The following is a 46,545-nucleotide window of genomic DNA, read 5'->3' on the forward strand; positions in this document are numbered from 1 at the left end:
CGGCTCGCCGAGGCGGAGGCCGCGCGCCAGCGGGCGGGGCAGAGCTACGCCGAGCAGCTGGCGCTGGCGGGCTTCGCCGCAGCCGCGGACTATCGCGAGGCGAAGCGGCCCGAGCAGGCCCGCGCCGATTGGCAGCGGGAGCTGGAGGGCTATGAGGCGGCGACGCGGGCGGTGGCGCAGCAGGTCGAGGAGATGTCGGTTGCGCTGGCAGGCCGGGAGCGGCATGACCTGGCGGCGCTGCAGGCGCAGCTGCGCGAGCGGGAGCAGCAGCTCGATGCGCTGCGCAGCGAGGAGAGCTTGACCCGCCAGCGGCTCGAGCGCGGCACTGCGCTGCAGGCCGAGATCGTCGAGGCGGATCGGCGCTGCGGCGCGGCCGAGCGGGAGCATCAGCTGGTGCGCGACCTCTATGATGTCGTGCGCGGGGACAATGAGCGCAAGCTGTCGTTTGAGCGCTATCTGCAGGTGGAGTTCCTGGAGCAGATCATCGCGCATGCCAATCAGCGGCTCTCTCGCATCTCGGGCGGCCAATACTACCTCGTCCGCAGCGATCGGCTGGAGAAGCGGGGCCGTCAGAGCGGGCTCGGCTTCGACGTCTACGACAACTACACCGGTCAGCTGAGGGACGTCAAGACGCTCTCGGGCGGCGAGAAGTTCAACGCCTCGCTCTGTCTGGCGCTCGGAATGGCCGACGTCATCCAATCCTACGAGGGCGGCATCTCGCTGGAGACGATGTTCATCGACGAGGGCTTCGGCTCGCTAGACGAGGAGTCGCTGACCAAGGCGATCGACACGCTGATCGAGCTGCAGCAGACCGGACGAATGATCGGCGTCATCTCGCATGTCCAGGAGCTGAAGCAGGCGATCCCGGCCATCCTCGAGGTGCAGAAGTCCAAGGAAGGCATTAGCTACACGCGCTTCAACGTCAGTTAGGCTGCGCTTCTAATTCCCTTCGCCAGGCATACATATGGGGAAGAGGAGCGTGAGCAAAGTGAATGAAAAGGTGATACGGTATTACCGACTGAAGCAACGCATTCGGCAGATGGAGGAGGAAGCGGCGGGACTGCGCAGCGAAATCCTCGCCTTCTGCGCTGCCGAGGGAGTCATGGAAATGGAAGCGGGCGGCTGTCGGGTGCGCGTCGTCCAGCAGGATCGCAAGGAGTATGACGATGAGCGGCTGTATAAGGCGTTGCCCGATGCCAAGGTGTGGCGCATGCTCTCCAAGGCCGACCCGGCCAAGGTCGCCAGTCTGGTGAAGCTGAACGTGCTGAAGGAAGAGGGGCTCGCGGACACGTACACCGTCAAGCGGATCTCGCTGCTACAGGTGGACAAGAAGTAAATTTGTCTTCTGATGTTTCGACGCACTATGGCTAAGAAGGGCATCCCACACGTCATCACAGATGACGGGGGGATGCCCTTCTTTCGCATACTCAGCTGCGACTGCGCGTGCCAGTAGTGCACCTTAGTTTCCACAATCATTTAATCCAATATTCTTGCATTAAACCAAGCGATCTTGTACAATCAGGTTCAATCAGACGATGTGTACAGGGGAGCGAGTAGATATGTTGAAGTTGGATCTGCGCGATCCGGATAGCCTGGTCGCGGTGGCGCATGCTCTGTCGACGCGGGCGCGCGTCGACATGCTCCAGCTGCTGGCCGAGCGGGGGCTGAATGTGGCGGAGATGGCAGAGGCGCTGCAACTGCCGATGTCGACGGTGGCGCATAACGTCAAGGTGCTGGAGGCGGCCGGCTTGATCCGTACGGAGCTGCTCCCTGCGACGCGCGGCGCGATGAAGATGTGCACCCGGAGCTGGGACGATATCCATATCGCGCTGCGGGCTGCGGATGCGCTCGCAGAGGGAGAGCCGTCCGTCTACGAGATCGAGATGCCGGTTGGTCACTATAGCGACTGCGAGGTGACGCCGACCTGCGGGATGGCGAGCGCCGAGGGGATGTTGGTGCAGGAGGATGAGCCATCGAGCTTTTACCATCCCAAGCATGTGGGCGCTCAGATGATCTGGCTGCGCAATGGCTTCCTGGAGTATCTGCTGCCGCTGGCGATCCCTGCCGATGCGCGGGTCCAGGCGCTGGAGCTGTCGATGGAGCTGTGCTCAGAGGCATCGGGCTACAACAACGACTGGCCCTCGGATATTACGCTCTGGATCAATGGCGCCGAGGTCGGCACTTGGACGAGTCCCGGCGATTACGGCGACCGGCGCGGCCGGCTCAATCCCGAATGGTGGAGGGATACGGCTACGCAATATGGCGAGCTGAAGCAGTGGCGTATCGATAGCCTTCAGACGACGCTCGACGGGGAAGCGCACTCGGAGGTGACGGTTGACGACCTTGGTCTGACGAATCGGCCCAGCGTACGACTGCGTATCGGGGTGAAGCCGGACGCGCAGCACCAGGGCGGTCTCAATCTGTTCGGTCGACGGTTCGGCGATCATGAACAGGAGATCTTGTTGCGGATATACTATACGACGGGCGAATAAGCCTTAAGATGCTTTTGATACATGATATTTGTATCTTAAGCATCTTTTTTTGTTTTTAATCCATGAATTCCGTATTATATGATTGACTTTTCGGAAGTGAACGCCTAGAATCAGGTCATAGAAACAAATAAATTGTACTAATTGACTGACGAAGACGTCTTTTGGTTTTCAGGCTTGGAAAGGTCAAAACGGTTTTTTATAAGTTTTATAGGTTTTTATAATTTGTGCAGAGGATTGGTGAAGCAGATGAGTTTGACCCATTATAGAGCGGAATACCCGCGTCCGCAGTTCGTGCGCGAGGTGTGGAGCGACTTGAATGGCGAGTGGGATTTTCGATTCGATGACGACAATGTCGGGGAAGCGGCCAACTGGCAGCGAGGATTTGAAACCGATGTCAAGATCGTCGTTCCCTTCGTCTACGAGACCAAGGCGAGCGGCATCGGGGAAGCGGCATTCCATCCGAATGTCTGGTACCAGCGTCGCGTTGCGGTGCCGGCAGAGGGTCAAGGCAAGCAGACGATCATTCATTTCCAGGCGGTCGATTATCTCGCCAAGGTATGGGTTAACGGGACGTTCGTCGGCAGTCATGCTGGCGGATATGCGGCATTTTCCTTTGATATTACGCCTTATCTGGCGGAGAGCGGCGACAATCTGATCGTCGTCAAGGTCGAGGATAGCAACGATTGCACGCAACCCCGGGGCAAGCAGCGGTGGCAGGACGAGAGCTTCGGCTGCTGGTATGTGCAGACGACCGGCATCTGGCAGAGCGTCTGGCTGGAGTACGTGGCGGAGCGGCATGTGCGGTCGGTCAAGATCACCCCGGACGTGGATGCCAATGCGGTGCGTTTCGACTATCGTATCAATGCCGGCACAGCGCCGCAGGATCTGCAATTGACGACACGGATCACACTGGAAGGTGCGCTCATCCGGGAGAGCGCCATTGCGGTCGATCGAGCCGAGCTGTCGGCCACCATCGATCTGATCAGCGATCAGACGACATGGCGCGTCCAGACGTGGAGCCCGCAGAGTCCCAAGCTGTACGAGGTCGCCTTTGAGTTGCGCAGCGGCGGTGTGCTTATCGACGAGGTGCATTCCTATTTTGGCCTGCGCAAGATCTCGATCCAGAAGGGCAAGGTATTACTCAATAACACCCCGATCTATCAACGTCTCATCCTCGACCAAGGGTACTGGCAGGATAGCCACCTGACCCCGCCGTCCGTGGATGCGCTGATCGAGGATATCGACGCCATCCTGGCGATGGGCTACAACGGCGTCCGCAAGCATCAGAAGATCGAGGATCCGCGCTTCCTGTACTGGTGCGACGTCAAGGGCGTGCTGGTCTGGTCGGAGATGGCGGCGGCGTACGAGTTCAACGATCGCGCGATGCGTCAGTTCACCGAGGAGTGGCTGGAGATCGTGGAGCAGCAGTACAATCACCCGAGCATCGTCACCTGGGTGCCGTTCAACGAATCGTGGGGCGTGGCCAACATCTTTGCGGACCGCAGACAGCAGCAATTCACCGAGGGCATCTACTACCTGACCAAAGCGATCGATCCGTATCGTCCGGTCATCGTCAACGACGGCTGGGAGCATACGATCTCCGACATCATCTCCTTGCACGATTACGAGGAGCGGGGCGAGACGTTCCTGAAGCGCTATGCGGACAAGGATGCGATCACTAGCAACGAAATCTCGCATATGAACTTCAAGTATGCGATGGCGCAAGGCTATGCTTACCGGGGGCAGCCGATCATCATCAGCGAGTTCGGCGGCATCGCCTTCAAGACGGAGGAGGGCTGGGGCTACGGCAATCAGGTCGACTCGGAGGAGGCATTCCTCGAGCGGTTCCGCTCGATCACCCAGGCGATCAAGGATACCGACTACATCTGCGGCTACTGCTATACCCAGGTGAGCGACGTGCAACAGGAGGTCAACGGCCTGCTCACCGAGGACCGTCAGCCCAAGGTGCCGCTGGAGAAGCTGAAGGCGATTAATTTGGGTTAGGATAAAACAAGAAAAATGAGCACGGGGCGGAGGTCCCGTGCTTTTTATTGATGGTTGACGAACGGGCATGCAACTTGTTTAAAACAGGTGCGTACGAGGGCAAGTGCTATCTCTTGGCAAAGCGTTATTGCCAGTGCTACTACTATATACTGCAGCGAGGATGTCATTGAGTTGCGAGATGGGACGGGAACCGTGGCACTGAACACATCCATTACCGACCTGTGGTGCAATCCACGAACGACAAAAGAAATGGTAAAAAACTTGTTATGCTACTCAAGAAGTACTAGAAAAAACAATTCAATTGCAATATATGTGCGCACGGTGGTATGATCCAGGTATTGGTAAGTTTATTAGTACGGATACATATGGAGGGGGAAAAATTAATCCTTTTATCTTAAATCATTATGCTTATATTCATAACAATCCAATGAAGATGGATTCAATAACACAGGAATCAGCAAAAAAAGGCTTAACAAGGCCAAGTTGGGTAATGAAACATTGTTCCCATACTACCGAAAATAATCTGAATAAATATCATTAGGGGAGGGGCCCTTTTGATGAAACAGTTTTTTTGTTAGGTCTTTTTGCTTATATGGGCTGCTAAACTTATGGAAAAGCAGGGACTCAGTCGCATTATATCGAATATTATCTAAATTGAAAAATCCAAGTTCAAAATTTGTATGCCATATTGGAAGATTCCCGATTCTTACTGGAAGGTGATAATATTGTATGACAAAAAGATAGTTTCTCCTCTAGAGTTAACATTGGATCCCAAGAATCCGAGATTTATAGTCCCAGACACTGGAGATAGCCAAGCAAATATTCGCAACTACCTTCTTGCTCAAGAGGGGGCTTTATCTTTAGCGCGAGGACTTGCTGAACATAAAGGTTTAATGCCGGGGGAGCGTATAGTAGTTTGTATTGAAGATGGCAAGTATATTGTACTTGAAGGAAACAGGAGAACCTGCGTATGTCAGCTATTCCTTAATCGTGATCTGCTAACTAAAGAATTTGAAAATGAATTTCCTGAAACCAGTGATGAATTAAGAATCAATATTCAACAAGTTGAAGTCGATGTCATCAAATCTCGTGAGGCAGCACGACGGTTTTTGGCTGTTAGACACATTGAACGCGCAAGAGAATGGAAGCCGATTGCAAAGATGCGATTTTGCTTTGAAGACTATATTGCAGGAAAGTCTGTCAGTCAAATAAGTGATCGCACGGGAATACCAGTTTCAAGCATTAACAAATTTATTCGTGCTTATAAAATCCTTAAGAGAGGATTAGATTCAAATTGGAGTAATACTGAGAAGGAAAAGCTCAATATACTTAACATCGAACCCTCAAAGTTGCTGCGTATTTTCCAGCTACAGGATACCAAAAAAACGCTTAAGCTATACTTTGATGATCAGTTTGTACTTCGATCAAATACTTTTAGCGATAATGACTTGGATGCGATTATTAAAATCTGGACGAAGAAAGCATTTATAGAAGATGCTATGAACACTCGGACAGAGTTTTTCACCTACAACAAAGATGGAGGTGAAGTGTTAGGAGCTTCTGTTTATGTAAAAAATATTCTTGGCAAGTATAGCGGGAACGTAGATACATCTGTCCCCCAACCTGCTGATAAACCTATTGAGAAATCTGTTAGTGAGCCTGCTGATAAACTTACTAGGGAATCTGTTAGTGAACCTGCTGATAAACCTACTGGTGAACCTGTTAGTGAACCTACTGGTGGACCAGCTAGTGGACCTGCTACTGAATCTACTGGTGGACCTACCAGTGTTGCTACTAGTCCTCCTGCTACTGGTATTAAAAATCCTTCACAAGTTAGTGCAGTTGGGGTTAATACGGTACAACCACCTAGTTCAACAAGTGGTGGAGGGCCAAAGAATTTGCCGTTTTTTAGCTCGTTAAACTGGAGTAATGTTGATCCAACTATAAGTGCTAATAAAGGTATTATCTCTGTGTGTAACGAACTAAAGAAGATATCTGATTCTTCGACCTTTATTAATAATTATCCAATATGTACAGCGTTTATTATTAGAGCCTTGATTGAACAGAGTTTTAAGTATCACGCTCGCACAAAAGGCTATTTCTCAGTGATTAGAGCGGCTTATAATGCTCCAGGAAAACCTGGCGGTGACCCTACATTAAGCTTTATAATTAAACAGTATGATGTTAACATTAGAGGTTGGATCCCAGAACAGGGTATTCGTAGATTGTTTCCTCTTGTATTTAACTTCAACTCACAGACTGAGAAGCTAAACATGGTCGTTCATTCACCAGAAAGCTATCAATTAGCTCCAGAAACTTTGAAGTCGATCCCTCAGGAGGGATTATTGGAGTTTGTTAACTATCTCCTTAGGTAATATTGAAAGGACTAATATTCATGCCAAGATCATTAACGCCATTAAGATACCCGGGTGGCAAAACAAAACTCTATAATACTGTTTTGGAGTTGATTGAGAAAAATGAAGCTCTAAATGGTACATATATTGAACCGTTTGCCGGTGGAGCAGGCATTGCAATTCGCTTGTTACTAGATGGTGTTGTATCTGATATAGTTTTAAATGATTTCGATTATGCAATATTTGCGATATGGAAAACCATTATTGAGCATACCGAGGAATTGTGCAATTTCATTGACTCAGTTCCTCTTACTTCTACAGAATGGTTGCGTCAACGAACAATCTATACGAACCAGAATGATTATTGTCTCCTTGAAGTTGGTAAGGCTGCCTTCTTTTTGAATAGAACTAATGTATCTGGGGTTCTTACTGGCGGTGTAATTGGAGGCTTATCCCAAGAGGGAGCTTATAAAATAGATGCTAGATTTAATAGAAAAAACTTGATTAAAATGATTAAAGCGATTGCTAAGTATAAAGAACATATCCACATATACAATTGGAATGCAGCTGATTTTGTTTTGCATATTATCCCTAATTATGACAATGTGTTTGTTTATTTTGATCCACCTTATGTGAAAAAAGGGCCGGGTTTGTATAGGAATTCTTTTTCAAAAGAGGATCATCGGGACTTGTCGGAAATTATCGCAACTTCCCATTTTAAATGGATTGTAACATATGATAAATGTGATCTAATTGAAGAGTTATACAGTGATTATGAAAGGAAAGTTTTAACGATAAATTATAGTGCCGGTCAAACTAAAAGTGGCAACGAAATTATGATTTTTGGCCACAATATCCTGTGTCAAGAATTTATTAAATCTCCATTGTGATTTTATCTTGTTTTACAAGATTTTCGGTGGGAATAAGCTGTTAAGCAATACTGTGGAGTAAAATTCTTTTCTATTAGGACCTAGCCTGTGCCTCTTGGTACGGGCTGTTCAGCAATGTTTTTGCAGCCTTCAAGTCAGGTGACTTTTACAATAATTCCCCCACAGGGCGGTCTACTGCTCAATCCTTCAATCCGGTTCTGTTACGGCCTTCTGTACTTGCAACACAGCGCTGCGCAATGATTTGCTTATTATTAAAAACTTTTCCCCAAGCTGCTCGGCTGCATGAGCCTTTACCGCCCACTAATTCAGGTTATTTTCAATGGCATGAAGCTCGCGGATCAACTTTGAGCATCGTAAACGGAAGGAGCGAGACACTCGGTCTTGCCCTTTTTAATATTTGTCAAAAGATTTTACGGGCGCTGTGCGGTCAATCATTGGAGTCATTCAAAGAAGCGCTGGATGGTGGCGTTCAAGAGCGTTTTTTGGCGCGGGGAGGATAAGGCGTTTTTTGATCCGTACGGCCAAGCAAATAATCGATGCTCGTTTGGTGAAAGTCAGCTAATGCAATTAAGAGCGCTGTTGGAATATCCAACTTCCCTCGTTCGTAATCGCTGTAGGTTCGCTGCTTGATGTTCAGATATTCGCACAGTTTCTCTTGGGATAAATCCCTGTCTTCGCGCATGTTCCGTATTCGTTCATAGACCACAGGCACTCACCTCAAGATGAGTATAGTTCAGTGAATCTATTAACGCCACAAACACCGCCCTTGCTCATCGACAAGGGCGGCGTATTCTTGTGGCGACAGCGTCCCGCGTACTGGGAGCTTCTAGCGGTCAATAGAGGTAATCGCAGCTGTCTAGCTCGCTGGCGTCAGGACGAGATCGTCGAAGTAGACTTGCCCGCTCTGCTGCTTGTAGGCGTGCATGACGATTCGCACCTGGGCAGAGGTCGGCGTGAAGAGGACCTGCCTGGATTGGGCAGTGGCGCTGCTGCTCCCTGCTTCATGAATGGCAGTCCCGTCATATACACGCAGGTAGCCATAGGTTGCTCCATCGGAGCTGCGCAGCTTGGCGGTCAGCTTGTAAGGAATGCCGGGCGTCACCGTGACCCATTGCTCGGCCTCGGCGGTAGCGGTTGCGGATGGCGATAATACCATCTCCCCACTCGCGATAGCAGCCGTCGCAGTACCCGTGGAGATGTCCGCCCAGCTTCCCGCTTGACTGAAGTCGCCGTTCACAATCAGATTCTGCGATCCAGTCCCTGGCCCCGTCCCTGGCCCAGTCCCCGGTCCAGTTCCCGGTCCCGTCCCTGGGTCCGTGCCTGTGGCGACGGGATATTCGGCATATTCGGCGAATCCGTAGTTGCCCGGGAACATGGTCTCATGCGCGACCTGGTCGCCAGCCTGGTTGAACGGCGTAATGCGTACCCAGTCGATCTCGATCTGCGTCGTATCGAAGTTGGCCTTGCCTGCCCAACTGCGCGGGAACCAGGCAGCGATCCAGAAGCGGCTGGCTAACGACGGTACATGGGTATAGGTCGTGTTGTGGAGCTGCCCATCGATATAGAATTCGACTCGCGGCTGCTCATTCGTATCGCCCGTATGCCAATCGAAGCGATACGTATGGTATTGGCCGTCATCCTGCGGCGAGCCCAGGTCCACATAGTTGGTCGTATACTCATCGTCGTTCTCGCCAGTCCAGGTGTTGAAGAGGGCGTGGCTCATGGAGAAGTTCTCATGAGGGGCTGCCGGCCGTCCGGGGAATTCGATATCGATCTCATGATTGATCGCATAGTAGCCGTCGCCGTCGCTACAGCCGACAGGCTTGCAGAGGAAGCCGGGATCGGCGGGATAGAGCTCCTGATAGTGGAACGTCCATAGCGCCGAGGAGACGCCGAGCTTCGGAGCGAGCTTCATCCGCACCTCATAGCTGCCAGAGCCATAATAATTCGTCGTGGCCACGGCGGCGCCGACGCGCTTGCCGTCTGTCCGCGGCGAGCCGTCCTTGTTGATCCCCATGACAGGACCGTTATATTTGTTGCCGTGCGCCTCCAGGATGAGCTTGCCGTCCTGCAGCTTGACGTTCTGCGGCACGACCCCGCCGTTATAGCTGGTCTGCTGCCCCAATTGCCCGCCCCAGTTCTTCTTGACGACCCGCCACTTGCCAGGATCAAGCGTGCTGCCGGAGAAGTCGTCGTAGAGCATCTTGCTCTGCGGCGTCGGGTCCAGATAGGACCAGCCGTCATGAGGGAACGACTCTGGATACCAGTCATCGCCCTCCTGCTCGAACGGTGTGATCCGCACCCAGTCGACTTCCAGCGTCTCGGTATCGAAGTTCGGAGTGCCCGCCCAATTGCGCGGGAACCAGGCTCCGATCCACAGCCGTCCTGCATTGGTCGGCACATGATTGTAATTGGTCTGAATCAGCACATCATCGATATAAAATTCGACTCGCTGCTGCTGCTGGGCGTCGCCCGTATGCCAGTCGAAGCGATACGTATGGAACAGGCCATCATCTACAGGGCTGCCCAATTCCGCGTAGCTGGTTGTGTATTCGTCGTCATTCTCCCCCACCCATGTGTTGAACAAGCCGCGCTCGAACGTAAAGTTGGTGTGAGCAGGACCCGGCCTGCCGGGGAACTCCATATCGATCTCGTGGTTCACGGCGTAGTAATCCTCCCCGCCAACCGGCTTCTCCTGATACATCCGGTCGCCCGGATAATACTCTCCATAATGGAACGTCCAGATCGCTGACGCGACGCCGAGCTGCGGAATAACCTTCATACGGACCTCATAGCTGCCCGAGGCGAAATATTCCTTCGTTGCGATCGCGCCGCCCACCCGCTTCCCGTCCGCACGCTGCGAGTAGTCGCGGTTAATACCGCGCACGGGACCGGTGTATTGATCCCCGTAGGCGGCGATTTTCAGCTTGCCGTTATCGACGGTTACATTTTGCGGCAGCACGCCGCCATTCGCATCCGCGCCGCCCCATTGTTTATAGGCGACGAGCCATTTGTCGCTATCCAGCTCATCGCTGCTAAAGTCATCGTAGAACACCTCGGCTTGCAGCGCATTGGCGGTTGTGGCGGTGCTGAAGAGGAATGCGGGCAACAGCAGGGAGACGAGTAAGGCTGCGATAAGGGATAGCGGCCAAGCGCGTGAGAGACGATTCGTGTCCAAAGGGCTTCTCATTGTACAATCGACCTCCAATCGATGTGGGAACTACGCTACCTGATCAGGGCGCTTCCATCGTAAACGCTTACGCTAAGGGCGGTCAACGGTTATTCGGGCCATATACAGAAATGCTACAGATTCATAAATATAGCGCGCGGACGATGAACAGAAATGAGACAGATCCACAGATTTGCGCCTTTACCCTCCTCGGGAATCGCTCCTATACTTTAGGCAAGCTGGCGGGATGGCAGCTATACAGGCAGGATGATCGTAGAGAGGGGAGGCGCCGTAGGGATGAACGCAGCAAGTGTGGGGGTCAAGGAGCGCGGCGGGCGCAAGCCGGGCAAGCGGCCTGAGACGAGTAAGGTGCCGAGGAAGCAGAAGCTGCAGAGGGTAGGCAGAGAGCTATGGCGTTATCGTTACTTATATGTATTGGCCGTGCCGATGATTTTGTTTTATCTCGTATTTGTGTATACCCCCATGTATGGTTTGGTGATCGCTTTCAAGGATTATTCGGCGTCCAGGGGGATCTGGGCGAGCGAGTGGGTGGGGCTCCAGCATTTTCAGGATCTGTTCGGCAATATTTTCTTCGAGCGCGCCCTGATCAATACGTTGTTGATCAGCTTGGGTAAGATCGTATTCGGTTTTCCCGTGCCGGTTATGATCGCCTTGCTGCTGAACGAGCTGAAGCTGCGCTGGTTCAAGGGCTTGTTTCAGAACATTATGTTCATCCCTTATTTTCTGTCCTGGGTCGTCTTCGCCGGGATTCTCGGCAATCTGCTCAATACGTCAGGGTTGATCAACGGCATCCTGCAGTCGTTCGGCCAGGAGCCTGTCGCCTTCTTGGCCGACAACGGCTGGTTTCTGCTGGTGGTCTTCCTCTCCGATGTGATTCGCGGCGCGGGCTGGGAATGCGTCATCTACCTGGCGGCGTTGACGGCGATTGATCCCCAGCTATACGAGGCGGCGGAGGTGGACGGGGCGAGCCGTTGGAAGCAGATGCTGTACGTGACGTTGCCCGGGATCATGAACACCATTGTGGTTCTGCTCATATTGCGGGTCGGGTATCTGATGTTCGCAGGGTTCGAGCAGATCTATGCGCTCTATTCGCCCATTGTCTACCCGGTCGCCGACATTCTGGATACGTTCGTCTATCGCACGGGCATTCAGCGCGCGAACTACAGCCTGGCCGCTGCGGCTGGCTTATTCCAGGGATTGATCGGGCTGGTGTTGTTGTTCACTGTCAATAAAATCGCCAAGCGCTTAGGCGCGAGCGGCCTGTTTTGAAAGGGGGGATGGTCATGAAGCATAGAAGTCCCTGGCATGTGCAGGCGCTCATACTGGCGGCTCTGTCGTTGCTGGTTATCCTGCTGCTGTTTCCGTTCTATTACATCCTGATTCTGTCGGTTATGCCGAACAGCGCTTACGCTACGCAAGCCTATCATCTGTTCCCCAAAGGGTTCACGCTGGATTATTATAAGCTGCTGTTCCAGGACTTGAAAATGCTGCGCGCCTTTCAAATCTCCGTGTTCGTCACCGTGGTGGGTACGATTCTGAATGTATTCGTCTCGGCTGCCGGGGCGTATGTGCTGACCAAGAGCCAGCTCGTCCTGCATCGGCTGCTCAATATGATGGTCATTATTCCGCTCTTGTTCGGCGGGGGATTGATCCCGCTCTACCTGGTCATTCGCGCGCTGGGGCTGACGGGCAGCGTCTGGGCGCTCATCATCCCGTTTCTGTGCACGTCCTTCTACGTGCTATTAATGAAGAATTTCTACCTGACCTTACCTGTCGAGCTAGAGGAAGCCGCCCATATGGATGGCGCGCGCGAGCTGGCGGTATTCTGGAAAATCATTACGCCGCTGTCCAAGCCGATTTTGGCGGTCATGACGTTATTTTATGGCGTGTTTCATTGGAATGAGTTTTTCTGGTCGGGCATTCTCGTCGGACAGGATAAATATCCGATGATGGTCGTGCTGCGGACGCTGATCCGGCGCACGGATACCGAGATGGCGATTCAATTGCCAGGACTGGTCCCGGTCTCGCTTACATCAGCGATCATTGTAGCCATGGTCATACCGGTCGTGTTGATCTCGCCGTTTATCCAGAAATTTTTTGTCAAAGGCATGGTTCTGGGCGCGGTTAAATCATAATGCAACTTATAAGGGGAGGCGTCAGGATGAGAAGAGGAAGCAGAGGAATCGCGATGCTGTTGCTCGCTGTTATGCTGGTATTGTCGGCATGCGCGGGCTCGAACAAGGGCCCGGAGGGCAATGCCGGCGGGAGCAAGGAGCAGGCAGGCGAGAAGCAGACAGACGCGACGCAGACCGAGCAGAAGCCGGATGAGATCACGATTTTCAGCTATGATCGCACGGACCTCGCCAATGATCGCGTCTTGCAGGAGATCGAGCGTAAGACCCATACCAAGATTACCATCAAGTCTGGTCCATGGGACCCGGAGCAACTGAATATTATGATGGTGTCTGGCGATTACCCGGATATTATCACCATTGTCGATAATGACGAGTTCGATCGGATGGCGCAATGGCAACGGGAAGGGGTGCTGGTGCCGTTCGACAGCAAGCTGCTCGAGGGCAACCCCAGCTTGCAGGCCTTGCTCGGCGAACCGACATTTGAGGACTTGAAGATCGATGGCGAGCATTACGGCATTCCGATGCGCGACGAGCCGCCGCTCGGATCGGCCGGGCAATTCGTCTTCCAGATTCGTCAGGACTGGCTAAACGCGATGGGTCTGCCGATGCCGGTGACGACGGACGATTTTTTCAACACCTTGATGAAGTTCAAGACGGAGGACCCGGACAAGAATGGGAAGGCGGACACCTATGGGCTCATTACGAACGGGGTGGACCGGCTGGTGGAATATAGCGTAGGCTTCTGGGGTCTCCCGCATGACGAGCGGAGCACAGGCTTCCTGCAGGTGGGCGATAACTACGAATATTGGGCGATTCAGCCGGAAGCCAAGGAAGCGATCAAATGGGTAAAGCAATTACATGATAACGGCTTGATCCACCCGGATACGCTTACGCAACGCGTCATTACGCAGACGCGCCCGATCTTCGCAGAAGGTCGGATCGGCGTGACGGTCGAAAATATGAACTGGGATCAGTTGGTCAACCGCAACCGCGATCTGCAAGTGAATGCGCCTGACGGGAAGGTCGTGCATATGCCTGCTCTGAAAGGACATGACGGCGCATATGGTTATTCCAAGGGGAACGGCCACTGGGCATACACGGTCATTACGAAGAAGGCCAAAAATCCGCGGGCGGCGGCCAGGCTGCTGGACTTCCTGATCTCCGAGGAGGGAACGCGGCTCAGTCTGGTAGGTATTGAGGGGGTCCATTATACGATGGACGGCGATAAGCTGGCGTGGAATGAAGAGGAAAAGGCGAAGGACCCCGGCTTCAATCCGAATACGTCCGGCGTCTTCCATGAATTGAACTGGGGCATTGTCCGCTGGTCGCCGATGATCAACGAATTCTACATCATGGCCTCGGAAATTACGAATCCGGAATACGGGGCGATCGTGCATGACAATCTCGCACGCGTCAATGCGCATCTGCTCGACCCCGCTGCCTATAATGTGTCCACCTCGGAATGGTCCAACTTTATGGGCACAGGCAAAACGCTGCAAAGCGAATACTTCACGCGGATGGTCGTCGGCGAACTGGAGATCGAGGCCGGATTCGCGGAGTTCGTACAGGCGTGGAAGTCGGCTGGCGGCGAAGAAGCGATGCAGACGATGAGCGACGCCATCAAGGCGGCGCAGTAGCGGGGGGATAACCCGCTCGGGATAGCGGTCTTGGACGATGAAAAAGATAGCTATGAGGCACAAGATTTGGTAAGGTGAAATTGACAAACAGTGCCATTCCGATCAGGCGAGGGGGCGGGGAGATATGGTTCATATTGCACATCGACAGGGGGAGCCGGCGACGAGTCGGTGCCCGCGCCTCGCCGCTGTTTTGACAGCGGTCTTGCTGGTCGCGCTATCGCTGCCCGGCTGCTTGACTGGCGACGGCCACTCGGGCTCCGGCGATGCAGCGGGAGCAGGAGAGGGAGACGGGGTCGCCCGTGGTTCGGCGTCGGATGAGATTACGATCTTCAGCTTTGATCGCCGCAATTACGAGCAATCGGACAGGGTGCTGCAGGAGATCGAGCGCCAGACGGACACGAAGCTGAATCTGCTGACCGGAGTATGGGACGACACGCAGCTCGACATTATGGTGGCGACAGGGGAATACCCGGATGTCATTACGATCGTGGACAGCGAGAAGAGCGGACGCTTCAACAAGTGGGCAAAGGAAGGGACGATTATTCCGTTTTCGGCTGAGCTGATCGCGGAATTTCCTCATTTGCAGGCGCTTTTTGCCGAGCCGCAATACCAGAAGCTGAAGCTGAACGGCCAATTCTACGGGTTGCCGCTCAAGGACGAGTTCCCGGTGGGCAGCGCCGGGCAGCATGTGCTGGTGATGCGCCAGGATTGGCTGGATGCGCTCCGTTTGCCAGCGCCGCAGACGCTGGAGGAGCTGCGCGATACGCTGCGGGCCTTCAAGCATGGCGATCCGGACGGCAACGGGCTCGACGATACATATGGCTTGATCGATGCCGGCTTGCCGACCCTGGTCAAAAATCTGATGGGCGCCTGGGGCATCCCGGTCGATGTGCGGAGCAGCGGGTTTCTGCAAGTCGGCAGCGGGTATGAGTATTGGGCAATTCAGCCCGAAGTGAAGGAGGCGCTTGCATATGTAAAAAGCTTGTACGAGGAGAAGCTGATCGTGCCGGATACGCTGTCCATGAACAGCAATATTCAGGTACGCTCCAAATTCGTCGAGGGACGGACGGGCGCGCTGTTCGATAACATGAATATCGAGGAGCTGATCAAGAAGGAGGAGCAACTGCGGCGGCATATTCCCGCGGCAGAGCTCGTCGAGCTGTCGGCGCTCCAGGGTCCGCGCGGCGAGCGCGGCTATAGCGTGGGCTCCGGTTATTGGGGCTACACCGTCATTACGGACAAGGCGCGCAATCCCCGAGCCGTTGCGAGGTTGTTCGATTTTTTGCTATCGGAGGAGGGCAGGCGGCTGACGTTGTTCGGCGTTCCCGGCCTTCATTATAGCGAGGCGGGCGGCGAGCAGGAGGCGGGTGGGCAGGAGGTAGGTGGGCTGCCTAAGAAGACAACCAGTCAAGCGGACGCCGGTGATCCTTCCGGCAGGCGCTATCAGCTTCATCAGGAGGAGCGGGCCAAGGAGATTGGCTTCGACCCGAATAATCCGGGCGGCTTCCATGAGCTGAGCTGGGGCCTCGTCAGTTGGACGCAGATGGATAGCCCGACTTATCTGGAATTTCGCACGCTCACCTATCCCGGCTTCCCCGACAAATATAAGACCAATATGGAGCGGGTCAACCGTTATCTGATCGAGCCGGCGGCCTATGGACTGGCGACGCCCAAATGGGTGTCTTTTAAGGCCAACTCCGACGAGCTATATACGGAATATTTCAATCAGATCATAATGGGCAGGCTGGATCTGGAGGAAGGCTTCGCGACCTTTGTGGAGAAGTGGCTCTGGTCCGGCGGGGCGGAAGCGATGCAGGAAATGAGCGCAGCGATCGCGAGAGAGGAACATCGCCCTTGAACAACTGGAGGAAGTGGATTCGGACACGCGTCATTCGCAGTCGCTTGCCGCTTTATTTTGCCTGCCTCGTCCTGCTCGTGATTGCCCTGCTGATCGTACCGCTGTACGCTATGTACACGAGCAAGCTGAAGGCGCAGATCGCAACCATTAACGGGGCCCAGCTATCGCAGATCCAGGCGAGCCTGGATCGTATACTGCAAGGCATTGACCGTTCGACCATCAAGCTGTCCGAGGATACCCATGTGAAGCGATTCGTATTTCTGGAGCGCAATTCCTTGTTCGAAAATGAGGAGGACTACCAGCTCTCGCTAAGACGGCTATACGACGTGCTCCGCAATGAAGAGAAGTTCTATGAAAATATGGTGACCGTCTATCTGTATATACCGGAGACGGGGCAAGTGATTACCGGGCAGCAGGCGCAGCCGCTCGAGCAGTTTAAGGATCGCGACTTTGTCGCGCAGTTGGCCGACCCGGGGCAGCCGACCTTTCGCTGGCTGGGCAGGCGAACGGCGGATGTCTTCAACATCCAGGGCGATACGGCGCAGCATGAGGTCATTTCGTTCTATCGGACGTTCTCCAATGACGGGGAAGCGCCGGAGTCGATGATGGTCATGAATGTTCGCCTCGAGCTGCTGCACAAGTTTCTGCGCGAATTCAGGAGCGAATACCCGCTAGCCCTGCTCATCACGGACGCGAACCACGATGTCATCTATGCCCAGGCCAAGGACATGACGCTTGCCGATCCGCAGGTCGCTCGTCTGCTGGCGGGTGCCGACGACGATTATCTCGTATCCGAGGCCTCTTCGCGTTACAGCCATTGGACCTATGCGGTTGCCATCGACAAAGCGTGGATCTTGCGACCTGTACGGATGATCGGGCAGATCACCTTCGGCGTGGCTGCGGCCGTGCTGTTGTGCGGGCTGGCTGTCTCATTGTACTTCTCGCGCCGTTATGTCAGGCCGCTGGAGCAGACGCTCGGTCAATGGGCTGGCAAGGCCAGTATGGCGCGCGAAGCCGTGGCAGCGGAGCTCGCTGGCGAGCTCGCGGCTCCCGGTGTCGATCTGCTGCATGCCGAAGTGAAGCGACTCGTCACGTCTGCGACGATGTACGGGCAGGTTGTCGAGCAGAATCGCCCGGTTATCAAGGACCGCATGCTGCTCGACCTGCTGCGGAACAATCGCTGGGCCAGCTCCCGGCTTATCCCGCTCGGGATCGAGCCGGGCGGCGGCTATTACCAGGTATGCGTGGCTCTGCTGGATGATGGTCAGGAGTTGGGCGAGCATCTTCTGTATGCGGCATTAAATATCGGGCAGGAATCGCTCGCCAAGCTCGGCTGCCTCGTCCAGGCCGTACCGATCAGCGAGCATAGCTTCGCCTTGATCTGCGGCGGCGGGGAGACGGGCGTTGGCGAGGCGTTGCTGGTGACGCGGGCGCGGCTACAGGAGGAGCTGCTTGCCTTGCAGAGCAACCTGAAGACTTTCCTGAAGATGAGCTGGACCATCGGAGCGGGCGGGGCTTACGAGAGCGATACGTTGGTGTCCCGATCCTACCGGGAGGCGGCGATTGCCGTTCACCATCGTGTCTATCGGGGCAAGGGGGCGATTATTCATTTTGAGGATCTGCCCGGCTCGGCCGCCGTGCCGACAGAGGACGAGTGGTTAAAATATAAGGCGTCGATCATCGCCAGTGTGCGGACAGGCAACAAGGAGCAGTTGGGAGAGGCGGTAGAGCAACTGGCGGAATGGCTGGAGCAGCATTCCAGCGGAAGAATCAACCATATGAACTACATCTTTTATTCGATCCTGATCAGTGTGGAACAGATTATCTATGAGCTGAACCTGAATCGACGGCATGTGTTCGCCGATGGGCAATCCATATTCGCCTTGGTCGATACGTGCACCACCTTGGTAGAGATTCGTCACGTATTGCTGGCCACCTGCGGCAAGATGATCGATTATCTCGCGAACCGTCCGTTTGCGGGCAAGGCTTCGATGATTAGCGCCGTAGCGGAATATATCCAGTCCTCTTATACGGAGGAGCATCTGAGTCTGGAGAGCGTCGCTCAGCGATTCCATATGAATCCCTCCTACCTCGGGCAGCTCATGAAACGCGAGCTGGGCAAAACCTTCCTGCAATACGTCACGGAGGCACGAATCGAGCGGGCGAAGCAGCTACTCGCACAGAACGTGCGCACGATCCAGGACATCTCGGGAGAGGTTGGTTATTCGAATCGCTCCACCTTCATCCGCGTATTCAAGAACGCTGTGGGAATGACGCCCTCCGAGTACCGCAACCGCCCTCCTGCGGCGCATGATGTGGAGTCGGCTGGGCGGCGGTGAGTGAGTCATGGTGACGGACATGATAGAACGATGCAAGATAAACAAAACCCTCGCTATTCGGCGAGGGTTATTGTTTTAATAAGATTATAAACATCTTGCAATGCCTTGATGTCGTCTGGCGTTACCTGAAGATCGTCAATAGTACTGGCGTAAGCATGAATGTGTGGCAGGGTGATAAGCTCGGCGACCTTTCTCAAAGTATTGGCCTTATCGGTGTCTGAGGTAACCTCTGCAAGCCGGTCGTATAGTCCGGGTCTAAAAAAATTCAATACAGAATGGTAGGACCATTCCTGAGGAGCAAACTGCTTGTAATTTTCATAAGCACCGACAAGCCCATTGAGTCGACCATACGCCAGGGAAAGCTGTTTATTAACGTCATCTTCGGTCGTTATCTTTAAAAGAAATGCCGACCATTCGGAATCGGATGGAAGCTCGCCGCGAATCAACGTATAGGATCTCAGTTCCCCGTTTTCGTCGTAATTGGGTATTTTTTCAGTTAACCGCTGCAGACCAGCCGCCTTAGCTCTATCTTGAGTGGTGTCCTTGGCAGTGTACTTAGTAGTGTCCTGAGCGATGTCTTTAGTCGTGTCGGATGTTGGTATCGGATGGACCGCTACTCCTTCGGAAGTCGTTGATCTATTCGCGCACCCCATCACTCCAATCCCTACAATAACTAGGACTGCAGCAATTCCCACTAAAAACCTCACTTTCACAACATCACCCCTTAGGGTCAAAAGATATTCCAATAATTGTAACACGAACGTTCTGGAATCGTAAATGAGTTTCTGGTCCTTTTTGTTTCGCGCCAAGCGCTTGTTGTCCGAGTAGGGCTTGAAGGGGAAGGGGGAGTGGGAACATTGAAGATGTGCAAAGGAATGAAATAAAATATACGGATGACGGGAATATCAACACCACAGCCATTCCATTCAATAAAGTCTACAGCTACGACGCCCGGCATAACCGAACGACCTTGGCGACGGATATCCCGAGCATGCTGGACATCAACGAGTCTGAGTATGTGTATGATTCGCAGAACCGCTTGATCACGGCTTGGTATAATGGCAATGAAGTCGCTTATCACTACAACGACGATGGACTGTTGTATGAACGGATCGAAAATGGGGTGAAGAGCTACGAGATGTCGCGGGCGACGTAGCGCTGAACACCTTCAGCTACGACTTGTGGGGCAATCCGCGAACGACGCGAGAAACGGTAGAAAACCCGTTCTTGAACTACTATACTTATGTTTATAACACCCCTTTAATCTACGTCGACCCGAGCGGGAACGTGTGGAAATGGGTAAATGATACCTGGGTCATGGTCAAGAAGGGAGCGAAGGCTACAGCCGACTTCCTGATCATGGACGATTTGCGCACGCTTGTTGATCCTAAGTCCTCCAACTTCGATAAGGCTATGGCCGCATCGGGCTTCTTGCCTGTAGGCAAATTCGTCAAGGGTGGCAAGCTAATCGTAAAATGGGCGAACAAAGAGGGCAAGGTCGTCAACAAGACGCTCAAAGCGTGCAATTGCTTCACCGCAGGTACTAAAGTGCTTACGGACGAAGGGGAGAAACCGATTGAGGAAATCGAGATCGGGGATAAGGTTCTCGCTAAGTCTGACGAAACCGGGGAAGTGGCATATAGAGAGGTTGTCGGGCTGTTCCAGAAACAGGATGACGAAATCTACAAGGTTTACATTGGCAATGAAGTTATTGAAGCAACGGCAGAGCATCCGTTCTGGTTGGATGGTAAGGGATGGACATTTGTTAAAGACCTTAAGGTTGTCGACTTGCTTGTTTCAAGTGACGGTACTAAACTGGCAATAGACAAGATTGAAAAAGAGCCACGAGAAGCAACTGTTTACAACTTTGAGGTTGCTGATTTCCATTCGTATTTTGTGTCCAATCTTGGGATTTGGGTTCATAACTGTGCATTGCAAAATGTATATAAATCAATTAAAGATGCACCTCTATACCCAAAAGGATTCTCAGCTGCTAAAACGGAACTGTTAAAAATAAAGTGAACAATGGACCATTACTGGAGGAATTACGAGCAATTGAATCTGGAACATGATTTACAAGCATGGTGTGGATGCAAACGGCAAAAAAGTCTCTATACATTACTTTCAAAGTCAATCAGGTCAAGTGTTTAATGTTAAGGTGAAAAATGATTGGGGCAACTCATCAAGTCAAATGCCATAATAAAGGGTGATATGTTGAATTTACAAATTGAATTGAAGCATTCAGACGAAATTCAAAGGTTTTTATGTATATTAAATCTTGGCATGCTTGATTCCTTGCTTGAAGGGGCATTAACATTTGAAGATGCATATGCGTATCTTTACCGTCCTTCTGTAGCACAATTTCTGAAAAAAAATAATGTAAATAAGAAAACGATCGAATTGTTTGAAGAGTGCTGTATGTTGGAGGATATTCGTGATATAGCTCCCGATAAGCTGCAAAATGCACTTAAACTAAAAAAGAAAGAGACATTAGATTTACTTAAATCCTTGCCTAGTACAGAAAAGTCGATGTATTGGCTCAACAAATTTGACGAATGATTCAAAGACCTTGGGGCGGCCCTCCTCAAGGTCTTTCTTTTACACCAGAAGCAAGAAAACATGAGATAACATGACTTTTAAAGTGGGAGGAATATGTTTGGCTCAACTTCTAAATACAACAGGAGACACACATTTAAAGTTGTCTTTTCATCAAAGGTCTTCAGTAATAATGCAATATGAGGACGATATCAATAACTGGGTTCCTATTGATTTTGAAGTATGTGTATTCAATGAAACATATAATATGCATCCTAAGGTAAACCCGAAATTAAATTTGTTTGAAGTGAATTTAATGTTTTCGAAGTTAAGGGCTTTGATTAAAGAAAAAAAAGAAAAGAACACGTTTGAAAAAAAAGAAATATCAACGTTTGAGTTTTTTTATGAGTTGGAATTCTGTGAATTAGTTGAGGAGAATGAAATACAATGTACGGTATGGATGTTTGAGGCTTCACGGACATTGGGGAAGATTCATCATGTCGATAGGGGGTTCAGATTCAGTACAACACTGGATTCTCTTATTATCTTTACTGACAGTCTTGAACAAGAATTAAAACAGATACTCCAACATACGTAGCAGATATTTTGGCCTTGAGGATGGAATTCTCAAGGTCATTTGTTGGTTTGAGAGGATTTCGAAAATAGAAATATTCGGTAATGAACAAATGATTTGTGAAGGAATTTCAACACTAACGACTCAGGCGGTGAATAATTTGCTCCATCAAGAAGAACGGGCTGAACGGGTGCCTCATATATGGGTGAGCGAATTAATCGCAGTATCGCCGTCTACTACCGATGCAAGTTAAATTGAATATCACCCGAGATCTATTTTTGAGAATTCATAGTATGGACGCCAGAGTCCATTTTCCTGCGTCCCATATGTTTTCTGGAAGGGTTCAATTCGAGCTTTGGAATGTGGTGATTAATAATTCGTTTCGTTTGGAGGAGAATGACTTCCCCATTCTATAAAAGACCGGACGGAGATCGCAGATTCTGCCGTACGGCCTTTTGCATGCCCAGAAGCCTCGCCAAGCGGGCACAAACCCCGTTTTTTTGCCCTTTATCCGAATCTACAACACCAAATCGGAAGGGTCTCCCGTTTACGGGGAGGCACGAGGCAGGATAACCTTTAGTTTGCAAGCGTTTACTTGAAGGCGATAACCCATTCCGAGGAGTGTGAACAGGATGAAGCAAGCGTGGAGAGTCATCATGAGAAGGAGCCTGGTTGCTGTGTTATGTCTGGTCGTATGGATCGCGCCTGGGTGGCCGATGTGGGGGATGGTCGAGAAGGTCGCGGCCGTAAATGCGCAAGGGCATCTGACGGATGAAGAGCTGTTCGGGATATGGAATGCAGCGGGCCAAGCCTGGGCCAGCGCGGGCAAGCTCAACTATGCGTACGACGGGGGGCTTGGTCCGGTAGAAGCCGCCGTCAAGCAGGGGGATTATGCCCTGGCCAAGACGGAGCTGTTGGCCTATTATCAGGCGCGCAGCGGCTTTACGGCGTTCCCGCTGCTGTCGAATCGGCCGTTTTATGCGGACCTGATCGCGGATTATTTTTTTTGGCGGGCTGGAGGGACGGCGTTGCCCCAAGCCGTGTTCACGGTGGGCAGCGCGGAGGCGACGGTAGCGGTCGATGTGGGCGAGCATGTGAGGAGCGTGAGCGGCGCGGGCGGTCGCGAGGTCAGCTATATGCTGATGGGGCGTGATAAGGACGACCAGGCTGTGGCGCAGTTTCATAGCAGGGAGCATGCGACAGACGGGCCGCAGCTGGAGCTGATGGTGGACGGTCAGTTGATCGCGATCCCGGCCTCGCAGGACACCTATGTGCATGCCGGGCAGATGGATCAGTCCTTTGGCTCCGAGTCCTATCTGTATGTCCAGGACAGCGGGATCGCCGCCGATGCGGCTTACGACGGCCAGTCGCGCCGAGCCTATCTGACCTTCGAGCTGCCGGCTTCGCTTGGCGCTCCCATCGACGAGGCGCAGCTTAAGCTGTATGGGAGCGCCACCGGCAGCGCGAGTATGGATATTCTGGTCGTGAGCAACACGCGCGGGTATGCGGAGCCTACGCTCACCTGGTCGAATATGAGTGCCGACATTTATTCCTACAACGGACTCCCGGGGGGCAACGATTGGCAATATCCGGCGGGCGCGCAGGCCGAATACCACATGATTAATTCCCGGTTTCAGTTTTTTGGCGACCTGGTGGGGACGTATACGGCGACGGGCAACGAGGCGTATGCCGAGGCGGCGATCGCGATTATGCTCGATTTTATGAGCATGCCCGACGCCTACCTGTTCAGCAGCACGCCCGGCAACAGCCGCAGCCTAGACGTATCGTTCCGTTCTATGGTCGTGCCGCGCATGATGCAGCAGCTCTACCTGTCGCCGCATTTTACGGCGGATGCGCTCACTACGCTCCTCAAGAACATCTGGCAGACGCAAGACTGGCTTGCATTTGATCCGGTTGCGCAGGGCGGCGGCAACTGGGGCATCCTGGAGGCTCGCTCGATCTATGCGGCAGCCTTGTATTTCCCCGAGTTTGCGGACTCGCCAGACTGGATTGCCACGCAGAAGCAGCGGATCGATGACAAGATGTCTGCGCTCGTGTTCCCGGATGGCGGCTATCACGAAGCGTCCTACAATTATTCGCTTGTCTCCATGCAGTCGTTTTATGATTTCGTCCGGCTTGGCGACCTGTACGGGGATGAGATGACGCAGTCCTTCAAGGATACGATTGCCAACATGGCGCGATTCATGATGGCGTTCACGCTGCCCAATGGCTACAGTCCGGTCTATGGCGATGGCGGGTACAACGACGACCATCTGTCCTGGTATAGCCAGATCGCGGACCGGTTCGGCGATCAGGAGCTCAAGTATGTCGCCACCCGGGGCGCGGAGGGGAGCAAGCCCGCGTACACGTCCACCTATGCGCCAGACACCAAGCATGTCGTTATGCGCTCCGGCTGGGAGGAGGAGGACCGCTATCTGCACTACAACCTCAGCACGGGCAGCCACGGCCATATGGATCAGAATGCGCTGATCGCTTATGCTTACGGCAAGGTGCTGCTGACGGATACAGGAGTCAATGACTATCTCCCGCACAATCCGATCTCGCGCTGGCAGTTCGACAATCCGGCCTCGCACAATACGATTCAGATCGATGACCGTCTGCAGCACAAGTATCATAACCTGTCCGGGACGGACGAGGATACGGTGGATTACTTTCAGACGAACGACAAATTCGACTTTACGGAAGGGACGACGTATGCGACGGCGGGGTTCGAGCATACGCGGTCGGTCCTGTTCGTGCGGCCGAACTATTGGATCGTGTCGGATGCGGTGAGCAGCGATACGGTCGACGGCGTGCATGACTATCATCAGAACTGGCACACCTTGCCCGGAGCTAATCCGACGCTGGACCCGTCTAGCGGACGGATGACGACGCAATTCGCGGGGGAGGCGAATATTCAGGTGGTGCCGCTGGACGCCGGCGCCCTCAGCTCCGCGCAGCTCAAGGACGGCTACTATGATCAGACGTCGAGCCCGAATATGCAATATGCAAGCTATCGCAAAACCTCGGCGGGACCGGTGACCTTCGATACGGTGCTGTATCCGACCAAGCCCGGGGAGACGCGCAGCATCTCGACAGCCGTTGTGCCGGTTACGCCAGCCGCGCCGCAATCGACGGCGATGCGCATCGATCTCGATGACGGGGGGAGGACTGCGCTCTACTACCTTTCCCGCAGCAAGCCGGAGCCGGGCCTGGCTAGCTTCGACGGGTTCCAATTCGACGGCAAGCTGGCTTATATCGAGCAGGATGCCGGGCAAGCGGTCGATTCCTTGTCCATGTATCGGGGCAGCCTGGTCCGGCAAGATCAAGTGCAATTGGTGAGCTCGCCCGCTCCCATCGAGGATCTGGCGATTGCCTGGCAAGGACAGACGCTGGAGATGGACGGCAGTCAGCTAGTCCAGGATACGGACAGCGCGACGGCGATCGCCATCTATGCGCCCGATGCCACAGCGGTTACTGTCAATGGCCAGGCGGTCCCCTTCGCGAGGGACGGCGACTACATCTATGCCGTGCGTTCGGCTGCCGTCGTGTACGACTTCCAGCGCGACTTTGGCTCGCAGACGGGCGAGAGCGGCTGGCGGTTCGAGACGGAGGGCGGGTCGGGGCAGCCCTATACGTATCTGCCGGCAGGCGAGGGCGGCTGGGGCTTCGGCACCGATGACTTCAACTCCCCGGCGATGCGCGGCCATTGGCAGGTCATACACGAGGACCGCCCCTACTGGACGGTGACGGAGGCGCCCGGCAAGCTGCGGATCAAGACGCAGCCTGGCGATATATGGGCGGGCAGCGTCGGACAGCGCAATCTGATCGTCCAGACGCCGTTTCACCCGGATTACAGGGCCGAGACGAAGCTGAGCTTCAACCCGTCGCATAATTATCAGGCGGCAGGTCTGCTGCTCTATGGAGACGATGACTATTATATCAAGCTCGAACGCGCCTACCATTCTGGACTGGGCGGCCATGTGGTGCGGCTGACAAGGGAGTTCCAGACGGACGCCAATACGTTCTACCGGTCGAATGAGCCTTACGTGCCGGACCCATTTGTTGGACAGGACATCTATCTGCGCGTCACGAAGACCGGGCTTGTGCTCCGGGCGGAATATAGCGGCGATGGCGTGAGCTGGCTGCAGCTAGGCCCGCTGCTCCATATTCCTTCGGATCGATTATTGCTCGGACTGCACGCGATGAACACCCAGGCAGCCAGCCAGCCGCTCAATGCCGATTTCGATGATTTCAAGGTGACCCAGCTGCTCCCGAATCGATGGGTGCAAAATGCCTCGGCCAGCTCGGCGATGATCACGCGGCAATATATCATCCCGGGCACTGGCTCCGATGCCGTGGTCAAATGGGAGGCGCCGTCTGCCGGACAGGTGCATATGACTGCGCAGGTAGCGAGCCAAAACGAGTTCCGGGGAGGCGACGACTTCCAGGTGCGCATCCTGAATAACGATAGCCCGGTGTGGCCAACTGCGGGCTGGCATGTCGTGAACAAGGCGGATACAGCCGGAATTGCCATCGATCAGACGATCCAGGTGGAGAAGGGGGATGTGCTGTCGTTTGTGACGAACCGGATCGCGAATGCGCAAAATGATGTGGCGAAATGGGATATCCGCCTGACGCTCTCTCCGGAATAGCAGGCGCAGCAAGGAGAGTAAGGCTCGGAGGCGGGCGCGGCTTGAAGGATCGGAATTTGCAACACAAAATCTGAATGTCGCCTCATTTCGCAGATAAAACGCTTCCACTACAATAGACTTAAGCGCTACGGTATACCGAGCCAGTCGGATAGTGGAAAGGGAGAAAACCATGAGGCAGACCATGACGCTTAAGCGGGCCAGAACAAGGGAGCTGGCTTCCATCTACTTGATGGTGTCGGTTCCCTACTTGTTATTCGTAATCTTCGTCTTATTTCCCTTGCTATGGATTTTGCGCTACTCCTTTTATGATTATGACGGGGTACGGGCGAGCTTCGTCGGACTGCGCAATTTTCAGAGCTTGATGCAGGACAACGTCTGGTGGCAGGCGGTTGGCAATACGCTGATCCTGACGTTCGGCGGTTTGGCCTTGGGGACGCCGCTGGCCTTGCTGTTCGCAGTCATTCTGAACGGGCAGCTGAAGGGGCGGGTGTTTTTTCGGACGGCGCTCTACTTCCCCATTCTGATCAGTACGGCAGTGGTCGGCGTGGTCTTCCGGATTATGCTTGCCCCGGATACCGGCATCATTAACGGCCTGCTCGTCGGTCTGGGCATCGTCGACAAGCCGATCTATATCCTCGCCTCGGCCGGCACGGCGCTGCTGACGTTGATCCTGATCGAGGTATGGCAAGGGCTCGGCTACAATATGACGCTCATCCTGGCCGGCCTCCAACGCATCCCCCAGGAGCTGTACGAAGCGGCCAAGATCGATGGCGCGAATGAGTGGCAGCGGCTCGTCTTTATTACGATTCCGCAGCTCGGCAAGATGCTGCAGATCATTATCATGCTTGGCATTCTGAACGGGTTGAAAATTTTCGACCTGGTCAATGTTCTGACGAGGGGCCAGCCCAATCACGGCTCGGAGACGATGGTCACCTACATCTTTAATTATTTCTTCGAGCAGGAGGGCTATCGCGCACAGCAAGGGTATGCGGCCTCGGCCAGCATCGTGGCGTGCCTCATCATCAGCCTGGTGGCAGCCATCTACTTCATCCTGTCGAAGAAGCTTGGCGACCATGAGTAAAGGAGAGGACAAGATGGCTTATTCCTGGCGACTATCCCGCCTGTCGACCCGTCTGCTGCTGTATGGGTTCATGATCGCGACAACCTTGGTCGTCCTGTTCCCGGTCCTGTACGTGTTCCTGGCCTCCTTTAAGACGACGCAGGAGCTGCTGACGGGGGGCATGCGGATTTTCCCGCAGTCGATGACGCTGGACAATTATATTCATGCCTGGCAAGCGGGCAACTTCTCAAGGTATACGGTGAACAGCCTGGTGTATGCGGGCATCGTTACGGCGGTGACGGTTTTATTCTCGACGATGCTGGGGTATTGCTTTCAGCGCAAGTCGTTTCCCGGGCGAACGTTGATGCTGGGCAGCTTTTACTTCTCGATGTTTGTCGCCGGGGCGGTCACGATCTATCCGGTCTTCCTCATCGTCGTCAAGGCGGGGCTGCATCGCACGCTGCTGGGGCTCATACTCGCGACCTTGGGCGGATCGGTCATCTTCACTACGCTGCTCGTCATGGGCTATCTCAAAGGCATCCCGAAGGAGCTCGACGAGTCGGCGGTGATGGACGGCTGCGGCGTGTTCGGCATCTATGCCAAAATTATTTTCCCTGTCATTAAGCCGATTGTCGGCGTAGTCGCGCTCATCACGTTCCAGGGTACCTGGAACAGCTATATGCTGCCGCTGGCCCTGACACTGACGATTCCGGACAACCGGCCGCTGTCGGTCGGCGTCACTTCGCTGGCTTATGTATCGGGCGCTCAGGGAGGGGTGCAGTGGGATCTGCTGATCGCGGGCTCCTGTATGTCGATCATCCCGATGGCGATCATCTATCTCTGGGCGAACCGCTTCTTCATCAACGGCATGACAGCAGGCGCGATCAAGGGTTGACAGAGCGCCGGGCGGCAAGCGACATCTGCCGACGGATCTCATATATAGACCATCATCAAAGGGAGGCTATTCACACCATGCAATCTATGACAAAACAAAAGAACCGCTTCGCGTTGCCGCTGACGTTCGTCGCACTCTGTCTGGCTATCGCCGGCTGCTCGGGAGGATCATCGCCGTCCGGGGGCGATGAAGGCTCCGGCAGCAAGGAGCTGGCGCCCCCGGCCAAGCAGCAAGACAAGACGGTCGTCAAGTTCTGGTCGCATCAGAGCAACCTGAAGGACAAAATGACGGAGCTGATCAACGCCTACAACGCTACGAATGAAGATCACATCGAGATTCAATTGAACGTGGTGGCCGATAAGTATAATGATGTGTTGAGCTTGGCCTTCACCAGCGGGGAAGGGCCGGACATCTTCACCATTACCGGGCCGTCGGGTACGCGCAAATGGGCGGACAACAAATGGGCGCAGCCGCTCGACGAGTATGTCACGGATGAATTCCGCAGCCGCTTCCGCGATGGCGTATGGGTAGAGGGCAACAACCTGATCAACGGCCAGGTGTATACGTTGCCGGATACGGCATCGACGTACAGGCTGATGTACAACAAGCAATTGTTCGAGCAGGCCGGGCTGGATCCGGAGGCGCCTCCTGCGACCTTCGCCGAGCTTCGCGACGATGCGAGGGCGATCGCGGAGGCGACGGATGCCGCCGGCTATGGCTTGCCCTTGGGAGACGGGTATAACCTCGACGTATCGATCTTCAACGGCATCGGCCATGCCGCCATCGGACTTGCCCGCGGCTTCGATCATGGCAAGGGCGAGTTCGACTTTGCCCCTTACAAGCCGGTGCTGGAGCTGTTCGCCGGCATGGAGCAGGATGGCAGTCTGCTGGAGGGCGCGCTGCTCATTAACGGCGACCAGGGGCGCGCCAAGTTCGCGGAGGGGGCGATCGGCATGATCGGCGCGGCCTCCTGGGACCCGGGCATCTATGCTGCGATGGATATCGGCTTCGAGATCGGCGTCGCCGACTTCCCAACCATCGACGGCAAGGCCAAGGGCAAGCCGATCATCCAGACGGGCTCGGGCTACATGATGTCGGCTTCCTCCAAGGATAAGGATAAGGTATGGAAGGCGATGGAGTTCATCCATTCCACCGCATTCGCCGGAGAGCTGCGCAAGGTGGACGGCTCGATATCGCTCCTGAGCGAGGTAGCGGACAATCCGTCGTATCAGGCGGAGATCCCATATCTGGAGCCCTTCCAGATCAAGCCGACCGATGCGGTATGGCCGCCGTTCCCGCCGGGCTTGCGTCTCCAGGGCGACAACATGCAGAGCGTGGCGATCGGGGTGATCACCGGCGCTCGTGCGGTGGATGAGGCGCTGGCAGATTTGACGGCGCGTTATAATGCGGCCTTCGAGCTGGGAGCGGCAGAGGGCGATTTTGACCGGGCGAAGTTTACGATCGCTGGATTCGACCCGCTCCAGCTGCAATAAGGCAAGGTAGGATGAGGTCTTCCGGCTTGGCGCGGAAGGCCTCGCCGCCGTATCGACCGTCGACGAGCTGCTAACCTGGGCGCTTGGGGCGGGTAGACCGCCGATGCGCCGCTTGCTTGCAGCAGACAAGCATTGTCAAGGCGCGGCAAAATCGCTACAATGTGGACAACGAATGAACGGCAGAGGTGGCCTATGTCTCTTTTCAAACGATTGCTGTTCTCCTTCCTGCTCGCCATTCTGGTGCCTGCGCTGCTGGTGGGGGTATTCTCGTTCCATCGGGTGAGCCAGGCGATCGAGGACGAGGTTAGCCACTCGGTCAGGCAGACCGTCCAGCTCGTGAACCAGAACATCGGCACCCATATCAGCCAAGCGGTCGAGCTCTCGACGGTGGTCTATATTAATCCGGCCGTCCAGCGCATGATGGGCAGACAGACGGCGGCCACATGGGAGCAGCTCCAGGACGATGTCCAGGAGCTGCGGGAGGATCTTGCCAATGTGACGCGTTATCAGGAGATGTATACGGTCCGCCTGTTTTACCCGGATCGCGGGCAGTTCCCGAGCGGCTTTGAGATGGCCGAGCTGCGTCCGCTGGACCTGCTGGAGGATACCGCAGCGTACCGGGCGCTCTTGCGCAGCCCTGGCGGCATGCTGTGGACGTCGGAGCCGCTGCTGCCCCAGCTCATGCGAGACGAGCCGTATGTTACCCTGCTGCGCCTGGTTCGCGACAAGGAGAATTTGACGGAGCTTGGCGTCATGACGGTCAGTATGCCGGAGCGTAAGCTGTGGGGCATTGTTGATGACGTGAAGTTTGGGCAGGCGGGATTTGTATTCCTGATGGACAATGACGGCAAGGTGGTGTCCCATCACGACAAGTCGCTGTTAGGCGAGGACCTGTCGGGCAAGCCTTACGCCAGCGCGATCCTGGGCCAGACGGCAGGCGACTTTATGGCCAAGGTGGATGGCGAGGAGTATCTGTTCGTCTATCAGACGATCGAGGGCACGCCATGGAAGCTGGTCGGATTTCACAATGCGCGTGAGCTCCGCAATACGGTAACCGTCGTTCGTAACGCCACGATTATTATTGCGCTGCTGTGCTTTGGCATTGCGATCGTGTATTCGATCTATACATCGGGCTGGTTTGCCCGGCGCATCGGACACCTGATCCAGGCGATGCGCAAGCTGGAGCGGGGGCAGTTAGGCACGCAGGTCGTGCTCGAGGGGCGCAACCGCGATGAGATCAGCCAGCTGTACACTCATTTTAACCGGATGTCCGATGAGCTGCAGCAGCAGCTGGAGACGATTCACGCCACGAGCAAGAAGATGAGAGAAGCCGAGCTGAAAGCGCTTCAGCATCAGATCAATCCGCATTTCCTGTACAATACGCTCGATTCGATCAACTGGATGGCGGCCACGCGCTACAAGGCGATGGACATCAGCAGGATGGTCACCTCGCTGGCCACCCTGTTCCGGCTGAGCCTGAACAAGAGTCATGAGATGACGACCGTGAGCCATGAGCTGCAGCATGTAGACTGTTATGTTGCGATCCAGAAAATACGCTTCGGCAATGAATTCGAGCTGAAGGTGCAGCTGGCGCCCGGGACCGAGCGACTGGGCATGCTCAAGCTGCTGCTGCAGCCGCTCGTAGAGAATGCGATCCTGCATGGCTTTCGCGAGCTGGATGATCCCGGTCTGATCACCATCGATGTCTCGGTCGATGGGGACTACCTGCTGCTGGATGTGGAGGATAACGGGGTTGGCTGCGATGGCGAGGCGATGAATGAACGACTTCGGCAGGCGACGGGGGCAGAAGGGCAAGGGTATGGACTGCATAACGTCAATGAACGGATCAAGCTCTACTATGGCGAGGCTTGCGGCTTGACGTTTACGGTGCCGCGCCATGGCGCGCGGGGCACAAGAATACAGGTGAGGCTGCTGGCAGGCATGCCGGAGGAGGTGAACGATGCGAGTTAAAATGTTGATTGCCGACGACGAGCAGATCATCAGGGAGGGCATCCTGCATATCGTCGATTGGAGCGCGTATAACATCGAGATTGTCGGGGCGGCGCGCGACGGTCAGCAGGCGCGGATGATGTACGATGCGCATCGCCCGGAGATCGTCATGACCGATATTCGCATGCCCAAGCTGGATGGCCTGGAGCTGATGCAGCATATACGCTGCCTCGATGAGGAGGCCAAGGTCATCGTCCTGAGCGGCTATGACGAGTTCGCCTATGCGCAGCAGGCGGTGCGCTACGGGGCAGCCGACTACTTGCTGAAGCCGGCGATGCCGGATGTGCTGGTGGCCAAGGTGCTGGAGATCAGGGACCAGGTGAGCAAGCTGCAGCAGGAGCGGGAGGAGCAACGGCGCTTGCACAATCGTCTGAACGAGGGCTTGCCGCTGCTGCGCGAGCGTTTCTTGCGGGAGCTGGCCGCAGGGGGGATCGCGGATCGGTCGCTGATCGAGGAGAAAGCGCGGTATTTGCAGCTGCAGCTATCGCCGACTCTGCCTTGCTGCGCTATCGTGATCGACCTCGATGGGCGGGTGACGCCTGATCCTGCGGCCCATGGAGAGGCCTCTCTGTATGCGGCCAAAGCTGAGCTGGAGGAGCAGTGCGGGCTGATGGGCGAGGTGTTCGTGTTATCCCCCGGCCAGCTCGCCTGGATTGCGCAGTTTGCCGAGTTGCAGGATGGCGTCGATTCGCCGGTCTTGCTGAAGCAGCTATGCAGCGAGCTACAGTCGCGGCTTGCCGCGCGCTTCCAGGCAGACTTCTCCTTTGGCATCGGGACGCGCAGCCCGGATGGGCAGAGCTTGCCCGCGTCGTTCCAGTCCGCGATGGCCGCCGTCAAGCACAAGACGATCGTGGGCCTCGGCGCGATCATCCTCGCCGACGAACTGACACAGCCGCAGGACGGGGCCGCCGCTTGCCCGGAGCCTAGCGAGCCGGAGCTGCTGAAGGCGATGCGGGAGGGAGATCGCGACGGCATCGCAGCCGCCGTCCGGCAGGCGTTGAGCCCGGCGCTGCAGCGCAACGAGGTCGACTACGCCGTCCTGCTGGGCATGAAGCTGATCGACCATGTGTCCCGCGAGTGGGGAGGTCTGGCGTCTGGCCGGAAGGAGGGGCCGCTGACGGAATACGAGCTGTGGCAGCAGTTGAAGCGACAGCAGACGTTGCCGGATATCGCGGCGGAGCTAACCCGGCTATTGCAGGAGATCGCAGCGCATCGCCTGGAGGGGGAGCATGGTGAGGCTGGCCAGCAGCGGTGGGTCGGACAGATTATCGCGCACCTGCAGGAGCATTATCAAGAGCCGTTAAGCTTGAAGCGGCTATCGGAGATGGTGTTTTTGTCGCCCAATTATATATGCAGCTTGTTCAAGGAGGAGACCGGGCAGACGATCAGCGACTACCTGACCCGACTGCGCATCGACCGTGCCAAGCGTCTGCTGTCCGAGCACGGCATCAAGGTGTACGAGGTGGCGAATGCGGTAGGCTATACCGACAGCCGCTACTTCAACAAGGTCTTCAAGAAGTACACCGGGATGAATCTGTCCGAATACCGTTCGTTGCGGAGCGATACGTTTTAAGCTGCAGTTTCGCAAGCGGACTTGAAACATAAGAGTCATGTGGGTATTTTTTTATCCTGCATGGCTCTTTTTGTTGTATAACGACTCGCAGCGCGTTTCAGAACGCATAAAACGCTTTTCGAACAATTGCCTGGTCATGTAAAAGCGGCGGATATAAGATTGTCGCAGCGTTAAAGTTCTTCTTTTAGTTGAAACTATTATTATCTCTGCTACGAATATATAGGCGGACAGGCAAGAAGGAGGCGGTGTGGTTGGACGAACTGCGCCTAATCAAGAGAATTCGGCGAAAAAGCGACCTCACCGCCGCCGATGAACTGGTGCGACATTACTATGATGAAATACACGGCTTTGTGAGGAAACAAATTTCGAATGCAGATGTTGCTCTCGATCTGACTCAGGAGATCTTTATCTCCATGCTCAGGACGATCGGCCATTTCGATGTGAAACGGAGCTCGGGATTTCGGACATGGCTGTACAGGATTGCTTCGAATAAGGTAGTGGACTGGTACCGTTCACGCAGCTACCGCACTATGACTCAGTCGGTACCTTTTGACGATGGGAAGCCAATGGATGAAACAGATTTCACACAGCAATTTGAGGATAGTGATTTTACGGAAAGGATATGTGATTACGTAGGTGGCCTGCCGCCGGACACACAGAGGATTTTCCGGCTGTACATTTTCGCCAGGTATACCTTCTCGGAGATCGCGAATGTTCTAGGACTGCCGGAGGGAAGCGTGAAGTCCAAATATTATCGCCTTATACGCCTGCTTAGAAAGGAGTTTGCGGATGATGAATGAGAAGGAGAAAAATGCAAGCATCGAATATATTCTTTCTCAAGGCTTAGGCAAACAACCAACCGTAAAAGAACGGATGGAGGAAATGCTCAAGACGATGGGCTTCCGTTTCATCTTCTGGGATAAGGCTTATAGCCTGATTTTTGCCGCTGTCACTATTGTGGTCGCATTTGCACTGTTCATGCTTGTGCCCAGGGATTATCGCTACTCCGCTGCAATTGCATTTGCCCCGTTATTGTTCCTGCTGGTCACGTTGTTCGCCGAGACCTCGGAGCGTGCTTGCGGGCTATACGAGCTGAAGCAAACGTGTCATTACACGATTGGGCAGATCATTGCGCTGCGGGTCATTAGCTATTCAGTCGTTGGGGCCTTGTTCACTGCGGTGATTGCGGCCTTCAGCGTTGACAGCACATATGAATTCCTTTCGCTGCTTCCTCTTTGTCTCTCGGCACTATTCATTTGTGGTGTACTGGCACTGTCAGCGATGCGTTTTTTGCAAGGCAAATGGGGAAATGCAACCTTTTCGGCGGTTTGGGTGTTCGTGAATCTCGCCCTTCCATTCTCGTTCGGCGAAAAGTGGGAGAAGATTATGCGCGAAATGCCAATCCTTATTTCGGTGGCCATTGCCATTCTGGGTGCGGCTGCACTGGCATACCAACTGTCAAAAATGTTATCGGAGGAAAAAAAATATGCTCTCGCTTAGTCATGTAACGAAAAAATACGGAGACTTCACCGTGTTGGAGGACATCAATCTGGAATTTTCAGGCGGTGTCTACGCCCTTCTGGCCCCTAACGGCGCCGGCAAGACGACGTTGATCAAAATGCTCACTACCTTGGTATTTCCCACCCAGGGCGCTATCCTGTGGCAAGGCGATGATATTATCGGGCTTAATACGTCGTATCGTGACATGATCGGCTATCTGCCACAGGACTTCGGCTATTACAAGAACCATTCGCCGCGTGACTTCTTGCTATATATGTCGGCGGTAAAAGGGATGGAACGTGGCAAGGCAAAGCGCAGAACGGACGAGCTGCTCGAGCTTGTGGGCTTGGTTGATGTAAGGGACAAGAAAATGCGAAAATTTTCAGGCGGGATGATTCAACGTGTCGGCATTGCTCAAGCCATGCTGAATGACCCCCAAATCCTGATTCTCGACGAGCCTACGGCAGGACTTGATCCCAAAGAACGCGTGCGCTTCCGCAATCTGATCTCGTCTCTATCCAAAGACCGCATCGTGATCCTGTCGACGCATATTGTATCGGACATCGAAACAATCGCCAGCAGAGTCATCATGTTTAAAAATCACAGGCTGTTTGCCAATGATACCCCTTCGTCGATATGCGGGACTCTCGCCGGCAAGGTCTATGAAACCAATAACATAGCCGGTGTAAAAGCACCATATCTTGCACTCACCGAACATCAGGAGGACGGCAAAACCGTTACGCGATTCGCAAGCGAAAGCGACTGCAGCAGTATAGCTCGTCAAGTTTCTCCGAACCTTGAGGATGTGTTTCTGTACATTTACCGGGATGAGGAAGTGTGAGATGTTGATCTTTCTCGGTGAACTCAAAAAAATGTGGAGCTGGCGCATCCTGCTCATTATTGTCGTAACGGGAGTATTGACATGGTTTGCGTTTTTGTTGCCTGAGGTAAGGGACTATAATGATAATTATGGAAATATCTATGGAGATTGGCAAAATCAAATGTTTGACCAGTATGGCATAACCCTTTCCGCAAAAGAACTTGCCGATTTTGATATCCCTGGGAAAAAGGCGAAGCTTGAGGAGGAAATGAACGCTCTTATTGCTACCGAGCCGTTATATGCCAAGTACGGCGTCTATACGTTGGCTGACTATCTTGAATTTGAAACCAAGTACAATACGGATGGTATGAGCGATGAGGAATCCAAAAGGTATCATGACGACCGTGCTGTAATGAGTCGGTTAATCGCGACGTTGCAAAGTCAATGGTGGCACTTGGATAATATTGAAGGTTATTATGTCTTGTTTCTGGAGCGCAATATCGGCATGAACCGCAACGGGTACAGCTCGATTATTACTCGTGCCGAAGATCATTACATCCATACGACGGAAAGAAATTTGACTCGCTACGCGATTCATGACACCTTTAGTTCTTATGCAATGGTAACGGGAGTGTTTGCTGTGATGGCGGTTATTCTCATTACGTCGCCGTTAGTTGTGACTGACCGTCGCCGAAACATTACTTCTCTTCATTACTCATCTCATAAAGGACGCAGCATGCTGAAGCTACAAAGTGCGGCTTGCATCTTTTCCGGATGGCTGCTTGGGCTGATCCTTGTCTCCGTCAGCTTTGGCCTATTCTTTTTGCTCACAGATGCCAGCAAGTACTGGTCTGCCTATATCGGTGCATTCGACCGGGGAATTGTGTTATATGATCTATGGTTTAGTCAGTACGTAAGTGCCCTTGGCGGAATGGCTGTTGCTCTTTGCACAGGAGCTGCAGGGCTTACGTTTGTGTTGTCGCGTTATTCCTTCAACATTGTCACGTTAATGTTAAAGCTGATTCCGGTAGGGCTCGTTATTGTGTGGATCGCTTCCAGGTCTATTCCATCGGCATTGGTAACGACCAATAATATATTTAATGAGTGGTTTCAAGCGAAATACCACGTGCCGGAGGTTATTATGTGTTGCGCGGTTATGCTTTTGGGGATGGCAGCAGCGGTTATGGTCGCCACTCGGGAACGCCGAGCCGAGGTGTGAGGTGAAGAGAGATGTTGTATTGGTATGAACTGAAAAAACTAATCACGGCACCTGTTATTATCGGATTTTGCTTCTTGTGTTTGATCTTCAATGGATTGATCATCTTTACAAGCGACAAGGACGGCTTGGCTGATGTTCAAGTGGATACTACGGGAATGACGGACATTTTTGACGGATTCGATGCGGTCGGGATAATAGCCAAGCGGTACATTGATAGACACGAATTATCTGGTGAGTATGAGCAAAACGTGATTCGGAAATATGAAAAACTACAGCCGGTTATTGACCAAAAAGCAGAGCGAAACGAAAGCCTCTCTACTTATTTCGGGGCAAATACACCGTATTTTCACAATCTGTTGTTTAAGAAACTGTTCCGGGCGATGGTTGCAGAAAGTTGTCTGCTTGCATTGTTTGTCGCGCTAATGAGTACAGGTTATGAGAGCGCTAGACACACGGAGGGCATTATTTATGGTTCAAAGTTAGGTAGAAATATTCTACGCACCAAATTTTTTGCATCCTTAACTGCCGGTGGAGCGTTCTTTGTCGTCATATTCGGCGTTTCGCTCCTATTGTTCGTTTCAAGGTTTGACTTGACAAGTGTTTGGAATGATAATGTATCGAGTATGTTTAATCGAGCAGTTTATGAATATGATAAGCCTTTTATTACTTGGCACAGCTTTAGTGTTTTGGAGCTTGTTTGGGCAAGCCTGGGCATATCGGCGGGAGTTGTTTTGTGCTTCGTTCTATTGGGTTATGCAGTTGGAACGCTTGTACGCAGTGGTTATGGAGCGGTGATTACTGCTGTTGTCGCGATAGGAATGATGGTAGTTACTGAACCGCTGTTTCCATATGGTTCAACCTTGAGGAGTGCGCTTAATCTTACTCCTGTAGTGTTGTGGCTGAATGTAGGCGAGTGGTTCACAGATGGCTACGCAGACATTCTATGGCCGAACTTTGAATGTATCGGTGTCGGAGTGTCCATTGCCTCTTTAACTGCTATGAGTGGATTAACCGTCTCGTATTTCAGGAAGAGAGATTTAATATGAGTGTTCGTTCAATCGATACATCTCCTGCAAAGGGGCGGTCCAACGGTCAGTTTCTCACTGACTTTCTGGACCGCCCTGTTTTGCGTTGGCTTCGTTATAAGTTGAATTCGTTATAATAAGGTTGAAACGTTTTGCGTCGGGCGATGTCTTATCTACGGGAGGTGAGGAAGTGACGGAATTCGGCGACATCTATGCGGAGCATTTTTCCGATGTCTATCGATTTGTCTTGAACCTGTGCAGGAACGAAGCGATGGCGGAGGAGATTACGCAGGAAACCTTCTTTAAGGCTTTGCGAAATATCGATCAGTTCAATGGAAGCTGTAAATTATATGTGTGGCTTTGCCAGATTGCCAAAAATACATACTTCTCGCTTTACAAAAAACAAAAGCGGGTGCTTGACGGTATAGATGCTGAGTTGCCGGACCCGGCCTCCGACTTGGAAAGCAACTTGCTGGATAAAGAAGCTTCAAGAAGGTTGCATGTTCTGCTGCATCATCTCAATGAGCCGTACAAAGAGGTCTTTACGTTGCGGGTATTCGGAGAGCTGCCCTTTGCTCAAATTGGCGAGTTGTTCGGAAAAACCGATAGCTGGGCGAGGCTGATTTTTTACAGGGCAAAAAGACAATTACAGGAGGCCATGAAATGAAAATATCTTGTGAAATCATCAGGGATTTGTTGCCTCTCTATCATGATGGGGTGTGCAGCAACGACAGCAAGGCGCTAGTCGAAGAGCATCTCGCCTATTGCGATAGCTGCAGGGCCGACCTGGAGGCAATGACCCAAAGGCTGCCGCTGAACGATGCAAAGCAAAATATGTATGAGGCCGAGGCGGTTAAAAACCTGTCCATACGATGGAAGAAAGGCATGATGAAATCGTTGGTCAAGGGCAGTTTGCTTACGCTAGCAATCATCGTCCTTGTTGTGTTGATTGGTTACAGCCTTTTGGATTTTAAAGTCGTTCCCAAACCTTGATCGTATTGGTTGCCTCCGGCCAGATCGAGAGGTTGTTGACGGCAAAATACGCAGCTATGATAATAAGTGGTATAAATCATCCTACTTGGATCTATCTAATGAATAATTCAGGCGGTGAATCATTTGCGCTCTAAAGAAGAACTGGTCGAGCTAGTCGATAAGATTATGAACGATGCAGGGACAGAGGAAGAAATCGACGCGATGATCGATGAGCTGCGTCAACATGTGCCTCATCCATCGGTGACCGATCTCATCTTTTGGCCGGAGGAGGAGCTTACGGCAGAGGAGATCGTGGAGCGTGCGCTCGATTATCGGCCGATCATATTGCCGCCGCCTGCTAACGATGCAAGTTAAATGAGATCGGTGGCTACAGGAATAAAAATAGTTCTGATGCATCCAATAATCCTGACAACCTTGTTGTCAGGATTATTGGATTAGGATAGAAATTAGAGATGACCTCGACGGGGTCATTGACAGAGGGGGCGATGGCCACGAGACTGGATCGTTTGCTTGGGATCACGCTAGAACTGATGGCCAAAAAACGGGTGACCGCAACGGCACTGGCCGACAAGTTCGAGGTATCGGTTCGCACCGTCTACCGCGACGTTGAGTTGATTAATCAGGCGGGTATTCCGGTGGCATCGTTCACCGGTGCGGACGGCGGATTCGAGTTGATGAACGGGTTTTTCCTGACTCGGCAATACTTTTCTGTTGATGACTTGTCGGTGATCTACTCGCTATTGAAGGCGATGGAAGAGACGATGGGCGGCGCTGTGACGCCAGCGATGCGGAAGCTGGCGAGCTTGCATCCGGGGCTGGCGGACGAAGGAGGCCAAAAAGCGGTCCTCCTCGGTATAAGTGTGCCAGAGCAAGAGCGGCACATCGTGGAAGAGCTTTTTCGGGCGATCCGGCAATCTCGCGTCGTTCAGATGGCTTACACGAGCGCATCCGGATCGGCGACCGAGCGCAGCCTGGAGCCGCTGAATCTGCTATGGGAGAAAGGCGTCTGGTACTTGGAAGCATACTGCCGGCGGCGCGGGGCGAAGCGGTATTTCCGAGTATCGCGGATCGATCGGTTGCAAGTATTGGACGAAACCTTTGCTCCCCGGCCGATTACGGACGAGTTGGAGCCAGAGGATTTGCAAGGGATATTCGCCCATCTTCGTTTTGACCTGTCGGTGCGCATACGTGTATTGGAGCAGTTTCCGGGCGAATGCACATACCAGGGGAATTGCATTGAGGTTCGGACGGTCTTTTACAAGAAAGAGTACGCGCTGTCAGTCATCGTCAGCTACGGGACGAACGTCGATATTGTGTCGCCGGACGAACTGCAAGACGACGTGATCACCTACATCGAAGCCATTCGCCGACATTATGCCAAAAAACGAGAAGGAGATGCGACATGACGATTTTAGTGACAGGGGCAACAGGAACGGTCGGACAACATGTGACGGAGCTGCTCGTGCAGCGGGGGGCTTTGGTGCGGGCGTTAACGCGAAATCCGGAACGGGCGAGAGCCAAGCTGCCGGAAGGTGTCGAGATCGCGATGGGAGATCTGATGAAGCCGGACACACTGGAGGATGCGTTACAAGGCGTGAAAGCGATGTTCCTGATCGTTTCCAGCGACGAGCCTAACGCCGACCTCAACACGGACCCGCAAGTGCTGGCGCTGGCGGAAGCGGCCGGGGTAAAGCGCGTTGTCGTGTTGGTCGGCTTTGAGGAAGGTCCAGTCGAGGAAGCATTGCGGGCCAGCGCCATGGAGTGGACGCTGGTTAAGCCGGCCGAATTTATGGCCAATGTGCTGACGGATTGGCGGGAGACGATCCGTACAGAAGGCGTCGTGCGTGAATTTTATGGGGATGCACTGAGCGCGCGAGTCCATGAAGGGGATATCGCCGCCATCGCTGTCGAAGCACTGCTGGGCGACAGCCATCACGGCCGAAGCTATCCGCTGACCGGGCCTGAAGCGCTGACGCGCCGGGAAGCGGTGCGCGCCATCGCTGCGGCGATCGGCAAGGACATCCCGTTCGTCGAGTTGACGGAGGAAGAGACGCGGCAGAGATGGCGGGATGAGGGCTATGACGAGGAGAGTGTCGAGTTTTTCGTACAGATCGCCAAAAATCCACCGGAGGAGGGCTACACCGTACTGCCGACGGTTGAGCAGGTGTTAGGGCGGCCAGCCCGCACGTTCGCCGAGTGGGCAATCGAGCATAAGCGGGAGTTTCTGTGAAGAGGAAGGGGGCTGACGATGACCTACGCCATTGAAGCGCAAGGCTTGCGTAAATCGTTTGGAGCGCATGAGGTGGTGCGCGGTGTAGATCTGGCGATTCGTCAAGGGGAGCTGTTCACGCTTCTCGGGCCGAATGGCGCCGGCAAGACGACAACCATCCAGATGTTGACCACGATGCTGCTGCCGGATGGAGGAACGGCGCGCATCTGCGGCTGCGACGTCGTGGCGGAAGCTGTCAACGTGCGAAGGCGCATCAGCGTAACGGGCCAGTATGCGGCGCTGGACGAGTCGCTTACCGGCTGGCAAAACCTGACCTTGTTCGCCGGACTTCATGGCTATACGCGCAAGGAATCCCGCGCGCTTGCGGCGGAGCTGCTCGAATCATTCCGGCTGACGGATGCGGCCGGTCGGTCCGTCGGCTCGTACTCCGGCGGTATGCGTAGACGTCTGGACCTCGCCGCAGGCATCGTCTCACAACCTGAGGTGATGTTCCTCGATGAGCCCACGACCGGGCTTGATCCCCAAAGCCGGCGTGAGCTGTGGGAGTTGGTACGTCGCCTAGTGAAAAATGGGACGACCGTGCTCTTGACGACACAGTATCTGGAAGAAGCCGACAAGTTAGCCGATCGTATCGGGTTCATCGCTCAAGGTAAAATTATCGCCACAGGCACACCGAAGCGCCTCAAAGCGTCGATCGGCAGCAAGACGCTGACGATCAGGCCAGCGGAGGGAGCCGATCCGGGCGACATCTGCAAGCTGCTCGCAAGCGAGCATGGGCTGAAAGCTTATGAGGACGAAGACGGACAGGTTGTGAGGATGGCGGTACGGGACGCCGCGCTTGCGCATGTCGTCATCAGCACGTTGTTTGATCACGCGACGGCGATCGACGATTTCGCATTAAGCGAGCCGACCCTCGACGATGTGTATTTCGCACTGACCGCTGCGCGAGGCAAAGAGGTGGCATCATGATTTCCGCACAGGCTTCTGGAGTGCGCAAGCCGCGGCGAAGTCCGAGCGGTCTGGCAGCTACGATGCTGTTTATGCGTAGAACACTGCAGCATATGAGCAACAATAGCTTCGGCCTAGTTGTTGAGACAGTGTTGTCGCCGATCATCATGCTGCTTATCTTCACTTTCTTATTCGGTGGAGCGATGGCCGGCTCCGTTAACGGCTATATTCAGTATTTGCTGCCGGGCATCCTCGTCCTGACCGTGGTGCCGATGACGGTGTATAGCGGCACGACGCTATGCACAGATATCGGCAGAGGCGTCTACCATCGATTCCGTACGTTGCCGTTCTGGCAACCTGCGGCCCTCTTTGGAGCGATTTTCTCCGATGGATTGAGGTATCTGGCGGGGCTGCTCACCGTTTTGGCAATGGGATTTGCGCTTGGATTTCGGCCGGATGGCGGTGTCGTCGGCGCTGTACTGGCGGCGCTATACGTTTTGTTTTTTGCCTATAGTGTCAGTTGGGTGTTTGCGCTGATCGGCAATCTGGTCAAGCAGCCAGAGACGGTATCGGGCACGAGCATGATGATCGTGTACCCGCTCCTTTTTGCCAGCAACGTGCTCGTCGACACTTCCACGATGCCGCATTGGTTGCAGGTGGCGGTCGATGCCAACCCGATCAGTATCGCTGTTGCGCTGACACGTGCACTGTTTCACGGTACGGCGGGAGCAGTCGACCTTGCGGCGGGCATCGGCATCGGCCTTTTGCTGATTGCGGTGTTCGCCCCGCTGTCTATCTACTTTTACTTGAAAAGACAATTGCATTAGGAGGGATGGGGCAGAGCTCTGGAATAGATTGAAGATAGGTAAAAGCTCAAGGTCAGTCCCATGCTAAGGGAAAAGACGCTCTCAACCCCACGAGAAATGTGGGCTGAGAGCGTCTTTGCGTAGGCATCGCTTGTCTATTCGCCAAATACCTCAAACAGTCGCAGCGTGACAACCGCCAGCTCTTCGCGAGTGATCGAATCCTGCGGGCGGAAAGCGCCGTTGTAGCCTTCCATGATGCCAGCTTCGGCGATTGCCGCAATGGCGTCCTTGGCATAAGCAGCCGTCACATCGCCGAACGATGGCGCTTCAGCCGACGGGCTGAGCTCGAAGGCTCTGGCGAGGATGACTGCCGCGTCCTGGCGCGAGATCGTCGCACTTGGCTTGAAGGTGTTGTCGGCATAACCGCCGATCAGGTTTTCCAGCTTGGCCTTGTTCACGTAGTCGGCATACCAGGCACCTGCTGCCACGTCGGTAAATCCGGCTGCTTCTGCCCCGGACGGATCTTCATAGAGGATCGAGACGAGCAGCTTGGTGAACTCTGCGCGGGTTGTCGTCCCCTTCGGGTCGAACAGAAAGCTGTCGCCGGACGGCTTGCCGGACATGATGTTAAAATAGCCGAGCCACTGGGTCGCTTCTTGCGCCCATGGCGATACCTTATCCTGGTCGGCAAATGCGAATACCTCCCATTCGGCGGAATCATCCACGAAATACTCCCATTGCAACGTGTCGCCGTCCTCGACGAGGTACGAGCCGGCTCCGACCATCGAGGCCTCTCCGTTCACATTGAACATCCACCAGTCGCTGGCCGTGCCCTCCAGACCCATGATGCCCTCGATAAACGGGCCGAACTCAGGGTGCACCGTATATTGCACATTCTCCTCGCCGACAGCTGCGAGCAGCAGATCGAAGGCATTGGCGCCTTCCTCGAACTCGACAGTGGCGACGAAGGGCAGACCCTCATGCTCAAGGTCCGGCGAGACGATCTCGACCTCGGCGGTCCATAGTCCGTCAGCCGTTGCGGCCGGAGTCTCGGTCTGCTCTGCGAATACGACACCTGTACCTCCGAATGTCGCCAGCATCAGCAGCAGCGCCAGACATCCGGACAACCATTTCTTCTTCATGCTTGATCCCTCTCTCCTCTAAAAAAGTATGTAAAAAAAGCCTCCTCCGTGGAAAGGAGCAGGCTCGGGTAGCGAGCATACGAAGAACATGCGCGAGCGAGCCCTGCCTTAACCGCGAAGGAACAGGTAGCTAACGTCACGCGAGACCGACCTGACTTAAGCCTTGGAGCGGCTTATCACAGTGGCGGGACCGTGCCGGATTTTCACCGGACTTCCGTCTCACACGACATGTTCTAGTATAAAGCTAGATTTTGGTTTGGCAACTGTTTTTTTCGAGCGGCGCATGGTGCTGACAGACGACATCGAGGTTGATCCAGTCAGACGAGCGCTGGTAGCGTGGCCTTACCGAGTTGATGTTGGTCAGGAGATGGCTACTGCGCCTCGAACTGGTGTCGGGCGAGCGCGGCTCGCACCTCCTGCGGCGTGTCCAGCGCCAATAGCTCGTCGGCGAGCTGACGACACGCGCCGCTGTCTAGCGAGGCCAGCGCGCGCTTGATGCGTACGATCGCGCCTGCGTCCATGCTCCATTCGTCGAGGCCGAGGCCGAGCAGGAGCGGCGCGGCGAGCGGATCGCCGGCCATGCCGCCGCACATGCCAGCCCATTTGCCCTCATGATGAGCTGCATCGATGACACGCCGAATCAGCTGCAGCACGGCCGGGTGGAAGTAATCGTACAGATAGGCGACATGCTCGTTCATCCGGTCGACGGCGAGCGTGTATTGTACCAGGTCGTTGGTGCCGATGCTGAAAAAATCGACCTCCCGCGCCAACCGGTCGGCCTGCAGCGCCGCCGACGGAATCTCCACCATGATGCCGACCTCGAGCTCGTCAGGCGAGGCGATCGCCACGCCCTCCGCCTCCAGCTCGGCACGAGCTTGCTCGTAGAGCGCCCGCGCCTGCCGCCACTCGGACAGGCCGGAGATCATCGGGAACATAATCTTGAGCTGCCCATACGCACTCGCCCGCAGGATTGCGCGTAGCTGAGTCAGCAGCAGCTCCTTACGATCGAGGCCGATGCGGATGGCGCGGTAGCCGAGGAACGGATTATCCTCTCGAGGCAGCTGCAGGTAGGGCAATGCCTTGTCGCCGCCGATATCGAGCGTGCGGATGATGACGGGCTTGCCTGCCATGCGCTCCGCCACCGCGCGATAGGCGGCAGTCTGCTCCTCCTCGGACGGCAACTGCTTGGCCTCCATGAACAGGAACTCGGTCCGGTACAGACCGATCCCCTCCGCTTGCAACTCGGCGGCGGCTTCGGCCTCCTGGACGGTGCCGATATTGGCGGCCAGCTCAACGGTGACGCCATCCCGGCTGATCGCCGGTTGGCCAAGGTAGGCCTCCAGCTCCCGAGCCTCGTACTCGGCAGCCGTTTGCCGCTGACGATACTCTGCGAGCGTCGCTTCGTCCGGCTGGACGATGATGACGCCCTCATCGCCGTCGACGATGAGTTGGTCGCCATCGGCGATATCGCCGACCGCTTCCCCGGCGCCCACGACCGCAGCGATGCCCAGCGAGCGGGCGAGCAGGGAGGTGTGCGACGTCTTGCCGCCTGCGCGGGTGACGAAGGCGAGGATATAGCGCTTGTCGAGCTGGACGGTGTCGGACGGAGCCAGATCATGCGCGACGAGGATGACCTCCTCCCGGATATCGGATAGCCGCACGCCGCCGCCATCCTCCGAGAGTTGGGAGAGCAGCCGCTGACCGAGGTCGCGGATATCTGCTGCTCGCTCCTGCATGTAGGGGTTATTCAGCGCTTCGAAGCGGCCTGCGGTGTGAGTGACGATCGCTTGCACCGCTTCTCTGGCGCTGACCCCCTCCTCGCGAATCTTCTTCTCCATCGGCGGATAAAAGGCCGGATCGGCGAGGAACTTCGCCTGGCCGCTCAGGATGCCGGCCTGCTCCTCGCCGAGCGTCGCCCGGGTGCGCTCGGCGAGCGCCAGCAGCTCGGCCTCGCTGCGCGACCGGGCTTGCTGGAGCAGCGCCAGCTCGGCCTCGCTATGCGTCTGCTCGTGCTGGAGGGACGTTAGCCCGGTTACGCGCGCTGCATCCGAGGCCGGCCCGGCAGCTGCGTCTACACTGGCTGCATGGTCGGCAGGCGAGGAGATAATGGGTGCGTCGGTCGTCTCGCGGATGGCAGGCACTGTGCTCCCGTCCGCGCCGGTCGTCTC

38 protein-coding genes, 1 pseudogene and 1 riboswitch are annotated in these 46,545 nt (G+C 54.4%); of the genes and pseudogenes, 34 read left to right on the top strand and 5 right to left on the bottom strand.

Annotated elements, in window-relative coordinates:
• From PA598K_RS19755 to PA598K_RS19785, 7 genes and pseudogenes are all read left to right on the top strand, one after another.
• On the top strand, positions 1 to 930 hold a 930-nt coding region (locus PA598K_RS19755), incomplete at its 5' end, for an SbcC/MukB-like Walker B domain-containing protein (RefSeq protein WP_305780150.1).
• 58 nt (positions 931 to 988) lie between these two features.
• Entirely contained in the window at positions 989 to 1,336 is a 348-nt protein-coding gene (locus tag PA598K_RS19760; protein ID WP_185602112.1) for a hypothetical protein, read from the top strand.
• A gap of 223 nt (positions 1,337 to 1,559) precedes the next feature.
• The gene (locus tag PA598K_RS19765; protein WP_128658618.1) at positions 1,560 to 2,492 is read left to right on the top strand and encodes an ArsR/SmtB family transcription factor; all 933 of its coding nucleotides are present in this window, start codon (positions 1,560 to 1,562) and stop codon (positions 2,490 to 2,492) included.
• A 246-nt stretch (positions 2,493 to 2,738) separates the two neighbouring features.
• Positions 2,739 to 4,496: a glycoside hydrolase family 2 protein gene (locus tag PA598K_RS19770; RefSeq protein ID WP_128658619.1), complete on the top strand. Its 1,758-nt coding sequence runs from the start codon at positions 2,739 to 2,741 to the stop codon at positions 4,494 to 4,496.
• 277 nt (positions 4,497 to 4,773) lie between these two features.
• Positions 4,774 to 5,037 (top strand): annotated as a pseudogene (locus tag PA598K_RS39040) (RHS repeat-associated core domain-containing protein); the annotation flags it as partial.
• A gap of 184 nt (positions 5,038 to 5,221) precedes the next feature.
• The gene (locus PA598K_RS19780; protein ID WP_128658621.1) at positions 5,222 to 6,871 is read left to right on the top strand and encodes a PT domain-containing protein; all 1,650 of its coding nucleotides are present in this window, start codon (positions 5,222 to 5,224) and stop codon (positions 6,869 to 6,871) included.
• Between the two features lie 20 nt (positions 6,872 to 6,891).
• The gene (locus PA598K_RS19785) at positions 6,892 to 7,740 is read left to right on the top strand and encodes a DNA adenine methylase (RefSeq protein WP_128658622.1); all 849 of its coding nucleotides are present in this window, start codon (positions 6,892 to 6,894) and stop codon (positions 7,738 to 7,740) included.
• Positions 7,741 to 8,209: 469 nt separating this feature from the next.
• Here the strand turns inward: PA598K_RS19785 and PA598K_RS19790 are convergent, their stop codons facing one another.
• Positions 8,210 to 8,446, bottom strand: a complete 237-nt coding sequence (locus PA598K_RS19790) for a helix-turn-helix domain-containing protein (protein WP_260405506.1) — start codon at positions 8,444 to 8,446, stop codon at positions 8,210 to 8,212.
• Positions 8,447 to 8,596: 150 nt separating this feature from the next.
• Positions 8,597 to 10,930, bottom strand: a complete 2,334-nt coding sequence (locus PA598K_RS19795; RefSeq protein WP_128658623.1) for a glycoside hydrolase family 16 protein — start codon at positions 10,928 to 10,930, stop codon at positions 8,597 to 8,599.
• 276 nt (positions 10,931 to 11,206) lie between these two features.
• Between PA598K_RS19795 and PA598K_RS19800 the strand changes: the two genes are divergently transcribed.
• The 5 genes from PA598K_RS19800 (at position 11,207) to PA598K_RS19820 (ending at position 18,899) form a co-directional block, all read left to right on the top strand.
• A complete protein-coding gene (locus tag PA598K_RS19800) occupies positions 11,207 to 12,199 on the top strand; it encodes an ABC transporter permease (protein ID WP_185602113.1) in 993 nt (330 codons plus the stop codon).
• A gap of 14 nt (positions 12,200 to 12,213) precedes the next feature.
• The gene (locus PA598K_RS19805) at positions 12,214 to 13,065 is read left to right on the top strand and encodes a carbohydrate ABC transporter permease (RefSeq protein ID WP_185602114.1); all 852 of its coding nucleotides are present in this window, start codon (positions 12,214 to 12,216) and stop codon (positions 13,063 to 13,065) included.
• Between the two features lie 26 nt (positions 13,066 to 13,091).
• A complete protein-coding gene (locus tag PA598K_RS19810; RefSeq protein WP_185602115.1) occupies positions 13,092 to 14,702 on the top strand; it encodes an extracellular solute-binding protein in 1,611 nt (536 codons plus the stop codon).
• Positions 14,703 to 14,826: 124 nt separating this feature from the next.
• Positions 14,827 to 16,560: an extracellular solute-binding protein gene (locus PA598K_RS19815; RefSeq protein WP_128658627.1), complete on the top strand. Its 1,734-nt coding sequence runs from the start codon at positions 14,827 to 14,829 to the stop codon at positions 16,558 to 16,560.
• Positions 16,557 to 18,899 (top strand): helix-turn-helix domain-containing protein, encoded by a 2,343-nt coding sequence (locus tag PA598K_RS19820; RefSeq protein WP_128658628.1) that lies wholly within the window; start codon positions 16,557 to 16,559, stop codon positions 18,897 to 18,899. The genes PA598K_RS19815 and PA598K_RS19820 overlap by 4 nt, the downstream gene beginning before the upstream one ends.
• A gap of 53 nt (positions 18,900 to 18,952) precedes the next feature.
• On the opposite strand, the gene PA598K_RS19825 is transcribed toward PA598K_RS19820, so the two are convergent.
• Complete coding sequence (locus PA598K_RS19825; protein WP_128658629.1) at positions 18,953 to 19,612, bottom strand: hypothetical protein; 660 nt, start codon at positions 19,610 to 19,612, stop codon at positions 18,953 to 18,955.
• 152 nt (positions 19,613 to 19,764) lie between these two features.
• On the opposite strand from PA598K_RS19825, the gene PA598K_RS19830 reads away from it, so the two are divergent.
• The 22 genes from PA598K_RS19830 (at position 19,765) to PA598K_RS19935 (ending at position 43,256) form a co-directional block, all read left to right on the top strand.
• Positions 19,765 to 20,055, top strand: a complete 291-nt coding sequence (locus PA598K_RS19830; RefSeq protein WP_128658630.1) for a hypothetical protein — start codon at positions 19,765 to 19,767, stop codon at positions 20,053 to 20,055.
• Positions 20,056 to 20,126: 71 nt separating this feature from the next.
• Positions 20,127 to 20,921: an HINT domain-containing protein gene (locus PA598K_RS38095; protein WP_260405507.1), complete on the top strand. Its 795-nt coding sequence runs from the start codon at positions 20,127 to 20,129 to the stop codon at positions 20,919 to 20,921.
• A gap of 147 nt (positions 20,922 to 21,068) precedes the next feature.
• On the top strand, positions 21,069 to 21,458 hold the full coding sequence (locus PA598K_RS19840; protein WP_128658631.1) for a DUF3969 family protein: 390 nt from the start codon (positions 21,069 to 21,071) through the stop codon (positions 21,456 to 21,458).
• 97 nt (positions 21,459 to 21,555) lie between these two features.
• Positions 21,556 to 22,032 carry a WapI family immunity protein gene (locus PA598K_RS19845; RefSeq protein WP_128658632.1) on the top strand — a complete coding sequence of 159 codons (477 nt, stop codon included), beginning with the start codon at positions 21,556 to 21,558 and terminating at the stop codon, positions 22,030 to 22,032.
• 608 nt (positions 22,033 to 22,640) lie between these two features.
• Entirely contained in the window at positions 22,641 to 26,663 is a 4,023-nt protein-coding gene (locus tag PA598K_RS19850; protein ID WP_128658633.1) for a heparinase II/III family protein, read from the top strand.
• A gap of 169 nt (positions 26,664 to 26,832) precedes the next feature.
• Positions 26,833 to 27,744, top strand: coding sequence for a carbohydrate ABC transporter permease (locus PA598K_RS19855; protein ID WP_128658634.1), 912 nt, complete (start codon positions 26,833 to 26,835; stop codon positions 27,742 to 27,744).
• Between the two features lie 13 nt (positions 27,745 to 27,757).
• Positions 27,758 to 28,618, top strand: coding sequence for a carbohydrate ABC transporter permease (locus PA598K_RS19860; protein ID WP_185602116.1), 861 nt, complete (start codon positions 27,758 to 27,760; stop codon positions 28,616 to 28,618).
• Positions 28,619 to 28,695: 77 nt separating this feature from the next.
• The gene (locus PA598K_RS19865; RefSeq protein WP_128658636.1) at positions 28,696 to 30,111 is read left to right on the top strand and encodes an ABC transporter substrate-binding protein; all 1,416 of its coding nucleotides are present in this window, start codon (positions 28,696 to 28,698) and stop codon (positions 30,109 to 30,111) included.
• Positions 30,112 to 30,303: 192 nt separating this feature from the next.
• The gene (locus tag PA598K_RS19870) at positions 30,304 to 32,082 is read left to right on the top strand and encodes a sensor histidine kinase (protein ID WP_185602117.1); all 1,779 of its coding nucleotides are present in this window, start codon (positions 30,304 to 30,306) and stop codon (positions 32,080 to 32,082) included.
• A complete protein-coding gene (locus tag PA598K_RS19875) occupies positions 32,072 to 33,694 on the top strand; it encodes a response regulator (protein ID WP_128658638.1) in 1,623 nt (540 codons plus the stop codon). The genes PA598K_RS19870 and PA598K_RS19875 overlap by 11 nt, the downstream gene beginning before the upstream one ends.
• A gap of 251 nt (positions 33,695 to 33,945) precedes the next feature.
• A complete protein-coding gene (locus tag PA598K_RS19880) occupies positions 33,946 to 34,494 on the top strand; it encodes an RNA polymerase sigma factor (protein ID WP_128658639.1) in 549 nt (182 codons plus the stop codon).
• On the top strand, positions 34,487 to 35,194 hold the full coding sequence (locus PA598K_RS19885; protein WP_221414155.1) for a hypothetical protein: 708 nt from the start codon (positions 34,487 to 34,489) through the stop codon (positions 35,192 to 35,194). Before PA598K_RS19880 ends, PA598K_RS19885 begins: the two co-directional genes overlap by 8 nt.
• Before the next feature lie 31 nt (positions 35,195 to 35,225).
• Entirely contained in the window at positions 35,226 to 36,035 is an 810-nt protein-coding gene (locus tag PA598K_RS19890) for an ABC transporter ATP-binding protein (RefSeq protein ID WP_307719889.1), read from the top strand.
• Between the two features lies 1 nt (position 36,036).
• Complete coding sequence (locus PA598K_RS19895; protein ID WP_128658642.1) at positions 36,037 to 37,233, top strand: hypothetical protein; 1,197 nt, start codon at positions 36,037 to 36,039, stop codon at positions 37,231 to 37,233.
• A gap of 11 nt (positions 37,234 to 37,244) precedes the next feature.
• A complete protein-coding gene (locus PA598K_RS19900; RefSeq protein WP_128658643.1) occupies positions 37,245 to 38,279 on the top strand; it encodes a hypothetical protein in 1,035 nt (344 codons plus the stop codon).
• A gap of 169 nt (positions 38,280 to 38,448) precedes the next feature.
• The gene (locus PA598K_RS19905; protein WP_128658644.1) at positions 38,449 to 38,925 is read left to right on the top strand and encodes an RNA polymerase sigma factor; all 477 of its coding nucleotides are present in this window, start codon (positions 38,449 to 38,451) and stop codon (positions 38,923 to 38,925) included.
• Positions 38,922 to 39,251 carry a zf-HC2 domain-containing protein gene (locus tag PA598K_RS19910; RefSeq protein ID WP_128658645.1) on the top strand — a complete coding sequence of 110 codons (330 nt, stop codon included), beginning with the start codon at positions 38,922 to 38,924 and terminating at the stop codon, positions 39,249 to 39,251. Before PA598K_RS19905 ends, PA598K_RS19910 begins: the two co-directional genes overlap by 4 nt.
• Before the next feature lie 114 nt (positions 39,252 to 39,365).
• Positions 39,366 to 39,605 carry a bacteriocin immunity protein gene (locus PA598K_RS19915; protein WP_128658646.1) on the top strand — a complete coding sequence of 80 codons (240 nt, stop codon included), beginning with the start codon at positions 39,366 to 39,368 and terminating at the stop codon, positions 39,603 to 39,605.
• A gap of 131 nt (positions 39,606 to 39,736) precedes the next feature.
• Positions 39,737 to 40,657: a helix-turn-helix transcriptional regulator gene (locus PA598K_RS19920; protein ID WP_128658647.1), complete on the top strand. Its 921-nt coding sequence runs from the start codon at positions 39,737 to 39,739 to the stop codon at positions 40,655 to 40,657.
• On the top strand, positions 40,654 to 41,481 hold the full coding sequence (locus PA598K_RS19925; protein ID WP_128658648.1) for an NAD(P)H-binding protein: 828 nt from the start codon (positions 40,654 to 40,656) through the stop codon (positions 41,479 to 41,481). Before PA598K_RS19920 ends, PA598K_RS19925 begins: the two co-directional genes overlap by 4 nt.
• A gap of 18 nt (positions 41,482 to 41,499) precedes the next feature.
• Positions 41,500 to 42,450 (top strand): ATP-binding cassette domain-containing protein, encoded by a 951-nt coding sequence (locus tag PA598K_RS19930; RefSeq protein WP_128658649.1) that lies wholly within the window; start codon positions 41,500 to 41,502, stop codon positions 42,448 to 42,450.
• Complete coding sequence (locus PA598K_RS19935) at positions 42,447 to 43,256, top strand: ABC transporter permease (RefSeq protein WP_128658650.1); 810 nt, start codon at positions 42,447 to 42,449, stop codon at positions 43,254 to 43,256. Before PA598K_RS19930 ends, PA598K_RS19935 begins: the two co-directional genes overlap by 4 nt.
• 134 nt (positions 43,257 to 43,390) lie before the next feature.
• On the opposite strand, the gene PA598K_RS19940 is transcribed toward PA598K_RS19935, so the two are convergent.
• Positions 43,391 to 44,377 carry an S-layer homology domain-containing protein gene (locus PA598K_RS19940; RefSeq protein WP_128658651.1) on the bottom strand — a complete coding sequence of 329 codons (987 nt, stop codon included), beginning with the start codon at positions 44,375 to 44,377 and terminating at the stop codon, positions 43,391 to 43,393.
• A 94-nt stretch (positions 44,378 to 44,471) separates the two neighbouring features.
• Positions 44,472 to 44,620: riboswitch (adenosylcobalamin (AdoCbl) riboswitch) on the bottom strand.
• A 128-nt stretch (positions 44,621 to 44,748) separates the two neighbouring features.
• Positions 44,749 to 46,485 carry a phosphoenolpyruvate--protein phosphotransferase gene (gene ptsP, locus PA598K_RS19945; protein WP_128658717.1) on the bottom strand — a complete coding sequence of 579 codons (1,737 nt, stop codon included), beginning with the start codon at positions 46,483 to 46,485 and terminating at the stop codon, positions 44,749 to 44,751.
• Between the last annotated feature and the right edge of the window lie 60 nt (positions 46,486 to 46,545).

It is taken from the genome of Paenibacillus sp. 598K (assembly GCF_003851045.1).
Taxonomy (GTDB): Bacteria; Bacillota; Bacilli; order Paenibacillales; family Paenibacillaceae; genus Paenibacillus_D.

Coding starts and splice junctions, on each gene's coding strand:
- PA598K_RS19765 (WP_128658618.1), top strand. CDS start 1,560: ATGTTGAAGTTGGATCTGCGCGATCCGGATAGCCTGGTCGCGGTGGCG.
- PA598K_RS19770 (WP_128658619.1), top strand. CDS start 2,739: ATGAGTTTGACCCATTATAGAGCGGAATACCCGCGTCCGCAGTTCGTG.
- PA598K_RS19785 (WP_128658622.1), top strand. CDS start 6,892: ATGCCAAGATCATTAACGCCATTAAGATACCCGGGTGGCAAAACAAAA.
- PA598K_RS19795 (WP_128658623.1), bottom strand. CDS start 10,930: ATGAGAAGCCCTTTGGACACGAATCGTCTCTCACGCGCTTGGCCGCTA.
- PA598K_RS19800 (WP_185602113.1), top strand. CDS start 11,207: ATGAACGCAGCAAGTGTGGGGGTCAAGGAGCGCGGCGGGCGCAAGCCG.
- PA598K_RS19805 (WP_185602114.1), top strand. CDS start 12,214: ATGAAGCATAGAAGTCCCTGGCATGTGCAGGCGCTCATACTGGCGGCT.
- PA598K_RS19810 (WP_185602115.1), top strand. CDS start 13,092: ATGAGAAGAGGAAGCAGAGGAATCGCGATGCTGTTGCTCGCTGTTATG.
- PA598K_RS19815 (WP_128658627.1), top strand. CDS start 14,827: ATGGTTCATATTGCACATCGACAGGGGGAGCCGGCGACGAGTCGGTGC.
- PA598K_RS19850 (WP_128658633.1), top strand. CDS start 22,641: ATGAAGCAAGCGTGGAGAGTCATCATGAGAAGGAGCCTGGTTGCTGTG.
- PA598K_RS19855 (WP_128658634.1), top strand. CDS start 26,833: ATGAGGCAGACCATGACGCTTAAGCGGGCCAGAACAAGGGAGCTGGCT.
- PA598K_RS19860 (WP_185602116.1), top strand. CDS start 27,758: ATGGCTTATTCCTGGCGACTATCCCGCCTGTCGACCCGTCTGCTGCTG.
- PA598K_RS19865 (WP_128658636.1), top strand. CDS start 28,696: ATGCAATCTATGACAAAACAAAAGAACCGCTTCGCGTTGCCGCTGACG.
- PA598K_RS19870 (WP_185602117.1), top strand. CDS start 30,304: ATGTCTCTTTTCAAACGATTGCTGTTCTCCTTCCTGCTCGCCATTCTG.
- PA598K_RS19875 (WP_128658638.1), top strand. CDS start 32,072: ATGCGAGTTAAAATGTTGATTGCCGACGACGAGCAGATCATCAGGGAG.
- PA598K_RS19885 (WP_221414155.1), top strand. CDS start 34,487: ATGAATGAGAAGGAGAAAAATGCAAGCATCGAATATATTCTTTCTCAA.
- PA598K_RS19895 (WP_128658642.1), top strand. CDS start 36,037: ATGTTGATCTTTCTCGGTGAACTCAAAAAAATGTGGAGCTGGCGCATC.
- PA598K_RS19900 (WP_128658643.1), top strand. CDS start 37,245: ATGTTGTATTGGTATGAACTGAAAAAACTAATCACGGCACCTGTTATT.
- PA598K_RS19910 (WP_128658645.1), top strand. CDS start 38,922: ATGAAAATATCTTGTGAAATCATCAGGGATTTGTTGCCTCTCTATCAT.
- PA598K_RS19920 (WP_128658647.1), top strand. CDS start 39,737: ATGGCCACGAGACTGGATCGTTTGCTTGGGATCACGCTAGAACTGATG.
- PA598K_RS19925 (WP_128658648.1), top strand. CDS start 40,654: ATGACGATTTTAGTGACAGGGGCAACAGGAACGGTCGGACAACATGTG.
- PA598K_RS19930 (WP_128658649.1), top strand. CDS start 41,500: ATGACCTACGCCATTGAAGCGCAAGGCTTGCGTAAATCGTTTGGAGCG.
- PA598K_RS19935 (WP_128658650.1), top strand. CDS start 42,447: ATGATTTCCGCACAGGCTTCTGGAGTGCGCAAGCCGCGGCGAAGTCCG.
- PA598K_RS19940 (WP_128658651.1), bottom strand. CDS start 44,377: ATGAAGAAGAAATGGTTGTCCGGATGTCTGGCGCTGCTGCTGATGCTG.